The 41,790-nt window shown below is 64.3% G+C and carries 34 protein-coding genes; 18 read left to right on the top strand and 16 right to left on the bottom strand.

Going from position 1 to position 41,790, the window contains the following annotated elements; genetic code table 11:
* Positions 1–218 precede the first annotated feature (218 nt).
* From ABE456_RS18495 to ABE456_RS18475, 5 genes are all read right to left on the bottom strand, one after another.
* Positions 219–1,754, bottom strand: coding sequence for a DHA2 family efflux MFS transporter permease subunit (locus tag ABE456_RS18495; protein ID WP_346645195.1), 1,536 nt, complete (start codon positions 1,752–1,754; stop codon positions 219–221).
* Positions 1,751–2,944 (bottom strand): HlyD family efflux transporter periplasmic adaptor subunit, encoded by a 1,194-nt coding sequence (locus ABE456_RS18490; RefSeq protein WP_346645194.1) that lies wholly within the window; start codon positions 2,942–2,944, stop codon positions 1,751–1,753. Before ABE456_RS18490 ends, ABE456_RS18495 begins: the two co-directional genes overlap by 4 nt.
* A gap of 30 nt (positions 2,945–2,974) precedes the next feature.
* Complete coding sequence (locus tag ABE456_RS18485; protein ID WP_051094854.1) at positions 2,975–3,448, bottom strand: MarR family transcriptional regulator; 474 nt, start codon at positions 3,446–3,448, stop codon at positions 2,975–2,977.
* Positions 3,449–3,615: 167 nt separating this feature from the next.
* Positions 3,616–4,248, bottom strand: coding sequence for a response regulator transcription factor (locus tag ABE456_RS18480; RefSeq protein ID WP_346645193.1), 633 nt, complete (start codon positions 4,246–4,248; stop codon positions 3,616–3,618).
* A 9-nt stretch (positions 4,249–4,257) separates the two neighbouring features.
* On the bottom strand, positions 4,258–5,664 hold the full coding sequence (locus ABE456_RS18475) for an ATP-binding protein (protein ID WP_346645192.1): 1,407 nt from the start codon (positions 5,662–5,664) through the stop codon (positions 4,258–4,260).
* A gap of 194 nt (positions 5,665–5,858) precedes the next feature.
* Here ABE456_RS18475 and ABE456_RS18470 point away from each other — a divergent pair, with 194 nt between their 5' ends.
* From ABE456_RS18470 to ABE456_RS18460, 3 genes are all read left to right on the top strand, one after another.
* On the top strand, positions 5,859–7,481 hold the full coding sequence (locus tag ABE456_RS18470; protein ID WP_346645191.1) for an acyl-CoA synthetase: 1,623 nt from the start codon (positions 5,859–5,861) through the stop codon (positions 7,479–7,481).
* 135 nt (positions 7,482–7,616) lie between these two features.
* On the top strand, positions 7,617–9,386 hold the full coding sequence (locus ABE456_RS18465; RefSeq protein ID WP_346645190.1) for an acyl-CoA dehydrogenase C-terminal domain-containing protein: 1,770 nt from the start codon (positions 7,617–7,619) through the stop codon (positions 9,384–9,386).
* A 188-nt stretch (positions 9,387–9,574) separates the two neighbouring features.
* A complete protein-coding gene (locus tag ABE456_RS18460; RefSeq protein ID WP_346645189.1) occupies positions 9,575–10,582 on the top strand; it encodes a FecR family protein in 1,008 nt (335 codons plus the stop codon).
* Between the two features lie 13 nt (positions 10,583–10,595).
* On the opposite strand, the gene ABE456_RS18455 is transcribed toward ABE456_RS18460, so the two are convergent.
* On the bottom strand, positions 10,596–11,915 hold the full coding sequence (locus ABE456_RS18455) for a Na+/H+ antiporter family protein (protein WP_346645188.1): 1,320 nt from the start codon (positions 11,913–11,915) through the stop codon (positions 10,596–10,598).
* A gap of 331 nt (positions 11,916–12,246) precedes the next feature.
* Here ABE456_RS18455 and ABE456_RS18450 point away from each other — a divergent pair, with 331 nt between their 5' ends.
* The 6 genes from ABE456_RS18450 (at position 12,247) to ABE456_RS18425 (ending at position 19,123) form a co-directional block, all read left to right on the top strand.
* Complete coding sequence (locus tag ABE456_RS18450; RefSeq protein ID WP_346645187.1) at positions 12,247–14,391, top strand: methyl-accepting chemotaxis protein; 2,145 nt, start codon at positions 12,247–12,249, stop codon at positions 14,389–14,391.
* 94 nt (positions 14,392–14,485) lie between these two features.
* Positions 14,486–15,502 carry an ABC transporter substrate-binding protein gene (locus ABE456_RS18445; protein ID WP_346645186.1) on the top strand — a complete coding sequence of 339 codons (1,017 nt, stop codon included), beginning with the start codon at positions 14,486–14,488 and terminating at the stop codon, positions 15,500–15,502.
* A complete protein-coding gene (locus ABE456_RS18440; RefSeq protein ID WP_346645185.1) occupies positions 15,499–16,353 on the top strand; it encodes an ABC transporter permease subunit in 855 nt (284 codons plus the stop codon). The genes ABE456_RS18445 and ABE456_RS18440 overlap by 4 nt, the downstream gene beginning before the upstream one ends.
* An 83-nt stretch (positions 16,354–16,436) precedes the next feature.
* A complete protein-coding gene (locus ABE456_RS18435) occupies positions 16,437–17,300 on the top strand; it encodes a LysR family transcriptional regulator (protein ID WP_346645184.1) in 864 nt (287 codons plus the stop codon).
* A gap of 259 nt (positions 17,301–17,559) precedes the next feature.
* Entirely contained in the window at positions 17,560–18,477 is a 918-nt protein-coding gene (locus tag ABE456_RS18430; protein ID WP_346645183.1) for an AEC family transporter, read from the top strand.
* 34 nt (positions 18,478–18,511) lie between these two features.
* Entirely contained in the window at positions 18,512–19,123 is a 612-nt protein-coding gene (locus tag ABE456_RS18425; protein WP_346645182.1) for a cell wall hydrolase, read from the top strand.
* Between the two features lie 14 nt (positions 19,124–19,137).
* Here ABE456_RS18425 and ABE456_RS18420 read toward each other — a convergent pair whose 3' ends face one another.
* Positions 19,138–21,306 (bottom strand): TonB-dependent siderophore receptor, encoded by a 2,169-nt coding sequence (locus tag ABE456_RS18420; RefSeq protein WP_346645181.1) that lies wholly within the window; start codon positions 21,304–21,306, stop codon positions 19,138–19,140.
* Between the two features lie 258 nt (positions 21,307–21,564).
* Between ABE456_RS18420 and ABE456_RS18415 the strand changes: the two genes are divergently transcribed.
* Positions 21,565–22,416 carry a CAP domain-containing protein gene (locus ABE456_RS18415; protein WP_346645180.1) on the top strand — a complete coding sequence of 284 codons (852 nt, stop codon included), beginning with the start codon at positions 21,565–21,567 and terminating at the stop codon, positions 22,414–22,416.
* 150 nt (positions 22,417–22,566) lie between these two features.
* Here ABE456_RS18415 and ABE456_RS18410 read toward each other — a convergent pair whose 3' ends face one another.
* On the bottom strand, positions 22,567–23,532 hold the full coding sequence (locus tag ABE456_RS18410; RefSeq protein ID WP_346645179.1) for a helix-turn-helix domain-containing protein: 966 nt from the start codon (positions 23,530–23,532) through the stop codon (positions 22,567–22,569).
* Between the two features lie 104 nt (positions 23,533–23,636).
* On the opposite strand from ABE456_RS18410, the gene ABE456_RS18405 reads away from it, so the two are divergent.
* Positions 23,637–24,248, top strand: coding sequence for a LysE family transporter (locus tag ABE456_RS18405; RefSeq protein ID WP_346645178.1), 612 nt, complete (start codon positions 23,637–23,639; stop codon positions 24,246–24,248).
* Positions 24,249–24,393: 145 nt separating this feature from the next.
* Here ABE456_RS18405 and ABE456_RS18400 read toward each other — a convergent pair whose 3' ends face one another.
* Both ABE456_RS18400 and ABE456_RS18395 read right to left on the bottom strand, forming a co-directional pair.
* Complete coding sequence (locus tag ABE456_RS18400) at positions 24,394–25,593, bottom strand: MFS transporter (protein WP_346645177.1); 1,200 nt, start codon at positions 25,591–25,593, stop codon at positions 24,394–24,396.
* 105 nt (positions 25,594–25,698) lie between these two features.
* Positions 25,699–26,604, bottom strand: coding sequence for a LysR family transcriptional regulator (locus tag ABE456_RS18395; RefSeq protein WP_346645176.1), 906 nt, complete (start codon positions 26,602–26,604; stop codon positions 25,699–25,701).
* 117 nt (positions 26,605–26,721) lie between these two features.
* Between ABE456_RS18395 and ABE456_RS18390 the strand changes: the two genes are divergently transcribed.
* From ABE456_RS18390 to ABE456_RS18375, 4 genes are all read left to right on the top strand, one after another.
* Positions 26,722–27,072: a cupin gene (locus ABE456_RS18390; protein WP_346645175.1), complete on the top strand. Its 351-nt coding sequence runs from the start codon at positions 26,722–26,724 to the stop codon at positions 27,070–27,072.
* 220 nt (positions 27,073–27,292) lie between these two features.
* Positions 27,293–29,710, top strand: coding sequence for a glucose/quinate/shikimate family membrane-bound PQQ-dependent dehydrogenase (locus ABE456_RS18385; protein ID WP_346645174.1), 2,418 nt, complete (start codon positions 27,293–27,295; stop codon positions 29,708–29,710).
* Between the two features lie 109 nt (positions 29,711–29,819).
* Entirely contained in the window at positions 29,820–31,088 is a 1,269-nt protein-coding gene (locus tag ABE456_RS18380) for a carbohydrate porin (protein ID WP_346645173.1), read from the top strand.
* A gap of 259 nt (positions 31,089–31,347) precedes the next feature.
* Positions 31,348–32,850 carry an amino acid permease gene (locus tag ABE456_RS18375; protein ID WP_346645172.1) on the top strand — a complete coding sequence of 501 codons (1,503 nt, stop codon included), beginning with the start codon at positions 31,348–31,350 and terminating at the stop codon, positions 32,848–32,850.
* Positions 32,851–32,994: 144 nt separating this feature from the next.
* On the opposite strand, the gene argE is transcribed toward ABE456_RS18375, so the two are convergent.
* Together argE and ABE456_RS18365 are read right to left on the bottom strand one after the other, a co-directional pair.
* On the bottom strand, positions 32,995–34,155 hold the full coding sequence (argE, locus tag ABE456_RS18370; protein ID WP_346645171.1) for an acetylornithine deacetylase: 1,161 nt from the start codon (positions 34,153–34,155) through the stop codon (positions 32,995–32,997).
* Positions 34,148–34,825 carry a DUF1028 domain-containing protein gene (locus ABE456_RS18365; RefSeq protein ID WP_346645170.1) on the bottom strand — a complete coding sequence of 226 codons (678 nt, stop codon included), beginning with the start codon at positions 34,823–34,825 and terminating at the stop codon, positions 34,148–34,150. Before ABE456_RS18365 ends, argE begins: the two co-directional genes overlap by 8 nt.
* A gap of 304 nt (positions 34,826–35,129) precedes the next feature.
* On the opposite strand from ABE456_RS18365, the gene ABE456_RS18360 reads away from it, so the two are divergent.
* Positions 35,130–36,446 (top strand): NAD(P)/FAD-dependent oxidoreductase, encoded by a 1,317-nt coding sequence (locus ABE456_RS18360; RefSeq protein ID WP_346645169.1) that lies wholly within the window; start codon positions 35,130–35,132, stop codon positions 36,444–36,446.
* Positions 36,446–36,862 carry a RidA family protein gene (locus tag ABE456_RS18355; RefSeq protein WP_003247763.1) on the top strand — a complete coding sequence of 139 codons (417 nt, stop codon included), beginning with the start codon at positions 36,446–36,448 and terminating at the stop codon, positions 36,860–36,862. The genes ABE456_RS18360 and ABE456_RS18355 overlap by 1 nt, the downstream gene beginning before the upstream one ends.
* Here ABE456_RS18355 and ABE456_RS18350 read toward each other — a convergent pair.
* The 4 genes from ABE456_RS18350 to ABE456_RS18335 are packed head-to-tail and all read right to left on the bottom strand — an operon-like array spanning position 36,853 to position 40,636.
* Complete coding sequence (locus ABE456_RS18350) at positions 36,853–37,683, bottom strand: TIM barrel protein (RefSeq protein WP_346645168.1); 831 nt, start codon at positions 37,681–37,683, stop codon at positions 36,853–36,855. The genes ABE456_RS18355 and ABE456_RS18350 overlap by 10 nt on opposite strands.
* Positions 37,680–38,420, bottom strand: coding sequence for an SDR family NAD(P)-dependent oxidoreductase (locus ABE456_RS18345; protein ID WP_346645167.1), 741 nt, complete (start codon positions 38,418–38,420; stop codon positions 37,680–37,682). Before ABE456_RS18345 ends, ABE456_RS18350 begins: the two co-directional genes overlap by 4 nt.
* A complete protein-coding gene (locus ABE456_RS18340) occupies positions 38,417–39,766 on the bottom strand; it encodes an MFS transporter (protein ID WP_346645166.1) in 1,350 nt (449 codons plus the stop codon). The genes ABE456_RS18345 and ABE456_RS18340 overlap by 4 nt, the downstream gene beginning before the upstream one ends.
* 42 nt (positions 39,767–39,808) lie before the next feature.
* The gene (locus ABE456_RS18335) at positions 39,809–40,636 is read right to left on the bottom strand and encodes an amidohydrolase family protein (protein WP_346645165.1); all 828 of its coding nucleotides are present in this window, start codon (positions 40,634–40,636) and stop codon (positions 39,809–39,811) included.
* A 148-nt stretch (positions 40,637–40,784) separates the two neighbouring features.
* On the opposite strand from ABE456_RS18335, the gene ABE456_RS18330 reads away from it, so the two are divergent.
* Positions 40,785–41,723 carry a LysR family transcriptional regulator gene (locus ABE456_RS18330; protein ID WP_346645164.1) on the top strand — a complete coding sequence of 313 codons (939 nt, stop codon included), beginning with the start codon at positions 40,785–40,787 and terminating at the stop codon, positions 41,721–41,723.
* Positions 41,724–41,790 lie beyond the last annotated feature (67 nt).

Genomic DNA, 41,790 nt, shown 5'->3' with positions numbered 1-41,790 from the left:
GCTAGCTCTCGGGAGTACGCGCTTCAGGCCCCATCCATGGGGCCTCAGCGCTTGACGGGCATCCATGCCCGTCACCTCCCTCCGCAAACCCTTCGCTCGGCCTCCTGAAGTCGCAATCTGCGTCGCCTGGACTATCGCGCGCTTAGAAGCAAAAGCCGAAGCAAGAGCAAGAGCAAGAGCAAGAGCAAGAGCGTTGCGATCTAGCCTTGTCGTTTAGTTCAATGCCCCGCCGAAGCCGGCCCCGCCTTGGCGGTAAACGGTGGCTTGGCAAACCACACCAACAGGATCAACCCGGCAAACACCCAGGCCATCATGGTGAAGTAGTCCACCGTCGACATCATGTAGGCCTGCCCATTGAGTATCTGCTCCAGCTGCGCGTAACTCTGCGGACTGGCCCCGCCCAGTTGCTCCAGCGTGTGCCGCGTGGCCGGGTCGAACTGGCTGATGTGCTCGCTCAGGTAGGCATGATGCTGATCCGCCCGGCGAATCCAGATCCACGTCGTCAACGACGCTGCAAAACTCCCGCCCAAAGTACGCAGGAATGTCGCCAGCCCGGAACCATCGGCAATCTGGTGCGGCGGCAGGTCGGACAGCAGAATACTCAAGGTCGGCATGAAGAACAGTGCCACGCCAATGCCCATGAACAACTGCACCAAGGCCACATGCTGGAAGTCCACCTCGCTGGTGAACCCGGCGCGCATGTAGCAGCTGGTACCGATCGCCAGGAACGCCAGCCCCGCCAGCACCCGCAGGTCGAAACGGTGCGCGTACTTGCCCACGAACGGCGACATGATCACCGGCAGCAGGCCGATTGGCGCCACCGCCAGGCCCGCCCAGGTGGCGGTGTAGCCCATCTGCGTCTGCAACCATTGCGGCAGGATCAGGTTGATGCCGAAGAACCCCGCATAGCCACCGACCAGCACGATGGTGCCGACGCGGAAGTTACGGTGCACGAACAAGCGCAGGTTGACCACCGGGTGGCGGTCGGTCAGCTCCCAGATCACGAACACCGCCAGGAACACCACCGAAATCAGGCTACCGATGATGATGAACGACGACTCGAACCAGTCCAGGTCGTTGCCTTTGTCCAGCACCACCTGCAAGGCGCCAACGCCAATGACCAGCGTCAGCAGGCCGATGTAGTCCATCGGCTGGCGACTGGTAACCACCGGCCGCGTGCGCATCTGTTGGCGTACCACGGCAGCGGCGAACAGGCCGATCGGCACGTTGATGAAGAAGATCCATGGCCAGCTGTAGCTGTCGGTGATCCAGCCGCCGAGAATCGGCCCGGCAATCGGCGCCACCACCGTGACCATTGCCAGCAGCGCCAGCGCCATGCCCCGCTTCGCCGGTGGATACACCGCAATCAGCAACGTCTGGGTCATCGGGTACAACGGCCCGGCGACTACGCCCTGCAACACGCGAAAACCGACCAGCTCCGGCATCGACTGGGCGATACCGCACAGAAACGAAGCCAGCACGAACAGCAGCGTGGCCCAGATGAACAGCTTTACTTCACCAAAGCGCCGGCTCAACCAACCGGTCAGCGGCAAGGCAATGGCGTTACTCACCGCGAACGAGGTGATGACCCAGGTGCCCTGCTCGTAACTCACCCCCAGGTTGCCGGAAATGGTCGGCAGGGCCACGTTGGCGATGGTGGTGTCGAGCACCTGCATGAACGTCGCCAGCGACAGGCCGATGGTGGTCAGCAGCAAGCTCGGCGGCGTGAACTGGGCAGGGGCATTGTTACTCATCGCTGGGCCGTCTTGCCGGGTGCGCTGTTTTCGTGAATCAGCTGGGCAATCAGGTGGTCGGCTTCCACCAGCTGGCGGTCATACACCTGGGTGGAGTAGCTGGCTTGCTGCGGTGGCTGCTGGGCCAGGGTCGGGCCGCTCTGGTCGTGCAGGTCGACTTCCACCACGGTAGACAGGCCGATACGCAGCGGGTGGTCCTTGAGCTGATCGGGGCTCAGGTGAATACGCACGGGCACGCGCTGGACAATCTTGATCCAGTTGCCGGTGGCGTTCTGCGCTGGCAGCAGGGCGAAGGCGCTGCCAGTGCCAGCACCAAGGCTGTCGACCGTGCCGCTGTACTTGACCTCACTGCCGTACAGGTCGGCGCTGATTTCCACCGGCTGGCCGATGCGCATTTCACGCAGCTGGGTTTCCTTGAAGTTGGCGTCGATCCAAACCTGGTCCAGCGGGATCACCGCCATGGTCGCGGTACCCGGCTGCAGGCGCTGGCCCAGTTGCACGGTGCGCTTGGCAACGTAGCCGGTGACCGGCGCAACCAACGTGGTGCGGGCATGGTCGAGGTAGGCCTGGCGCAGGTCGGCAGCGGCGGCCATCACCTCGGGGTGCGAGGACACCACGGTGTCATCGACCAGCGCGCTGCTGGTGCTGAGCTGCTGGCGCGCGCTGTTGACGGCGGCCTGGGCCACGCTCAGGTCATCGCGGGCGTGGGACAGTTCTTCGGCAGCAATCGCACCGCTGTCAGCCAGCACCTTGCGCCGGTTGAAATCCTGTTGCGCCTTGCGCAGTTCGGCCTGGCGCGTTTCCAGCTGGGCCTTGAGCGAGTCGACGTTGCTGTACAACCCACGCACCTGACGCACGCTGCGCGCCAGCTTGGCTTCGGCGGACTGCAAGGCCACTTCGCTGTCAGCCGGGTCGAACTGCAGCAACACCTGGCCGGCGTGAACCAGGTCGCCGTCATCGGCACCGATACTGGTGACAGTGCCGGTGACCAGCGGGGTGATCTCCACCACGTTGCCGTTGACGTAGGCATCGTCGGTGCTTTCGTGCCAGCGCCCGACCAGGCTGTACCAGGCCCAGGCGCCAACGCCGGCAAGGATCAGCAGCAACAGCAGGCCAAGCAGCCAGGCCTTGCGTTTGCGCGACGGCTCGGGCGCGGCGGAGGGAGTCGGGGTGTCTGCGGGAGTGGCCATGACAATACCTTGGATAATTCGTGACAGGGTTCAGCGATCGCCGAAGCGGCGGATCGTCAACGGGTCGCCGGCACCGAGCAGGACCTTGGCCAGCAGGCCTTCCAAGGTCTTGAGTTCTTCGGGCGCCAGCACGCCGCACAACTCGTTCATGGCCGCGGCACCGATTTCCGGCAGGCGGTCGGCCAGGCGCTGGCCGTCAGCCGTAAGTGCCAGGCGTACCTGGCGGCGGTCGTCGGCGCAGCGGTTACGCACGATCAGCTCCTTCTGCTCGAGGCGGTCGAGCATGCGGGTCATCGAACCGCTGTCCAGGCCCAGGTAGCGGCACAGCTCGGCCGGGGTATCCACCTGGTACTGGGTGACGATGATCAGCACCTTGAACTGCGCAGCGGTGACACCCTCTGATTCGAGGTGCCAGTCGAGAATGCGGTCCTTGAGGATCGCCGCGCGGCCAAGCAGCATGCCGATGGCGCAGGTCTGGAAGTTTTCGGGGGAGAAATGGGCCATCGGTGACTGCTCGGGTAATTGTGTAAAAATATTACTGCCTAGGCAGTGAATGTCAAAGCTTTGATTAGCTAGCTATGGAAAATTTCATGATTTGGCGCTTCTGGCACCTGCCGCGCGCGGCTCTTGGAAGCTTGCCCGGCTCCCACAGGGATCCGGGCATGTCGCCTCTACAAAGCGTTCAGGCCCAACGCCTGCACCGCCCCGCAGGCGATCGCCATGCCCACCAGCTCCGCCAGGCTGTCGGCCTGCAGCCGCTTCATCACCCGCCCCCGGTACAGGTCGACGGTCTTCACGCTGATGCCCAGCTGCTCGGCAATCTCGCGGTTGTTCAGCCCTTGGGCCAACGGCACGAACACGTCACGCTCACGCGGCGTAAGGCTGTCGATACGCGCTTGCACCTGGGCCAACGCCTGGTCGCCCTGGCGCGCCCGCCCGGCGTGCTCCAGTGCAGCCTGCACACTGTCCAGCAGCAACTGGTCGTTGTAGGGCTTTTCGATGAAGTCGCAGGCACCCGCCTTGAACGCCCGCACCACGATCGGCACATCGGCATGGCCGCTAACGAAGATCACCGGCAGTGCCAGACCACGCTCGCGCATCGCCTGCTGCACCGCCATCCCACCCAGCCCCGGCATGCGCACATCCAGCAGCACGCAGGCTGGCCCATCATCGACGCAGGCGTCGAGAAACGCCTGCCCGCTGGCGAACGGCAAGGCCTGCAAGCCTACTGACTGCAGCAGCCAGACCGTCGAATCGCGCATACCCTGGTCGTCATCGACCACATACACTTTCGCTTGCACCACTACCTCCCCTTATCCCCTGCTGACCGCCAGCCGGCAGCACAGCACCAAGCCGCCGTTGTCGCCGGCCCGTGCCCATAAACTGCCGCCAAAACCCTCGATCAGGCTGCGGCTCATGCTCAAACCCAGGCCCAGGCCGTCGGCCTTGCTGGTGGTGAACGGCGTGAAGATTTCATCCAGGCGCTCGGGCGCCACGCCCGGGCCCTGGTCGACGACCTCGACCAGCACGCCGTCGCCATCGCGCACGGCGCCAAGCAGGATACGTGACGGCTGCTCGCCATGCTGCTCGCGGTTGGCGTCGATGGCATTGCGCAGCAGGTTGAGCAGCACTTGCTCCAGCAGCACCCGGTCGGCGTACACCGAGGGCAGTTGCGCGCTCATGCGCAGCTCCACCACCACCTGGTCACGTGCAGCTTCCCAGGCGCACAGGCGCATCGCTTCGCCGGCCACCTCGGCCACGTCCAGCGCCTGCAGGCGGCGTGGCCCCTTACGCAGAAAGGCGCGCAGGCGGCGGATTACTTCGGCGGCATGGGTGGCCTGTTCGCTGATGCGCTGCAGGCCCTGCCCTACCCGCTCGCGGGCCTGTGGGTCGCGCTCCAGACCTTGCAGATAACGTTGGCTGGCGTTGGCATAGTTGACCACCGCAGCCAATGGCTGGTTGATCTCGTGGGCGATACCCGAGGCCAGCTCGCCCAGTGTGGCCAACCGGGCGCTGTGCGCCAGGCTCTCCTGGGCTTCGATGCGCAAGGTAATGTCGCGGGACACGCTGACCACCTCCACCACCGCACCGGTGTAGGTTTCGCGGATGGCCCGGCTGGCGATTTCGAACCAGCGGTAGCCGCCCGCAGCCTGGTGCACCCGGCAGGTCATGGTGTGGTAGCCGTCCTGGTCCAGCGCTGCGGCGGCCTGGCGCAACACCTGGCGGCGTTCGCGCGGGTGCAGCAAGGGGTGCACGGCCATGCCGCGCAATTGCTCGGGCCACAGGCCAAGCAGGCGGAATGCTGCCGGCGAAGCGTCGAGAAAGCGACCATCGGGGCTGTGCCGGGAGATCAGGTCGGTAGTGTTCTCGATGATCAGCCGGTACAGGTGCCGGGCGCGGCTGGCTTCGCGTGCGCCGTGGCGCTCTGCGCTGGCGTCGCGGCAGCGCCCGAGCACGTGCTGGCCCTGGTCATCAGGAATGAACGTCCACAGCACGATGCGCTCGCCGACCTGTACCTCGACATCGGCAATCGCCCGATGCTGGCGCAGGCAGGCGCGCACCAGGGCGGCGCAGTTGGCCGGCAGCCAGTTGGCCAGTGCCGGCCCATCATCGACCCAGGCCTGCAACGCCGGGTTGAGCACCAGCGGCCTGGCATCGGCAGCCAGCAACAGGCTGGGTTGTGGGTCCTTGGCAAGCAAGGGGTAAGCAGTCTTGTCCACGATAGGCGGCTCGTTGTTATAGTAGTTTTACTATATTGCTATAGTCGATATTCCTACTACCATAGCGATTCGCGTAAAACTGCGACAGAGGGAGCGGCCCACCGTTCGCCTCCCAGCACCCTGAACAGAGCTAACAATCAGCCATCGGGGGCCAAGCGCACAGGCTGCGCCTGCCTCCCCTACAGGATTACCGCATGTCGATCTATGCCCAGGGCCTGATGCCCACTGCCGTCAACCATGTCGCCCTTACCCCGCTGAGTTTCATCGAACGCACCGCTGCCGTATACGGCAACTACCCAGCCGTGATCCACGGTGCCATCCGCCGCAACTGGCAGGAAACCTACCAACGCTGCCGACGCCTGGCCAGCGCCCTGGTGGGCCGTGGCATCGGCCGTGGCGACACCGTGGCAGTGATGCTGCCCAATATTCCGGCCATGCTCGAAGCGCACTTTGGCGTGCCCATGACCGGTGCCGTGCTTAACACCCTGAACGTGCGCCTGGACGCCGAAGCCATCGCCTTCATGCTGCAGCATGGCGAGGCCAAGGTGCTGATTACCGACCGCGAGTTCCACAGCGTCATCGAGGCTGCCCTGGCCTTGCTTGAACACCCGCCCCTGGTGGTGGATGTGGACGACCCGGAGTACGGCGAAGGCCGGGCGGTCAGCGCACTGGACTATGAGGCTTTCCTCGCCGAGGGCGACCCGGAATTTGCCTGGGAATGGCCCGATGACGAGTGGCAGGCGATCTCGCTCAACTACACCTCCGGCACCACCGGCAACCCCAAGGGCGTGGTCTACCACCACCGCGGCGCCTACCTGAACGCCCTGGGCAACCAGATGATCTGGGCCATGGGCCACCGCCCGGTGTACCTGTGGACCCTGCCGATGTTCCACTGCAACGGCTGGTGCTACCCCTGGACCATCACCGCCCTGGCCGGTACCCACGTATTCCTGCGCCGGGTCGACCCACAGAAAATCCTGACCCTGATCCGCGAACACCGGGTCAGCCACCTGTGTGGCGCGCCGATCGTGCTCAACGCCCTGGTCAACATGCCCGAAGCGGCCAAGGCGGCCATCGAGCACCCGGTGCAGGCCATGGTTGCCGGCGCTGCGCCACCGGCCAAGGTCATTGGCGCCGTGGAAGAGATGGGCATCCAGGTGACCCACACCTACGGCCTGACCGAAGTCTATGGCCCGGTGACCGTGTGTGCCTGGCATGACGAATGGGACGAACTGACGCTGGAAGAGCGCGCGCGAATCAAGTCACGCCAAGGCGTGCGCTACCCGACCCTCGATGGCCTGATGGTCGCCGACCCGCAAACCCTCGAGCCGGTGCCACGCGACGGCAACACCCTGGGCGAGATCTTCATGCGCGGCAACACGGTGATGAAGGGCTACCTGAAAAACCCCGAAGCCACCGCCGAGGCCTTCCGTGGTGGCTGGTTCCACACTGGCGACCTGGCTGTGTGGCATGCCGACGGCTATGTCGAGATCAAGGACCGGCTCAAGGACATCATCATTTCTGGTGGTGAGAACATCTCCACCATCGAAGTCGAAGACGCCCTGTACAAGCACCCGGCAGTACTGGAGGCCGCCGTGGTGGCGCGCCCGGATGAGAAATGGGGAGAAACCCCGTGCGCCTTCGTTGCCCTGAAACCAGGGCGGGAGGACACCCGCGAGGCTGACATCACCAGCTGGTGCCGCGAGCACCTGGCCGGGTTCAAGGTGCCGAAGACCGTGGTGTTTGGCGAGCTGCCCAAGACCTCGACCGGCAAGATCCAGAAGTACGTGCTGCGCGACCGGGCCAAAGCCCTGTGATGCCCCAGCGGCCTCTTCGCGGGTGAACCCGCTCCTCCAGTTACGGCACTGGGTTTGTGGCTTGCACGACCCCTGTGGGAGCGGGTTTACCCGCGAAGAGGCCAGCCCAGATTTCCCACTTTTCAAGAGCCACCGATGACCACTTATAACGCCCCCCTGCGCGACATGCGTTTCGTCCTGCATGACGTGTTCAACGCCCCGGCCCTGTGGGCCCGCCTGCCGGCCCTGGCCGAGCGCATCGACGCCGACACTGCCGACGCCATCCTTGAAGAAGCCGCCAAGGTCACCGGCCAGCTGATTGCCCCGCTCAGCCGCAACGGTGACGAACAAGGCGTGTGCTTCGATGCAGGCCAGGTCACCACCCCCGACGGCTTCCGCGAGGCCTGGCACACCTACCGCGAAGGAGGCTGGGTCGGCCTGGGTGGTAACCCCGAGCATGGCGGCATGGGCATGCCGAAAATGCTTGGCGTGCTCTTCGAAGAAATGCTCTACGCCGCCGACTGCAGCTTCAGCCTGTATTCGGCGCTGAGCGCCGGCAGCTGCCTGGCAATCGATGCCCACGCCAGCGAAGCGCTCAAGGCCACCTACCTGCCACCGTTGTACGAAGGCCGTTGGGCCGGCACCATGTGCCTGACCGAACCCCATGCCGGCACCGACCTTGGGCTGATCCGCAGCCGCGCCGAGCCCCAGGCCGACGGCAGCTATCGCATCAGCGGCAGCAAGATCTTCATCACCGGCGGCGAGCAGGACCTGACCGAGAACATCATCCACCTGGTGCTGGCCAAGCTGCCGGACGCGCCCTCCGGCGCCAAAGGCATCTCGCTGTTCCTGGTGCCCAAGTACCTGGTCGAGGCTGACGGCCGCCTGGGCGCACGCAACGCCGCCCATTGCGGCTCGATCGAACACAAGATGGGCATCAAGGCTTCGGCCACCTGCGTGATGAACTTCGATGGTGCCATTGGCTACCTGGTTGGTGAGCCGAACAAGGGCCTGGCGGCCATGTTCACCATGATGAACTACGAGCGCCTGTCCATCGGCATCCAGGGCATTGGTTGTGCCGAAGCCTCGTACCAGAGCGCCGCCCGCTACGCCAACGAGCGCCTGCAAAGCCGTGCCGCCACAGGCCCGCATGCGCAGGACAAGGCTGCCGACCCGATCATCCACCATGGTGATGTGCGGCGCATGCTGCTGACCATGCGCACGCTCACCGAAGGTGGCCGGGCATTTGCGGCCTATGTCGGCCAGCAACTGGACCTGGCGCGTTACGCCGCAGACGCCGGTGAACGTGAGCATGCCCAGCGCCTGGTGGCGCTGCTGACGCCGGTGGCCAAGGCGTTCTTCACTGACAACGGCCTGGAAAGCTGCGTACTCGGCCAGCAGGTGTATGGCGGCCATGGTTACATCCGCGAATGGGGCCAGGAGCAACGGGTACGCGACGTGCGGATTGCACAGATCTATGAAGGCACCAATGGCATCCAGGCCCTTGACCTGCTCGGGCGCAAGGTGCTGGCCGACGGGGGCCAGGCGTTGGCCAGCTTTGCCGCCGAGGTACGGGCCTTCAGCGTGGATGCGCCGTTGCATCGCGAGGCCCTGCAGGCAAGCCTGGCGCGGCTGGAGGCTACCAGCGCCTGGCTGCGGGCACATGCTGCCGGGGATGCCAACCTGGTCAGCGCGGTGGCGGTGGAGTACCTGCAGCTGTTCGGCCTGACGGCGTATGCCTACATGTGGGCGCGAATGGCGGCGGTGGCGTTGGCCAAGCGCGATGAAGATGCTGCGTTTTACGGAGCGAAGCTGGCGTGTGCGGAGTTCTTCTTCCAGCGGGTTTTGCCGCGGGGGTTGGGGCTGGAGGCCAGTATCCGGGCGGGTAGTGACAGCCTTTATGGTTTGGATGCGGCGCAATTCTGATGGCCCCTCGGGGGCTGCAAAGCAGCCCCTACGATTTCAGACCGCAAATGCGTGCGCGAAAGGTTCTCAAACGCCGGAAAACCATTGCAAATCCGACGAAAAACCGGCACAAATGATAGTCATTCGCCATTACGCCGGTTCTCGGGGGCCCTCTCGCAAGGGTAGAATGCGCAAAACCCGGAGCCGCAATGAACCACGACCGCCTCAATCCCAGCCCAGACGATGCCATCACCGACGCCGCCGCGCATTGGTGCATGCGCCTGCACGCCGAAGATTGCACAGCGGCCGAGCGCGAGGAATTCGCCCGCTGGCTGGCGGCCGACCTGCGGCATGCCGAGGAATACCAGGCCATGCTGGAAATCTGGCAAACCGCCGACCTGCTGCCGCGCAATGCCACCGTCATCGACTTCAACCCACCCGTACGGCGGGCCGTACGCCCGCGCAACTGGCGGCCGCTGGCTTCCGCCGCCGCCATCGCCCTGGCAGTGCTGCCATTGGCCGGCTGGCTGGGCTGGGAGCAAGGCTGGCTGCCCAATCACTACCAGCACTTCGTAGCTGGCGACCGCATCCAGACCGTGGAACTTAGCGACGGCAGCACGGTGCAGCTCAACCTCAACACCGAGCTCACCTACCTCAACTACAAGGACCAGCGCCAGGTCACCCTCAAACGTGGCGAAGCGTTCTTCAAGGTGCAGCACGACAGCAGCCACCCGTTCATCGTGCATGCCGGCCGTGGTCAGACCCGGGTCACCGGTACCCAGTTCAACGTGTGGAAGTACCAGGACCAGGTCAAGGTCACCCTGGTGGAAGGTTCGGTGCTGGTGTCCAGCGACGGCAGTGCCGGTGGCTACCGCCTCGGCCCTGGCATGCAGGCCAGCTATCACAAGGGCGATTTCGAGCCGCAGCTGGAACAGAGCGACGACTACGGCAACAGCCTGGCCTGGCGCAGCGGCAAGCTGGTGCTCGACAACCTGAGCCTGGAGCAGGCGCTGCCGGTGATCAACCGCTACCTCGACGCGCCGCTGCTGCTGGCTGACGCCAGCACCGGGCGTATCCGCATCAGTGGCATCTACAACACGCGTGAAGTGGGGCGCCTGGTCAACAACCTGCCCAAGGTGCTGCCGGTCTACCTGACCCGCAGCAAGGACGGCAGCACCGTGCTCAACCGCATCTCGCCGCCGCCCGACAAGGGCTGACGCCCTCCCCGCCTTACAAGGTCATCGCCGCCAGCCAGCCGAACGCCAGCAGCGGCAGGTTGTAGTGGATGAAGGTGGGCACCACGGTGTCCCAGATATGGTGGTGCTGGCCATCCACGTTCAGGCCCGAGGTCGGGCCCAAGGTTGAGTCCGAGGCGGGCGAACCCGCATCGCCCAAGGCACCGGCAGTACCGACGATGCACACCGTGGCCAGCGGGTCGAAGCCCAGTTGCACGCACAGCGGCACGAAAATCGCCGCCAGGATCGGCACGGTGGAGAACGACGAACCGATGCCCATGGTTACCAGCAGGCCCACCAGCAGCATCAGCAAGGCACCGATACCCTTGCTGTGGTCGATCCACTGTGCCGAGGTTTCCACCAGGCTCTGCACTTCACCAGTGGCCTTCATCACGTCGGCAAAGCCGGAGGCAGCAATCATGATGAAGCCAATCATGGCCATCATCTTCATGCCTTCGGTGAACAGGTCGTCGGTGTCCTTCCACTTGACGATGCCCGACAACGAGAAGATCAGGAAGCCAACCATGGCGCCGATGATCATCGAGTCCAGCAACAGCTGGACGATGAACGCGGCAGCAATCGCCAGCCCGGCCACCAGCAGGGTCAGCGGGTTGTACTGCACGCTCACCTGCTCCACCTGCTCGATGCGCGCCAGGTCGTAGTCACGCTTCTTGCGGTAGCTGACGAACACTGCCAACAACAGGCCGACGAGCATGCCGGCAGCCGGGATGGCCATGGCGTGGGTGACGTTGACGCCACTCACATCGACACCGGCGCGGGCGACGTTAGCCAGCAGGATCTCGTTGAGGAAGATGTTGCCAAAGCCCACCGGCAGGAACATGTACGGGGTGATCAGGCCGAAGGTGATCACGCAGGCAATCAACCGGCGGTCGATGCGCAGGCGGGTCAGCACGTACAGCAGCGGCGGCACCAGCAGCGGAATGAAAGCGATGTGGATGGGCAGGATGTTCTGCGATGACACCGCCACCACCAGCATCAGGCCGATCATCAGCCATTTGACCTTGCCGCCATTGGCATGGCCCTGGCGGTCGATCATGGCCAGGGCGCGATCGGCCAGGGCATGGGCCAGGCCGGACTTGGCGATAGCCACGGCAAAGGCGCCGAGCAGTGCGTAGGACAAGGCCACCGTCGCCCCACCGCCGAGGCCGCCATTGAAGGCCTTGAGCGTACCTTCGATACCCAGGCCACCGACCAGCCCACCGACCAGGGCCCCGATGATCAGGGCGATGACCACATGCACGCGGGACAGGCTGAGTATCAGCATGATGCCGACCGCGGCGATCACTGCATTCATGGTTGGCTTACCTCATTGCGACAGAAAAAAGCGCGAACTCTGAAGCAGTGGGCGACAGATGTCAAAAATGCCATGTTGCGGCGGATTACCACTGTCCTTCGCAGCCCCCTTGTAGGAGCGGCCTTGTGTCGCGATCAGGGTGCGAAGCGCCCCCATGATCTCCACCTCAGCACAAATCGCTGGGGCCGCTAGGCGGCTCGATCGCGACACAAGGCCGCTCCTACAAGGAGACCGCGCAGGCCGCTACTTAAATTGAACGTTTGAATAAAGAAAAAAACGTGTCAGCCGACATAGTCGCTAGCCACACTCTTATTACAAGGGATCCGCCCCCATGCCTTTGCGACAACTTTCCATCCAGTGGAAGATCACCCTGCTCGCCGGTCTCTGCCTGGCCGGCATCGTCACCTTGCTCGTCGGCCTGTCGCTGTACCGCATGGACCACAGCTCAGACCTGGTCAAGGCCAGCAGCATGCAAATGCTGACCGAGGCTGCGCAGTCGCGCATCGAGTCGCAGGGCGAAGTGCAAGCGCTGAACATTCGCCGCCAGTTCATGGATGCCTACCAGTACGGCGCCGGCTTCGCCCGCCAGGTGCTGTTCCTGCGCGAACAGGCAGAAAAGCGCTTTCTCGATGCCTTCGACCTGCGCGAGGACATGACCCGCCAGGTGCGCGCCGCCCTGCAAGCCAACCCCGACCTGCTCGGCATGTCGCTGGTGTTCGAGCCCAACGCCTTGGACAGCAAGGACAGCCTGTTCGCCGACAAGGCGGAACTGGGCAGCAACGAGACCGGGCGCTTTGCCCTGTACTGGTCGCAACCGCGCGCTGGCCAACTGACGGCCATGGCCCTGCCTGAACATGACATGGCCAACACCGAGGTCGGCCCCAGCGGCCAGCCGGCCAACACCTGGTGGGTGTGCCCGCGCACGTCCGGCAAGGTGTGCGTGGTGGAGCCCTACTTCTATGACATCGATGGCCAGCAGGTGCTGATGACCAGCATCGTCTTCCCGCTGGCAGTCAACGGCAAGATCATCGCCACCCTGTCCATCGACATCAACCTCGACAGCCTGCAGGCCCTGAGCCAGGAAGCCAGCCGCAGCCTGTACGAAGGCCGCACCACGGTTGGCATCCTCAGCCCGGTCGGCCTGCTGGCCGGCTACAGCGCCGATGCCAGCAAGCTGGCCCAGCGCTTCGACCAGGTCGACCCGGCCAAGGGCGCCGAACTGGTGCGCAAGCTGGCCGCTGGCAAGATGACCATCCTGCATGACCAGCAGCGCCTGAAGGTGCTGGCGGCGTTCCAGCCGATCCCCGACGCCCAGCCCTGGGGCGTGCTGCTGGATGTACCGGAAAACGCCTTGACCGGGCCGGCTGAAACACTGAAACAGGAACTGGACGCACTGAACACCAGCGGCACCCTGCTGGAGCTGGGCCTGGGCCTGGCTGCGGCAATCGCCGGCCTGCTGATGGTGTGGCTGATGGCCCGCGGTGTTACCCGGCCTATCCTCGGCGTGGCCACCATGCTCAAGGACATCGCCAGCGGCGAAGGCGACCTTACCCGGCGCCTGACCTACCAGAAGCAGGACGAACTGGGCGAACTGGCCGGCTGGTTCAACCGCTTCCTCGACAAGCTGCAACCAACCATCGCCGAGGTCAAACGCTCGGTGCAGGCCGCCCGCGGCACCGCCGACCAGTCCTCGGCGATTGCCACTGAAACCAGCGCCGGCATGGAGCAGCAGTACCGCCAGGTTGACCAGGTTGCCACCGCCTCGCACGAAATGAGCGCCACCGCCCAGGACGTCGCCCGCAGCGCCGCCCAAGCAGCGCAAGCCGCGCGCGACGCCGACCAGGCCACCCGCGAAGGCCTGGCAGTGATAGACCGCACTACCCACAGCATCGACGCCCTGGCCACCGACATGAGCCACGCCATGGCCGAAGTCGAGGGCCTGGCGCAAAACAGCGAGAAGATCGGTTCGGTGCTGGAGGTGATTCGCTCGATCGCCGAACAGACCAACCTGCTGGCGCTCAATGCAGCCATTGAGGCAGCACGCGCCGGTGAAGCAGGCCGGGGCTTTGCCGTGGTCGCCGACGAAGTGCGCAACCTCGCCCAGCGTACCCAGGAATCGGTGGAAGAAACCCGCCAGGTGATCGAGGCATTGCAGAATGGCACCCGCGAAGTGGTCGGTGCCATGGACAACAGTCACCGCCAGGCCCAGAGCGGTGTGCAGCAAGTTGGCCAGGCGGTAACCGCGCTGCAGCGCATCGGCCAGGCGGTGACGGTGATCACCGACATGAACCTGCAGATTGCTTCAGCCGCCGAAGAACAAAGCGCGGTGGCCGAGGAAATCAACAGCAACGTGGCAACCATCCGTGATGTCACCGAGTCGCTGTCGGGGCAGGCCAACGAGTCGGCGCGGGTCAGCCAGTCGCTGAACAGCCTGGCCAACCAGCAACAGGCGCTGATGGACCAGTTCCGCGTCTGAGGCAAAGGGGCCACGCCTGTGGCCCTGATTTTCGCAAAACCTCGTCGTCTACACTTGCCCCCACTGCCAAGGCGCGGCGAACGACGAGGTCTCCATGAAGAAAATTCCAATGCTGCTGGCCGGGCTGCTGTTAGCCGCAGGCCTGGGCAGCGCCGACAACGCTGCCTTGGCAGACCAACGCGCGCCTATCCATTTTGGCGCCATCGGTTGGGAAAGCGGCGCGCTCACCACCGAGATCCTGCGGCTGATCGTGGAGCGCGGCTACGGCTATAGCACCGACACCCTGCCCGGCAGCACCGTCAGCATGGAGGTGGCCCTGGCACGCAACGACCTGCAAGTAATCGCCGAGGAGTGGGCCGGACGCAGCCCTGCCTGGGTCAAGGCTGAACAGGCCGGCCAGGTGTTCGCGTTGGGCGACACGGTCAAGAACGCTGAAGAAGGCTGGTGGGTACCGGCCTATGTGATCGAAGGCGATGCTGCTCGCAAGTTGCAAGCCACGGCGCCGGAATTACGCAGTGTCGACGACCTCAAGCGCTATGCGCAGGTGTTCCGCGACCCCGAGTCGCCCGACAAAGGGCGCTTTCTCAACAGCCCTAGCGGCTGGACATCCGAGACCGTCAACAGCCAGAAACTCAAGGCTTATGGCCTGAACGACCTGTATACCAATTTCCGCAGTGGCTCCGGGGCGGCGATGGATGCCGAAATAGGCTCGGCCATCCGCCGTGGCCAGCCCGTGCTGTTCTACTATTGGAACCCGACCCCGTTGATGGGCCGCTACAAACTCATACGGCTGGAAGAGCCGCCATTCGATGCCCAGGCCTGGGCCACCCTTACCGACGCCAGCAACCCCAACCCCAAGGGTAGCCGCTCGCTACCCGCGAAGTTGTCGATTGGCGTGTCCAAGGCTTTTCGTGAAGGCTACCCGGACCTGGTCAGCGTGTTCGAACAGGTCGACCTGCCCATCGAACGCCTGAACAAGGCGCTGGCCGACATGAGCGAAAAACGCACGCCACCGCGCGACGCCGCCCTCACGTTCCTGCGCGATAACCGTGAGGTGTGGAAAGCCTGGTTGCCAGCGGACATTGCCACCAAGGTCGAGGGCAGCCTGTGAGCAGCGGCTTCCCCCAGGGCCTGCAGTTTTCCTTTGCCGACAGCGTCAACCAGTTGGTCGACTGGCTGGTGCTGAATTACGGCGACCACCTGCGCACGTTTTCCGAGCAGCTGCTGCAACTGCTGGTCGGCCTGGAAAGCCTGCTGCGCCTGCTGCCCTGGTGGCTGCTATTGCTGCTGGTCGGCCTGCTCGCCTGGCATGCCAGCCGGAGCCTGCTGCGCAGTGCCGGCCTGGTGGCGTTGCTGGCCCTGATCGGCATGCTCGGGCTGTGGGACAAACTGCTACAGACCCTGGCCCTGGTGCTGGTCAGTACCGGCCTGTGCGTGCTGGTGGGCGTGCCGCTGGGTATTCTGCTCGCCGCCCGACCGCTGGCGAAGCGGCTGTTGCTGCCTGTGCTGGATGTGATGCAGACCCTGCCGGCGTTCGTTTACCTGATACCGGTGCTGATGCTGTTCGGCCTGGGCAAGGTGCCCGCGGTGTTTGCCACGCTGATCTATGCCCTGCCGCCATTGGTACGGCTGACCGAACTGGGCTTGAGCCAGATCGACCCTTCGTTGCTGCAGGCTGCACACGGCCTGGGCGCCAGCCGCTGGCAGCGGTTGCGGCGCATAGCCCTGCCACTGGCGCTGCCGAGCATCATGGCCGGGCTCAACCAGTCGGTGATGATGGCCCTGTCGATGGTGGTGGTCGCGTCGATGATCGGCGCCCGCGGCTTGGGAGAAGATGTGTTGGCGGGGATCCAGACCTTGAATGTTGGCCAAGGCGTGGAAGCCGGGCTGGCGATTGTCGCCCTGGCCATGGTGATCGACCGGATCAGCCAGGCGTATGGGCGTAGTGGGCGCAACGGTTGACGCCGCTCCTACAGGGTATAGCGCAAGCCATGATATTGGCCTGACAATGCAGCTCTTTCAGCTTGCAACCGGACCTCATCTGCATGTCCCTCAAAGCCCTGCGCACCCTGGTGACCATCGCCCGCCACGGCACCTTCGCCCGTGCCGCCGACCTGCTCAGCCTCACGCCCTCGGCGGTAAGCCTGCACATCAAGACGCTCGAAGACGAACTGCAGGTGACCTTGTTCGACCGCAGCCGCAGGCAAGTGGTGCTGACCGAAGCCGGCCAGCTGGCGGTGGCCCGCGCCGAGAGCATTCTGGCGGCCTATGACGAACTGGCCGACGCCCTGGCCAGCGGCCCGAGCCTGCGCGGCCGGCTGCGCCTGGGGGCGATCCACACGGTGCTGGCGCGGCGCCTGCCCAAGGCGCTGGTGTGGATCAAGGCCCACCACCCGCAGTTGCACATCAGCGTGGCCTCGGGCATGTCGGCGGAGCTGGCACGGCGTGTGGAAGACGGCGAGCTGGATGCGGCGATCACCACCGAGCCGGTCAGCCCCTACCCGCAGAGCCTCGACTTCACACCATTGTTCGAAGACCGCTTCTGGGCCATCGCCAGCCCCGAACTGGCCGGGCTCAGCGTGGCGCAGTTACTGGCCAGCCAGCCATTCCTGCGCTTCGACAAGCGCGCCTGGGCCGGGCGGCAGATCGAGCAGGAGTTGCGCCGGCAACATTTGCAGGTGAGCGAGCAGATGGAGCTGGACAGCCAGGAAGCCCTGGCGCGCATGGCGGTGATGGGCCTGGGCGTGGCGATCATTCCCATGGCGGATGACGACCTGCAACGCCTGCCGCCGGCCACTTGCCTGCCGTTTGGCGAGCCGCAGCTGACCCGGCGGGTGGTGTTGCTGGAGCATGAGAAGAGCCAGCGGCGGCATTTGAGTGCGGTGTTGAAGACTGCGCTTGAGGCTTGAACATTCATCGAGCTTTTTCTTTCTTGCACAACCACAAAAAGCAGTCGCGATCCCTGTGGGAGCGGCTTTAGCCGCGAACACCGGCAACGCCGGTGCCATCCACCGCGTCAGCCTCTTCGCGGGTGAACCCGCTCCCACAGGGGAAAAATGCCGCTTGCAATGATGCATTTTTCCTCAACAGTAAGTGCAGAAAACAACGTTTTTCCAGATCATTGCATACCCGTAGTCTGTGCCCGTACCCCGCCTCGGAACGCTGACCATGCTGCACTTGCTGCTGACCACCCTGCTACCGATCATCCTGCTGATTGCCCTGGGCACCTTCCTGCGCCTGCGCGGCTTTCTTGCTGAAAGCTTCTGGCCTGGCGCCGAGCGCCTGAGCTACTACGTGCTGCTGCCGTCGCTGTTCCTCCACGGTTTGGCCACCGCCAACCTCGATGGCGTACCGGTGCTGGGCATGGTCGGCGCACTGATGCTCTCGACCCTGGCCGGTGCCGTGCTGCTGGTGCTGTACCAGGGCGCGGTGAACCATGACGGAGCCGACTTCACCTCCGTGTTCCAGGGCGGCATCCGCTTCAACAACTACATTGGTGCCACCCTCGCCGCCGGCATCTACGGCAGCGCCGGCATCGCCCTGGCGGCGGTGGCCAATGCTGCCATCGTGCCCCTGGTCAACCTGCTCTGCGTGCTGGTGTTCGCCCGTTTCAGTGCCCGCCACAGCTCACCGGCCACGGTGCTACGCGCCATCTTCGCCAACCCCTTGATCGTGGGTTGCGCGGGTGGCCTGCTGCTGCGGCTGACTGGGCTGGGCTTGCCAGCGGGTATCGAACCCACGGTCAAAGCCTTGGGCCAGGCTGCCCTGCCGCTGGGCCTGCTGTGCGTCGGCGCAGCCCTGGGTGGCGCCAGCCTGGGCCAGCAGGTGCGCCCGTTGATGGCGGCTTCGGCGTTCAAGTTCCTGGTAATGCCACTGACCACCTGGGGCCTGTGCCGCATGCTCGGCCTGACGGGCCAGGCAGCGGTGGTGGCCGTGCTGTTCCAGGCGTTGCCCACCGCCTCGTCGTCCTACGTAATGGCCCGGCAAATGGGCGGTAACGCACCGCTGATGGCCACCATCATTGCCCTGCAGACCGTGGCCGCTGCCGCAACCCTGCCTTTGGTACTAATGCTTACGCTTGGCTAGACTGTGAATCAGCCCACAGTTCGGAAGCTTCCTCATGCGCTTTTGGTGGATGGTGATCGGTTTGACCTCGGCCCTGCTGGCAGGCCCCTTGCACGCAGCCGACCCAGCCAAGGCCGCAGTCGCCGAGGACAAGGCCGAAGTGCTGGAAGAAAAGGTAGTCAAGGATGCCGCGCCGCCGAAAAAAGCGCAGACGCTGACCCCAAGCGAAGCACAAGCGGTCGACCCCGCCGGCAAGGCACCGCTGGACGACAGCATCACCTGCCTGGCCCGCACCATCTACTGGGAGGCCAAGGGCGCCGACGCCGAGGACATGACCGCCGTGGCCAGTGTGGTGCTCAACCGCCTGGGCCACGAAGGCTTCCCGGACACTATTTGCGGCGTGGTCAAGCAAGGGGTGGAGAGCAAGGCCTGCCAGTTTTCCTGGTGGTGCGACGGGCGCTCCGACCAGGTCGAGGAAGCGCAACGCTACGACATTGCCAAGGAAATTGCCCGCAAGGCGCTCAACCAGCAATTGAAAGACCCCACCGGCGGCGCGCTGTACTTCCATGACCGCAATGTGCACCCGGACTGGGCCAGGGTCTACCGCAGGACCGCGCAGACCACACACTTTCTGTTCTACAAGCCGAACCAGGCGTTGGCGCGGTGAGCTGCCAGGGTGCATCAGAAGTCGATCGTCCCCGAGAACTTGACCAGCCTTGGGTCGCCCTGGGTCAGGTAGCCGCCATTGGCCGATGCCCAGTAATTCTTGTCGGTCAGGTTTTCCACATTGATGCGCAGGGTGACGGCCTTGTCCTGCACCTTGAAGCGGTAACGCGCGCCCACATCGAAGCGGTTCCAGGTCGGCAGGCTTAGCGTATTCGACGGGTTGGCATACTGGCCGCCAGTGCGCAACATACGGGCGTTTACCGCAACACCCGGCAAGCCTGGCACATCCCAGTCGACACTGGCATTGAGCTGAAAGGTTGGCACCCCGACAGCATGGTTGCCGTCGTCGGCGCCGTTCTGGGTGTTCTTCAGCTCGGTGTCCATGCGCGTGCCGCCAGCCATCAGGCGCAGTCCCTGCAACGGCTCACCGAAGACACTCAGTTCGATGCCTTTGTTGACCTGCTCGCCATCCTGGACAAACACATTGCCCTGGACAAAGCCGTCGGTAGGCCGCTCGATACGGAACACTGCCAGGTTGGCGCCAAAGCTCTGGTAGTCGAGCTTGACGCCCGCCTCCACTTGCTTGGTCTTGGCCGGCGGGAACACTTCGCCGATGTTGACGATACCCTGCCCCGAAGCCGTCGCGCCCTGGGCCAGACCCTCGATGCGGTTGGCGTACAGCGAGATCGACGGGTTGACCTTGTAGACGATGCCATACACCGGGGTGGTGACCGCTTCGTCATAGAACGCGTTGCGCCCCAGGTCCGCGCCTTCGCCATCGTAGGCGTAACCTTCCACCCGCAGTTGTTGACGACGCACACCGACAGTGACCAGCAGGGTGTCGTCGAACAGGCCCACCGTGTCCGATACAGCAAGGCTGCGGTTGCGCGTCTTGCCGGTTACCCCGGGGTCATCCAGCTTGCCGCCGGTGAAGGTTGGCGTAGTTGGCCTGGGCAGCGGGTCGGTGTGATAGATGTTGGTGTTCTGCGAGTTGTAGAAGACAAATGCGTTTTCCTGCTGGGTCCAGATGCTGGCGGCGCCAAGGTTCAGCTGGTGGCTGACCGGCCCCGTCTGGAAGCGGCCATTGATACCGCCCATGAGGGTGCTGTTGTCTTCGTTGTGGGGGATTTCCGAGCCGGCGATGGTGGCAGCGCCGCTGGCCGCATCGGTGAGGATCGGCGTGCCATAGAAGCCGTTCTCGTGGGTGTGCTTGAGGCCCCCGGCGAGGTAAGCGCTCCAGTTGTCGTTGAAGTCATAGTCCGCACGCACCATGCCGAAGGTGTCCTCGGTTTCGGTCCACGACCAGTCCTGGCCGTAGTTGTGGTCGGCATCCGGCGCGCGGGGAATATCCGTCAGCCCGGCCCCCAGGCGCACGCTGTTGCGCATGTGGTTGACCCGTTGCTTCTGGTAGCCGATGTCGGTGGACAGGCGCAGGTTGTCACCGCGGTAGTCGAAGCCGACCATGAACAGCTTGCTGCGCTGGTGCTGGTCGTCCACCGCTGTTTCGCCTTCACGCTGCGACAGGTTAAGGCGTACGCCAAAGCGGTTGTCTTCGCCAAAGCGCTGGCCGAGGTCCAGGTGCTCGCCGAGGCGGCCATCACTGCTGATGTCCTGGGTGTAACGCCGCGTCGGGATATCGCCGGCACGCTTGGGTTGCAGGTTGACGTTACCGCCCAGGCCGGTACCTGTCGGGCTGGCACCGTTGAGGAAGGCATTGGGACCTTTCAGCACCTCGACGCGCTCGACGGCATCAGTAGAAATCATCTGCCGCGGTAGCACGCCATACAGGCCGTTGAACGCCACGTCATCGCCGTTGAGCGGCAAACCACGAATGACAAACACCTGCGACTGGTTGCCGAAGCCGAACGACTGGCGCACCGACGGGTCGTTGAGCAGCACATCGCCAATGTCCTCGGCCTGCTGGTCTTCGATCAGCTGCGAGGTATAGCTGGTCATGGTGAACGGCACGTCCATCATGTCCTGGTTGCCCAGTATGCCCATCTGCCCGCCCCTGGCTACCTGGCCACCAGCAAACGGCTCTGGTGGTTCGCCCTTGGGCCTGGCCGCCTCGGCGTTGACAGCCGTAGCATCCAGCTCGATGACCTCATCGGCCGACTGGGCAGGGATTGCAACGGAACAGCACACAGCGAGGAAGGTCGATTGATAGAGGCGGACTCGTGCCATGAAAGACTCCCGATGATAGGGTTGCAGCCTTCCTGGCAGAGTGGGAATTAATAGCGTTTGCGTACTGTTTCTAGCCGATGATACGAACGATTACCAAGCGATCGCACTTTTCTGCCGACCAGTGGTCTACTCCCTCCTTTACCGCCAGCAACGATTGCCGGCGTTTTCATTGCTTTGCACGACCTCGGGCCAAAAGCCCCAGGCTTGTGTAGGATGAGCAGCGCACACCACGACGCTGCCAGCCATAGGGAGATCCACATGCGCGTCCTGTCATCCGTTGCCGCCCTGTCGCTGGGCCTGGTCGTCTCGACCGGGGCACTGGCTGTTACCGGCGAAGAGGCGCAACTGATCGATTCGATCAATGTCTACCGCAGCAAGGCCCAGCCCTGCGGTGGCGAAGCGTCGCTGGAGCTGCCACCGCTCAACAGCGATACCCGCCTGGCGCTGTCGCCGGAGGGTACCCGCGACCTGCAGCAGGCCATGAGCCGCGCCGCCTACCCCATGGTCAACGTCCAGGCCATCAGCCTGTCGGGGCCGCGTGATGCACGCGCGGCCATGCATGCCATCGAAGAAAGCTTCTGCCAGGTGGTGCTCGACCCACAGTTCGTCGATATCGGCGTCAGCCAGGAAGGCCGTGACTGGCGCATTGTGCTGGCCCGGCCGTTGCTGAGTGGGCGCCTGGGCGACTGGCAGGCCGAGGGGCAGAAGGTGCTGCAGGAAATCAACGCCGCGCGCAAGGTGCCGCGCCAATGCGGCGGCCAGCCGTTCGCCGCCGCCCCCGCGCTGAGCTGGAGCACGGTACTGGCCGGGGTCGCCGCCAACCACACGCGGGCCATGGCTAACCAGAACTTCTTCGACCACATCGACAAGGATGGCCGTACCCCCGGTGACCGGGCGGAACTGGCCGGCTACCTGTACCAGCAGATCGGTGAGAACATTGCTGCCGGGCGTGACACCGCACGCAAGGTGGTCGATGGCTGGCTGGACAGCCCGGGCCATTGCGCCACGCTGATGAACCCCGACTTCCGCGAAATGGGTGCTGCCTATGCGGTAGACCCGAAGAGTGATGCAGGCATCTACTGGACCGGGTTGTTCGGCACACCGCAGTAATCCAGCCTGACGCGGCCCTTGTAGGAGCGGCCTTGTGTCGCGATGGGGCGCGTAGCGGCCCCAGATATTAGTGTCAACGCCAACATCGCCAGGGCCGCTTTGCGGCCCTATCGCGACACAAGGCCGCTCCTACAAAAAGCACGCAAGACCTCAACTACTTGCGCGTAGCTCCAGGGCCGTACAGCCAAACCTGCGCCGCACACACTTGCCCAGGTAACTGGCATCGCCCAACCCCACTTCATCGGCAATTTGCGCCAGGCTGTGGCTGGAGTTGAGCAAGCGCCAGCGTGCCTGCTGCAAGCGCACCTCCAGCCACCAGGCCTTGGCGCTCATGCCGTGGCTGGCCTGAAACTGTCGATCCAGCTGGCGCCGGCTGATGCCCAGTTCAGCAGCCAGCTGCTCCACCGCCAACGGCGTGCCCAGGTGATGACGCATCAGCGCCTGCGCTCGCTGCACCTGCCGGCCCTGCCCGGCGCCCAGCTCCAGTGAGCGCAAGGCATGGCGGCTGTCACGGGTTTCGTCCACCAGCATGTCGGCCAGGCCCTTGAGCGCACGGGTTCGCCCGCAGGCGCGGGACAACAGCGCGACGGCCAGGTCGATGGCAGCAGTACCGCCAGCGCACGTGATGCGGCTACCGTCGATGCAATACAACTGCTCGCGCAGCACCTGCAACTGTGGGAAGGCGGCACGAAATTCGGCTTCGTGGCGCCAATGCACCACCACCTTGTGCCCCCGCAGCAGCCCGCAGGCGGCCAGCAGGAACGCGCCATTGTCGACCCCCACCAGCTTCACGCCGGCTTTGCCGGCCTGCCTGAGCAAGGCCTGGTAGCGTGGTGCCAGGGCTGCAGTGGCCATGGCGTTGCGCCCGCCGAACACCACCAGGTAGTCGAAACTGGCCAGTTCAAGCTGACCGGCAACGGCCTCGACCTGCAACACCGCACCACTGCTCGATGGCACCGGGTCGAGGCTGAGCCCCGCCACGGTCCAGCTGCAATAACGCTGCTGGCTGTAGTCCTCGTCGTCGGCGCTGAAACGCAACTTGTCGAGAAAGGCGCCGAACGGCAACAGGGCAAAATCCGGTAACGGCAAGATCAACAAGCGGATGTCAGGCAGCATGATGTTGCGTCCAGAAGCGACTATTGAATGTCCAGATAATACCCTGCCGACTCCCGCCTCGCGCCATAGACTGGCACCCTCCAAATCAACAAGGCATTTCCCACATGGCACTCGACACCTGGCTCATCTACCTGCTGGCCAGCATCGGCCTGTCGCTGACCCCAGGCCCCAACAGCCTGCTGGCGCTGACCCACGGCGCCCTGTATGGCGCACGCCGGACGTTGTTCACGATCGTCGGCGGCGTTTTCGGCTTCAGCGCCCTGATTGCCCTGGCCATGTTCGGCCTCAGCGCTTTGTTGCAGGCTTCGGCCTCGGTGCTGAGCGTGCTCAAGTGGGTGGGCGGTGCTTACCTGATCTGGCTGGGCATTCAGCTGTGGCGCAGCCCCGGCCTGCACCTGGAGTTGACCGAGCGCAGCGCGCGGCTTGGCAATGCTGGCCTGTTCCGCCAGGGCCTGCTGTCGGCCATGGCCAACCCCAAGGTGTTGCTGTTCTATGGCGCGTTCCTGCCGCAGTTCATCGACCCGCAACGTGGGTTGCTGCTGCAGTTCGTGGTGATGGCGGCGACGTTTGCCAGCGTCGAATTCCTGGTCGAATACCTGCTGGCACGCCTGGCATTTCGCATTCGGCCTTGGCTGGCCAAGGGGGGTAAAGGTTTCAACCGCTGCTGCGGTAGTTTGTTTGCCTTGATTGGTGTTGCCTTGCCGCTTGGCCGATAACGCCGCACGGTATTTGTGGGAGCGGCCTTGCGTCGCGATTGGGCCGCAAAGCGGCCCCGGCGATTTTGCATGTTGCCAAAATCCTGGGGGCGCTTCGCACCCCTTTCGCGACGCAAGGCCGCTCCCACAGGGATTGCCACATCCTTCAGGCTCGGCGTGCTTTGGCCAGGAAGATGAGCAAGGCAACACCCGGCAACGCAGCCCCCACCAGCGCCACGCCCTGCCAGCCAAACTGGCTGAATAGTGCACTGGCCACCGCCGACCCCAGCGCCCCACCGAGGAAGATGCTGGTCATGTACACCGCATTCAGCCGCCCACGGCTGGCCGGGTCCAGTGCGTACACTTCGCGCTGGCCGATGACCATGTTCATCTGCACGGCAAAATCCAACAGTACGCCAGTGAGGCCCAGGCCAATCACGCTAAAACCCGGCACGGTCAGCCCCAGCAACAAGGCTGCCGGCGCCAGCAGCAGTGCCAGCAGCGAACCCGCCCGGGCATGCCCGGCATCGGCCAGGCGGCCGGCCATTGGCGCAGCAACCGCACCCACCGCGCCGACCAGCGCGAACACGGCAATCTGACTCTGCGACAAACCATGCTCACCCGCCAGCGCCATTGGCACCGCTGTCCAGTAAAGGCTGAATGCCGCGAACATCAAGGCCTGGTACAGCGAACGCTGGCGCAGCAGCGGATAGCGGCGTAGCAGGGTGAGCAGCGACAGCATCAGCCCGGCATAGCTGGCCTTGTGCTCGGGCCGACGCTGCGGCAGGGTCAGGGCCAGCAACAGGATGATTGCCAGCATGACCCCGGCAGCGCCAATGAACACCGCACGCCAGCCGAAGTGGTCAGCCACCAGGCTCGCCAGTGGTCGCGCCAGCAGAATGCCCAGCAACAGGCCACCCATGATGTTGCCGACTACCCGGCCGCGCTGCTGCTCTGGCGCCAGATGCGCCGCCAGCGGGATAAGCATCTGCACCGCCACCGAACTGAAGCCGATCAGCAAGGCGTAACCCAGGAACAATTGGCCCTGACCGCTGCTGCTGGTGCCCGCCAGCAGCAGGCTGACACAGGCCAGCACGGCGGTTGCCACCATCAGGCGGCGATTTTCCAACAGGTCGGCCAGCGGCACCAGCAGCAGCAGGCCCAGGGCATAGCCCAGCTGGGTCAGGGACACGATCAGGCTGGCGTGTTCGGTGGACAGCCCCAGGTCCGGGGCGATCAGCCCGACGATGGGCTGGGCATAGTAGATGTTGGCAACGATCGCGCCGCAGCAGAACGCCAACAGCACGACCAGGGTCCGGCTCAGGCCGGCGGCTGCCGGTTGCGCTGCGGCAAGGGAAGGGTTCATGCGAGGTTCCTCGACAAGGGGTGGTATATGCCGGCCACCTTACCCATGCACGCCCTTGGCGAGAATCCAACCCCGGCGCAACGCGGCTTTGCGCGCTGCGCAACACTAGGCGCCACGCTTCAACAAGTTTTCGCAAAAGTCGATGAATGCGTTCACGCGCCGTGAGCCACGGTGGTTGGGCAGGTACAGGGCGTTGATGCTGTCGTTGGCCGTGCCCGGGCTGACCTGCCAATCGGGGAACACCCGTTGCAGGCGCCCAGCCGCTACATCCTCACGCACCAGCCAGTCGGCCAGCAAAGCAATGCCACTGCCCGCCAGTGCGGTTTCGCGCAACATGTCGGCGTTGGCGCTGCGCAAAGGCCCGCTTACATCCAGTTCAAGGCTTTCCTGGGCACGGGTCAGGCGCCAGGGCCGCGCTTTCTGGCCATAGCGAAAACGCAGGCAGGCATGGTCAAGCAACTGCCGGGGATGCTGCAGCGGTTCATGCCCGGCCAGGTAAGCCGGGCTGGCCACCAGCCAGCGCTGGAAGCGACCGAGCTGGCGGCACACCAGTTCGTCATTGGGCGAGGGGTCGCCCAGGCGGATCGACAGGTCATAGCGCCCATCGAGCAGGTCATCCAGGCGGTCGCTGAGGTCGATGTCCAGCTCCAGCGCCGGGTACCGCGCCAGGAACGGCCCCAGGTGCGGGGCGATGACCCGTCTGCCGAACTCTACCGGCAGGCACAGGCGCAGCACGCCAACAGGCTCTTCACCGCGATCAGCGACGCTGGCATCGGCTTCGTCCAGCGCCTCGAAAATACCCCGCGCACGCTCGTAATAGCGGGCACCGGCCTCGGTCAGGCTGACCTGGCGCGTCGAACGATTGAGCAAGGTAGCGCCCAATGCCGTTTCCAGGGCATCGACCAGCCGCGTTACCGACGATGTCGCCAGCCCAAGCCGGCGCGCAGCAGCAGAAAAGCCCTGGGCATCGACGGTGGCCACGAACATTTTCATCGCCAGAAGTTTGTCCATTTGCGGCCCGCTTCCCAAAACTCGGAAAGTTCTTACAAACAGCAGGGCGGGTCAAGAAGCGCGCCGCACGACAATTGCGTCCATAGTGGAATCTCTCCCTTTCAGACGAGGTTTTCCATGACACCGAGCAACCTGCTGGCTGCCCTGCCCCCCTGTGACCCCACCCGTGCCGAGCGTGTAGACGAACTGCTCAGCCGCCCTGGCGTGCGTGTGGAGCGTATTGTTTCCAGCGGCCAGGCCAGCCCGCCCGGCTTCTGGTACGACCAGGCCGAGGGCGAATGGATCGTGCTGCTCAGTGGTGCTGCGGGCCTGCGCTTTGAGCATGAGAGCCATACCCGGCTGCTGGCACCGGGCGACTGCCTGGACATCCCGCCGCATTGCCGCCACCGCGTGGAGTGGACCGCCCCTGGCACAGCCACCATCTGGCTGGCGGTGTTTTACAGCAGCAGCACCCCTTGGCCGGCGTGAAAGGCTGGCGACTGCCAAGCCTGGCAATGCATCGTTGAACATTGCGTAAGCAGCATAAACACCTTGTTTACTGCAGTTTTCAACACCTGATCTAAACTTTTAGCCACACCTTGGCAAGTTCAGCCCTGCGACAATCAGCCTCATAAAATTATGTACCAACTTGTTAATTAGCAAGCTAAGGGCTTAGACTGCGCGCATTCCACCTGCTGAGATCCCTGGCATGAAAGAAACACCGCGCGCCTTTGGCGCCACAAACATCATCCTGATCGGCTTGGGCGTGGTCATCGCCCTGCTCGGTCTTCTCCTGGCTGCTGGCGGTGTCAAGCTGGCCGGCCTGGGCGGCTCCTGGTACTTCCTGATCGGCGGCCTGGCCATGGCCATTGCCGGTATTCTCATCGCTCGCCGCAAGAAGGCCGGTGCCTGGCTGTATGCACTGTTCCTGGTCGGTACTGCCATCTGGGCACTGATCGACGCTGGCCTGGTGTTCTGGCCGCTGTTCTCGCGCCTGTTCATGTTCGGCGCGATCGGCATGGTGGTGGCACTGGTCTACCCGCTGCTCGCGCGCGCCAACGGCGCCAGCGCCGGCCGTGGTGCCTACGGTGTAGCCGGGGTGATGGCCGTGGTGCTGGTGATCGCCGCCGGCAACATGTTCGTTGCCCACCCCAGCGTCGCCCCTACCGGCAAAGGCCCGGGCATGACCCCGGTCGAAGCCGGCAAGGAGCAGAAAGACTGGGCCCACTACGGCAATACCGAAGGTGGCAGCCGCTTCGCCGCGCTGGACCAGATCAACCGCGACAACGTCAACAAGCTGCAAGTGGCATGGACCTACCACACCGGTGACGTCGCCCTCAGCGATGGCAACGGTGCCGAAGACCAGCTGACCCCGCTGCAGATCGGCAACAAAGTGTTCATCTGCACCCCGCACAACAACCTGATCGCCCTTGATGCCGACACCGGCAAAGAGCTGTGGAAGAACGAAATCAACGCCCAGTCCAAGGTCTGGCAGCGTTGCCGTGGCATGGCTTACTTCGACGCCACTGCCGCCATCGCCCAGCCAACCCAGCCGAACAGCTCGCCGATCACCGGCGGTAGCGTGGCTGCTGGCGCCAACTGCCAGCGTCGCCTGCTGACCAACACCATCGATGGTCGCCTGATTGCCGTCGACGCCGACAACGGCGAGTTCTGCCAGGGCTTCGGCAACAACGGCCAGGTCGACCTCAAGGCCGGCCTGGGTGCGGTACCGGACTCCTACTACCAGCTGTCCTCTGCGCCGCTGATGGCCGGCACCACCGTGGTGGTCGGCGGCCGTGTCGCCGACAACGTCCAGACCGACATGCCTGGCGGCGTGATCCGTGGTTTCGACGTGATCACCGGTGAAATGCGCTGGGCCTTCGACCCGGGCAACCCTGAAGATCGCCAGGCACCGCAGGGCGACAGCACCTATGTGCGCAGCACCCCGAACAGCTGGGCACCGATGTCCTACGACCCGGCGATGAACACCGTGTTCCTGCCAATGGGCTCGTCGTCCACCGACATCTATGGCGTTGAGCGCAACAAGCTGGACCACACCTATGGCGCTTCAGTGCTGGCCCTGGACGCCGCTACCGGCAACCAGAAGTGGGTGTTCCAGACCGTGCACAACGACCTGTGGGACTTCGACCTGCCCATGCAGCCGAGCCTGATCGACTTCACCAAGGACGACGGCAAGTCGGTACCTGCGGTAGTGATCGGTACCAAGGCCGGGCAGATCTACGTGCTCGACCGCGCCACCGGCAAGCCGCTGACCCAGGTCGATGAAGTACCGGTCAAGCCAAGCAACATCCCTAACGAGCCGTACTCCCCAACCCAGCCGAAATCGGTGGGCATGCCGCAGATTGGCGCGCAAACCCTGACCGAGTCGGACATGTGGGGCGCCACTCCGTATGACCAGCTGCTGTGCCGTATCGACTTCAAGAAAATGCGCTACGACGGCCTGTACACCGCGCCGGGCACCGACCTGTCGCTGAGCTTCCCGGGTTCGCTGGGTGGCATGAACTGGGGCAGCCTCTCCACCGACCCGGTGCATGGTTTCATCTTCGTCAACGACATGCGCCTGGGCCTGTGGATCCAGATGATCCCGTCGCAAAACAAAGGCGGCGCAGCTTCTGGTGGTGAAGCACTGAACACCGGCATGGGCGCGGTACCGCTCAAGGGCACCCCGTATGCGGTGAACAAGAACCGCTTCCTGTCGGTAGCCGGTATTCCGTGCCAGGCGCCGCCGTTCGGCACCCTCACCGCCATCGACATGAAAACCCGCCAGGTGGCCTGGCAGGTTCCAGTGGGCACCGTTGAAGACACCGGCCCGCTCGGTATCCGCATGCACCTGCCAATCAAGATCGGCCTGCCAACCCTCGGCGGCACCCTGTCGACCCAAGGCGGCCTGGTGTTCATCGCCGGTACCCAGGACTTCTACCTGCGCGCCTACGACAGCAGCAACGGCAGCGAAATCTGGAAGGCTCGCCTGCCAGTGGGCAGCCAGGGCGGCCCGATGACCTACGTCTCGCCGAAGACCGGCAAACAGTACGTGGTGATCACCGCTGGCGGCGCGCGCCAGTCGACTGACCGTGGCGACTACGTGATTTCTTACGCTCTGCCGTAAGACCGCGTCGCCCCCTTCGCGAGTAAACCCGCCCCCACAGGTTCTGCCTCGATCCTTGTGGGAGCGGGCACGCCCGCGAATGGCCCCAAGAACATTTCGAGACAGAGCAATGCCATCCGCAATTCGCATCACCCCCACCCTGCTGCTGGCCCTGGCCAGCACTACCGCCCTCGCCAACGATGACCTGCTGACCCGCAGCACCCTTACCGGTGACTGGGCCGGCCTGCGCCACCAGTTGGAAGAAGACGGCGTGAAAATCACCGGCGACTACAGCGGAGAAACTGCCTACAACGCCCACGGTGGCCTGCACCGCTCGGCACGCTATTCGCAGAACATCAAGCTGGGCGTGCAGTTCGACCTGTCGAAACTGTACGGCCTGGACAACGGCGGCAAGGTCCAGCTGACCATCAACGACCGCCGTGGTAACAGCGCCTCGGAGGACCTGGTGGGCAACCGCCTGCCGATCCAGGAGAACTTCGGTGGCCTGTACACCCGCCTGACCGAGCTGAGCTACGAGCGCACCCTGTTCACCCCGGCGCTCAACGTCAAGCTGGGCTACATGGCCATGGGCAACGACCTCGGCGGCCTGGACAGCGGCATCCTGTGCAATTTCATGAACGCCGGCTTCTGCGGCCACCCGCTGAACATGTCCGGTGGCAGCGGCTGGACCAACTACCCCAACGCCCACCTCGGCGTGCGGGTGAAGTATGACCTGTCACCTGCCTGGCAGCTGCGCGTGGCGGCGTTCAACGTCGACCCCGAGAGCAACGGCAACTCCAGCCGTGCCTGGCACCTGGGCCCCAAGCACACCACTGGCACCGTGGTACCGGTGGAACTGGTGTACAAGCTGCAGGGTGAACTGCCGGGCGAGTACAAGCTGGGCTACTACTACGACAGCTCCGACGTGAAACGCATCGGTAGCGACGACGAAGTGTCTGGCCGCGGTGGTCATTACTTGCTGGTCGACCAGGCAGTATGGAACGACCAGACCTTGCCGGGCCGCAGCCTGCATGCCTTTGGCCAGTACTCGGCATCGAGCAAGGCCGCCTCGCCGTTCACCAAGTGGTATGGCGCTGGCGTGGTGCTGTACAAACCGTTCGAAGGCCGCCCGAAGGATACCGTGGCGCTGGGTTACGGCCGCGCCGTGCCCAACCCGCGTAGCCGCGATGTGCTGGAAGATAGCGCGCTCAACGCTGGCCAGCAGTTCCCCGATATCGACAGCGCCGAGCAGCTGATCGAGCTGAGCTATGGCTACCAGGCCACGCCGTGGCTGAACCTGCGTCCGGATGTGCAATACATCATCGAGCCGGGGGCGTTCTCCGGGAAAGACATCGACAACGCGCTGGTGGTGGGCCTGCAGGTCAAGGCAACTTTCTAAACTGCCAACAAGGCAATAGCGCCAACCTGACCTGTTAACCCGGTTAGTTGTAGGAGCGGCCTTGTGTCGCGATAGGGCTGCAAAGCAGCCCCAGCAATTTGTGCATCCATGCTGAAATCCTGGGGCTGCTCCGCAGCCCTATCGCAACACAAGGCCGCTCCTACAAAGGCCTGGCAATTGACGCAAAGTAGTATCTGACTGGCACACCCCTTGCCCCCGGTCTTTACTCAACCCTTCACTGCAAGGGAGTGCATGGCGAATGAGCAGCGCAACGGAAGGCAAGCTGAACGTTTGGGCACTTACCGCCCTGGTTGTGGGTTCCATGGTCGGTGCCGGTATCTTCTCCCTCCCCGCCACCTTCGGCCGCGCCACCGGTGGCCTTGGCGCAATCATCGCCTGGTGCATCGCCGGCCTCGGCATGCTGATGCTGGCCTTCGTGTTCCAGACCCTCGCCCGCCGCCGCCCGGATCTCGACTCGGGCATCTACGCCTATGCCAGCGCCGGCTTCGGCAGCTACCTGGGCTTTGCCTCAGCGTTCGGTTTCTGGGCCGGCACCTGCATCGGCAACGTCTCCTACTTCATCCTGATCAAGTCGACACTCGGCGCATTCTTCCCGGTATTCGGCGACGGCAACACGGTCGCCGCCATCGCTGCGTCCTCGGTGCTGCTGTGGGCCTTTCACTTTCTGGTGCTGCGCGGCGTGCAGCAGGCGGCGGTGATCAACAGCATCGCCACAGTGGCGAAGATGATCCCGATCCTGGTGTTCATCGTGGTGATCTTCGCCGCGTTCGACAGCGACCTGTTCAGCCAGAACTTCTGGGGCGTCGCCGCAGCCGGCCCGGCCGCCGACCTGGCCCACCTCGACGACTACGGCCGGGTCGGGCATGCCGCCGCCGAATTGCTGCCGCCAGGTGAATCGCTGTTCGAGCAGGTACGCAGCACAATGCTGGTGACCGTGTTCGTGTTCCTCGGCATCGAAGGCGCCAGTGTGTATTCACGCTATGCCCGCAACCGCCGCGATGTCGGCATCGCCACGGTGCTGGGCTTTGTCGGCGTGCTGTGCCTGCTGGTGCTGATCACCCTGCTTAGCTACGGGGTGATGCTGCGCCCAGAACTGGCCGGGCTACGCCAGCCGTCGATGGCTGGGGTGCTGGAGGCAATCGTCGGGCGCTGGGGGGCGATCTTCATCAGCATCGGCCTGATCATTTCGGTGCTGGGCGCCTACCTGTCGTGGACGCTGTTGGCCGCCGAGGTGCTGTACTCGGCCGCACATGACCAGGCCATGCCCGCCTTTCTCACCCGGCAGAACCCGCACCAGGTGCCTGCGGCGGCGCTATGGCTGACTACCTTGTTCGTGCAGCTGTTCCTGCTGCTGACCTGGTTTACCGAGTATGCCTTTACCCTGGCACTGGAGCTGACCAGTTCGCTGACCCTCATCCCCTACCTGCTGGTGGCAGCCTATGCGCTGAAGCTGGCGGTGAGCCGGGAGACGTATGAGCAGCAAGCCGGCGAGCGTGGCAAGGACTTGCTGGTAGCCTTGCTCGCAACTGCGTATGCGGTGCTGATGGTGTGGGCGGGTGGCATGAAGTACCTGCTGCTCTCGGCAGTGATCTACGGGCCGGGGACAGTGCTGTACATCAAGGCGCGCAGGGAGCAGCAGCGGCAGGTGTTCCGCGGGTTTGAGCGGGCGGTGTTTGCGGTGGTGGTGCTGGGGGCGGTGATTGCCGTTTACGGGTTGGTCAGTGGGGCGATCGAGATCTGATTTTCAAGCTGATGGCCCATTCGCGGCGGTTCGACGCCTCGATGAGCCCGCTCCCACAGGGATACCACAACCTTCAGACCCAGTGCAGTACCTGTGGGAGCGGGTTCATCGAGGCGTCGAACCGCCGCGAAGAAGCCAACACCGTCAATCCTGCTTGAGGTAGTCCACCAGCTTGAGCAGCATGGCATCACAGCCCTGCAACTGCTCGACACTGACAAACTCATCCGGCTTGTGCCCCTGGTCCATGCTGCCAGGCCCGCACACCACGGTCGGGATACCCGCTTGGTCGAACAGCCCGCCTTCGGTACCAAACGCCACCGTGCCGAATTTATCCGAACCACTGAGCAACGCCACCAACCGCGCTGCCTCGCTGTCCTCTGGTGTAGCCAGCCCCGGGTAGGCACTCAACGGCTCCAGGCGAATGGCGCTGTCGGCATTGACCTTGCGCATACGCGGCAGCAGTTCGGCCTCGGCATAAGTCTGCAACTGGTCGGCCACCGCCTGCGCCTCGAACCCCGGCAAGGCGCGCACCTCAAAATCGAATTCGCACTCGGCCGGCACGATGTTCAGCGCCCTGCCCCCTTTGATCACCCCGGTCTGCACCGTGGAGAACGGTGGGTCAAAGCGCTCGTCGTGATGCTCAGGCAATGCCAGGGCATCGCCGATATCTCCCAGCTTGCCAATCAGCTTCGCCGCATACTCGATGGCATTCACCCCATACGGTGCATACGCCGAGTGACAGGCTGCGCCATGCACCTGGCAGCGCATCGCCAACTTGCCCTTGTGCCCCAGCACCGGCTTTAGCTCGGTGGGCTCGCCAATCAGGCACAGGCGCGGTTTGTGCGGGCGCTGCTCAAGCGCGGCCAGCATCGAGCGCACGCCCAGGCAGCCGACTTCCTCATCATAGGAGAACGCCAGGTGTACCGGCATGCGCAACGGCTGGGCGAGGAACGCTGGCACGGCTGCCAGCACCGAAGCAATGAAGCCTTTCATGTCGGCCGTGCCGCGACCATACAGGCGCCCGTCGCGCTCGCTCAGGGCAAACGGCTCGACCGTCCAGGCCTGGCCGTCCACCGGCACCACATCGGTATGCCCCGACAGCACCACGCCGCCAACGTCTTTTGGGCCAATGGTGGCGAACAGGTTGGCCTTGGTGCCCTCAGGGTTATGGAACAGCTCGCACTCCACCCCCAGCTCGGCCAAATAGTCACGGATGAAGCCGATCAGCGCCAGGTTGGAGTCGCGGCTGACCGTGGCAAAGCCGATCAGCCGGGCCAGCAGCGCGCGGCTGGCAAACTCACTCATCGCCCGGCACCCCGTAGCTTGGTGCGGCGGTCGGGTTGAGGGCACGGGTAACGTAATCCTGCATCTGTGGGCGGTATGCCTGCCACAGGCCATCGAGCGCGCCGATCGGGTCGGCATCGGCCCAGTCAACGCGCAGGTCCACCAGTGGCCAGGTCAGCTCGCCGGCGATCTTGAGCGCCGCAGAGTGCACTGGCCCGGCTTCGCCGCCAGCAGCCATCGCCGCATGCATGGCCGCCAACAGGCGGTCGGCCAGGTGCCCGCCGGCCTGTTCAAAGGCCAGCACCATCGCTTCGATGACCTGGGTCGAGGACAGCAGGTTGCCGGCCGCTGCGCAGTGTTCACCGGCCACGGCATTGTGCGTACCCAGCGCCTCGCGGCCTGTGAACAAGGCCACCTGGCCTTGGCTGTCGATCACCGTGACCTGGCGGTACTCGCTCCAGCCATTGGCGCTCAGCACCCGGTCCAGCGCTGCGGCAGGCGGCAGCTGGCCCTGCTCCAGGGCATCGAGAATCTGCGGACCCAGCGCCGGCAAGGTGATGTTCTGGGTGGAGACCGCGCCCACACCGGCACGTACCCATGGGCAACGGGCGCCCACGGCGATGCTCGACGAGCTGATGGCGATACCGACCTGGCCAGTTTCCTGGCAACGACCAATGATGGAGAAAGTCATGTCATGGTTCCTGATGTGCTGTGCGATACACGGCATTCTGGGTGGAACCTTCGGGCAGGCGAAACGACCTTTTTCCGAGGGGTTGCAGAGGAAAAAACTATGGCCCCGCAAAACCCGTCAGCAGCGCTGGAAAAACCCTGGCATCTGGCGCCTCAGGCCAGAGGAATCAAGGCCTTCGCCGTTTTATCGGCAAGCACCAGCTAAATACTATTTTCGTCATTTGCGCAGCATCCCTAGTCTGGCTCCAGGCAACGGCGGTCCTCCAAACCGACCTGACAAAAACCGCCTGAACAAGGGCTCGGACATGACACTGAACAATCTCGAAATCGACACCCTCGTGGTCGGCGCCGGCCAGGCCGGCGTGGCCATGAGCGAACACCTGAGCAAGCTTGGCGTGCCGCACCTGGTGCTGGAGCGCAACCGTATCGCCGAGGCCTGGCGCACCGGCCGTTGGGACTCGCTGGTAGCCAACGGCCCGGTCTGGCACGACCGCTTCCCGGGCCTGGAATTCAACCTCGATGCCGACGCCTTCGCCGGCAAGGACCAGGTTGCCGACTACTTCGAGCAGTATGTACGCAAGTACAACCTGCCAGTACGCACCGGCATCGAAGTGAAGAAAGTGGCGCGCAACAGCGACCGCCCCGGCTTCACCATCGAAACCAACCAAGGCGTGATTCGCGCCAACCGCGTGGTCGCCGCCACCGGCCCGTTCCAGAAGCCGGTGATCCCGGCCATCGCGCCGAAAGACGCCAACCTGCACCAGATCCACTCCGCCGCCTACTTCAACCCCGAGCAACTGCCCGAAGGCGCAGTGCTGGTGGTGGGGGCCGGCTCGTCCGGCGTGCAAATCGCCGAAGAGCTGATGCGTGCAGGGCGCCAGGTGTACCTGTCGGTTGGCGCCCACGACCGCCCGCCACGCGCCTACCGCAACCGCGACTTCTGCTGGTGGCTGGGCGTGCTGGGTGAGTGGGACGCGGAGATCGCCAAGCCCGGCCGTGAGCACGTGACCATTGCCGTGAGCGGTGCCCGCGGCGGCCACACCGTGGACTTCCGTGCCCTTGCCCATCAGGGCATGACCCTGGTTGGCCTGACCCAGTCGTTCGAAAACGGCGTGGCGCGCTTCCAGGACAACCTGGTCGAGAACATCAACCGTGGCGACGAAAACTACCTGGCCCTGCTGGATGCTGCCGATGCCTACATCGAGCGCAACGGCCTGGACCTGCCGGAAGAGCCCGAAGCACGCAAGCGCCTGGCCGACCCGCAGTGCATGACCAACCCGCTGCAACAGTTGGACCTGGCCAAGGCCGGCGTCAGCAGCATCATCTGGGCCACCGGCTACGGTGTGGACTTCAGCTGGCTGCAGGTGGACACCTTCGATGCCAACGGCAAGCCCCAGCACCAGCGCGGCGTGGCCCGCGAGCCAGGCGTGTACTTCCTTGGCCTGCCATGGCTGTCGCGCCGTGGCTCGTCATTCATCTGGGGCGTATGGCACGACGCCAAGCACGTCGCCGGGCACATCGCCACGCAACGCACCTATACCGCCTACCGCGACCGCGAACAGCGCGAAGCGGCTGAGCAAGACAACACGATCAGCAATGTCAGCACCCTCGGAGCCCACTGATGCCTACCCATACTCGCATCCGCATGTTCAACACCAAGGAAACCTACCCCAACCAGACCCTGGACAACGACCTGTGCCAGGCCGTGCGGGCCGGTAACACCATCTATGTGCGCGGCCAGGTCGGTACCGACTTCGAAGGCAAGCTGGTGGGCCTGGGCGACCCTCGCGCGCAGACCGAGCAGGCGATGAAGAACGTCAAGCAGCTGCTTGAAGAAGCCGGCTCCGACCTGTCGCACATCGTCAAGACCACCACCTACATCACCGACCCGCGCTTCCGCGAGCCGGTGTACAAGGAAGTGGGCAAGTGGCTCAAGGGCGTGTTCCCGATTTCCACCGGGCTGGTGGTGGCCGGGTTGGCCCAGGCCGAGTGGCTGATGGAGATCGACGTGATCGCCGTGGTACCGGATCAGGAATGACCGGCAGCCTGCACGGTGGGTGGCAGCTGCCGCCTGCCGTGCAACCACGCCTGGGTTACCCGTGCCGCCGCTTGCAGGCGCTGTGCTGCCGGCAAGTCGGCGGACGGCACTTCCACACTGATACCCAGCTCCGCCGGCAATGCCGCAAGCAACGCCGCCAGCGGCAGCTGCCCTTGCCCCGGCAGCAAGCGACCTTCACGCGCTTCCTGGATGATCAGCTCGTTCGCGGGTGCCTGCAGCGGTGCGTCGCACAACTGCACGGCGCGCAACAAACGCGAATCCACTGCAGCAATATCTGCCACCTGGCCACCGGAGCGGAACAGGTGCAAGGCATCGACCAACACGCCAGCGTTATCCTGCCCCGCACCCGCCACCACCGCGCAAGCCTGTTGCAGGGTCGCCACCGGCCGCCAACGCATGAACTCCAGGTCCACGCGCAAGCCATAACCACGCGCCAGTGCACACAGCGCCGCAAAGTTGCCGGTCAGCCGCGCAACATCGTCATCATCCCCGGACACCGTCAGGCTCTGTGCTCCCAACTCGGCACCTGCGGCCAGCAGCGCTTGGTAGTCGGCAACCTGGGTGTGTGCCGTCAACGAAACAAATTCGATGTCGGTAACACGTACGCCTTCCCCCTCCAATACCGCCCGCAGCTCACGCATCGCTTGGCTACCCACCGCAACGGGATAGGCCTGCGCCCCCGGCATTACCGGGTGCAGGCGCAACCCGACCGCGCTGAAGCCAGCGATGCGCGCCTCGCGTACCAGCCTGGCCGGCGCCAGCTCCAGTGCCGTCAGGTGCGCCACGCCAAGGCCATTCAATAGGTCGCCCTCCCGCCACTGAGGTCGAACACAAAGCCGGTGGTAAAGCTGCATTCCGGCCCGGCAATCCAGCTGACCATATTGGCGATCTCCTCGGCCTTGAGGAAGCGCCCCATGGGGATCTTGGCCTTGCTCGCAGCGATGTGCTCGGCGGTCATTTCGGCCATCAGCGGCGTCTCGACCATGGCCGGTGCCACGCAGTTGAGCAGCACGCCGTCCTGCGCCAGCTCTTTGGCCGCCGCCTTGGTGAAAGCGATGACCCCGGCCTTGGCTGCCGAATAGGCCGAGATGTACTGCACACCGTCCTTGCCGGCCATGGAGGCGATATTGACGATGCGCCCGTAGCGGTTTTCACGCATGTGCGGGATGGCGGTGCGGCAGCAATAGAACACGCCGTTCAGGTCGATGGCGATGACCTTGTCCCAGGCCTCTGGTGGGTATTCCCATGATGCCACTACCGGGCCATTGATGCCGGCGTTGTTGACCAGGATCTGCACCTGCCCCAAACGCGCCAGGGTCTCGGCAAAAGCCGCCTCCACCGAGGCCAGCGATGACACATCCACCGCTTGGCGCAGCACTGGCTCGAAGCCATTTTCAGCGCTGCTCCAACCATCGACGGCGAGGTCCCAGATCACCACCTGGGCGCCGGCAGCATGCAGCCGCTGGGCGATCGCCAGGCCGATGCCACGCATGCCACCGGTTACGATTGCGGTCTGGCCTTGCAGGTACTGGCTCATTGTTTTGCTCCATTTTCGACAGAAGGAATATCCGGCAAGCGACGCAGGTCACTGACCATGAACAGGTAGCACAGCGCACCTAGCACGGTGATCGAAGACACGAACGCCAGGGCCCAGACGAACGAGCCGGTCAGCGAAACGATGATGCCGATGGTCAACGGGGTGACGATGCCCGCCGCGTTGGCGAACAGGTTGAACAGGCCGCCGCTGAGGCCCAGCAAGCCTTTGGGGGCGATATCGGACACGATCATCCAGGCCAGTGCCGACATGCCCTGGGCGAAGTAGGCGATGCACAGGATGGCAATCACCAGCGCGTCGGACTCGACATAGTTGGCCAGCACGATCACCGAAGCGGTCAGCAGCCCGGCGATCACCGGCAGCTTGCGCGCCACGTTCAGCGAGTAGCCACGGCGCAGCAAGGCGTCGGACAGCCAGCCGCCGGCCAGGGTGCCGAGCGAGGCAGCAATGAACGGCAGCACCGCCACCCAGCCGACCTTCAGCCAGGGCATGTGCCGCTCGGTCACCAGGTAGGTGGGGAACCAGGTCAGGAAGAACACGTTGGTGGAGTTGCAGGCGAACTGGCCCAGGCAAATGCCCAGCATGTTGCGGTGCTTGAGCAGCGCCGGGATCTGCGACCAGTGGAACGACGTGGCCTTCTGCCCGCCATCGACCACCCCGCCACCGGCGGCGATGTAGTCCAGCTCGGCCTGGTTGGCCGTGGTCGACTGGTGCGGCTCATGGTATTTGCGCCACCACACCAGGCCATAGAGGATGCCCATCAGGCCAACGGCCAGCAGCAGAAAGCGCCAGCCGTAGGCATGCAGCACCCAGAACAGCAGCGGCGTCAGAAACGCCAGCCCGGTGTACTCGGCAAAGGTGTAGATACCGGTGGCCCTGGCCCGCTCGCTCTGCGGGAACCAGGTAGCCACCACCCGGCTGTTGGTGGGGAAGCACGGTGCTTCGGTGACCCCTACCAGAAAGCGCATGCCCAGCAACGACAAGAAGCCCTGTGCCAGCCCCTGCAGGCCGGTGAACAGCGACCATAAGGTCAGCGCCAGCCAGTAGGTGAGCTTGGTGCCCAGCCGGTCGATGAGGATGCCGCCAGGAATTTGCGCTGCGGCGTAAGTCCACGAGAAAGCGGAAAAGATCACCCCCATCATCGCCGCATTCAGGCCCAGGTCGGCACTGATGCTGGGCGCGGCAATGCCCATCACGCTGCGGTCGAGGTAGTTGATCATGGTACCGCCGGAAATCAGCGCCAGGATCATGAAGCGGGTGCGGGTGCGTTGCTGCGCACGCGCCGGGGTGTCGAACACCCCGAGGCTGGCGTTCTGTTCAGTGTTCATGACGATTGCTCTCTTGTTATTGGAATGGCAAGCAACAGGGTTCTAGGCGAACCCGAACAGTCGGCGCGGGGTGTCCCACATCACCGTGCGGCGCAGCCGGGCATCGGGCATCAGGCGTTCGGCCAGTTTCAGCAGCGGGCCGTAGTCCACCCGCGAGCGCTGGCGAATGAATGGCCAGTCCGAGCCCCATACACAAGCCTCGGCGCCAAAGGCTTCAAGCAAGGCGCAGACGTAGGCACTGCTCTGCTCCAGCAGGGCATCGGCTGCGGCAAACTTCTGCATGCCCGACAGTTTCACGCAGGCGCGGCCACTGTCGGCCAGCCGCAGCAACGCCTGGAAGCCGGCTTGTTGCACCCCGGCTGCCACATCCGGGCGGCCGCAATGGTCGATCAGCAGGCGCGCCTGCGAGCCTTGCAGCAGACCATGCAGGCCCAGCAACTGGTCTTCGCATACCTGTATCTGGGCGAACAGGCCAAGCTCGGCGAGCTTGCCGAACAACGGGTCAACGCCCTTGAGGCTGGATACCCCGTACAGCGCGGGGTTGAAGGCGATGCCGACCACGCCTTGCGCCTGCATTGCCGCCAGCGCGTCGAGGGTGGTATCCGCCTCAACCACCGCCACCCCCTTGAAGCGACCCTGCCCGGTGGCCAAGGCATGCAGCAGGCAACGGTTGTCGGTGTGATAGCCACTGTTCGGCCCGACCAACAAGGCATGTTGCACCCCATAGGCGTCCATCACCCGGGTGAACTGCTCCTGGGTGGCGACCTCCTGGCCGGAAGGAGCGTAAGGCGCGTCGGGGTGATAGGGAAAACGCGTGGGGTCAAACAAATGGTTATGGCAATCGATCTTCGCTTCATCAAAGATGTTCACGCAGCACTCCCTTCAAGCGCCACTGCGCTTGCCTGCAGATCTTGTTATTGTGCGCCGCGAGGGCGGTTAAGCTGGGGTTCACGATACTGCGTGGCCGGGTTTGACGCTCATACCCAGATGGCGAAGACCATAACCGAAGGTAATACACATGCTGCTTGGCAACGAAGGCGCAGACGCAAGCCCCATGGTGTTCAAACTGCGCCACATGGAAGTGTTCCGGGCAGTGATGCTGACTGGCTCTATCAGCGCCGCGGCCAAGCTGCTGTATGTGTCGCAACCCGCCGTGAGCAAACTGATCCAGTACATCGAGGGGCGCCTGACCTACCCGTTGTTCGAACGCATCAACAACCGCCTGGTACCCACGGCCGAGGCGCAGGTGCTGTTTCGTGAAGTCGAGCGGGTGTACCAGGCAGCGCTGGAGGTCAACGAGTGCGCCCTGGCACTGGGCGCCGGCGGCCAGCGCAAGCTGCGCATTTCGTGCAGCGCGTCATTGTCGACGGTGGTCATCCCGATTGCCCTGGCCCAGCTCAAGCGGGAGTCGCCATCGCTGAACATCGAATGGCAAACCTCGCTGATGGGCGAAATGCCCAACCAGATCCTGTCGAAGAAGGTCGACCTGTCGATTGCCGCCCTGCCGGTGGTGCACGACCACCTGCATTCGCAGGCGTTCATGCGCGGGCGCATGGTGGTGGTGATGCCACCCGGTCACCCGCTGGCTGGGCAGCCCGCGCTGACCTTGCAGCAACTGGATGGCCACCCCTTGCTGCTGTTCCGGCCCGACATGCCGTTCGGCAAGCTGCTGGCCGGGCACATTGAGCGGCGCGGCTTGCAGCTGAAATCACTGTTGTCGTTCACCAATGCCAACGAAGCTGTGGCGCTGGTCAAGCAAGGCATGGGCATCAGCGTGATCGACGAGTTCGTGGCGCAGGACAGCGGGTTGGCGGTGGTGCCATTGGCTGACGAGATTTACTTCGATATCAGCTTTGTCTATTCGCGCTTCGAGCCGCCGTCGCATGCGGCGCAGCATTTGATGCGGGTGTTGCAGGGGCAGGCGCAGAAGCTGGGGCGGGCGATTGCCACGAGCTGACTCATCAGGCCTGCACCATCCCCCTGTGGGAGCGGCCTTGTGTCGCGATAGGGGCGCAAAGCGGCCC

It is taken from the genome of Pseudomonas sp. TWI929, assembly GCF_039673335.1.
Classification (GTDB): Bacteria; Pseudomonadota; Gammaproteobacteria; order Pseudomonadales; family Pseudomonadaceae; genus Aquipseudomonas.
This window is presented reverse-complemented; position numbering and strand designations above follow the sequence as displayed.

Bases quoted from the DNA above. Each gene is read 5' to 3' on its own strand.
- ABE456_RS18340 (WP_346645166.1), bottom strand. From the start codon at position 39,766: ATGAACACTGAACAGAACGCCAGCCTCGGGGTGTTCGACACCCCGGCG.
- ABE456_RS18365 (WP_346645170.1), bottom strand. From the start codon at position 34,825: ATGACTTTCTCCATCATTGGTCGTTGCCAGGAAACTGGCCAGGTCGGT.
- ABE456_RS18460 (WP_346645189.1), top strand. From the start codon at position 9,575: ATGAACCACGACCGCCTCAATCCCAGCCCAGACGATGCCATCACCGAC.
- ABE456_RS18435 (WP_346645184.1), top strand. From the start codon at position 16,437: ATGTCCCTCAAAGCCCTGCGCACCCTGGTGACCATCGCCCGCCACGGC.
- ABE456_RS18390 (WP_346645175.1), top strand. From the start codon at position 26,722: ATGACACCGAGCAACCTGCTGGCTGCCCTGCCCCCCTGTGACCCCACC.
- ABE456_RS18445 (WP_346645186.1), top strand. From the start codon at position 14,486: ATGAAGAAAATTCCAATGCTGCTGGCCGGGCTGCTGTTAGCCGCAGGC.
- argE (WP_346645171.1), bottom strand. From the start codon at position 34,155: ATGAGTGAGTTTGCCAGCCGCGCGCTGCTGGCCCGGCTGATCGGCTTT.
- ABE456_RS18465 (WP_346645190.1), top strand. From the start codon at position 7,617: ATGACCACTTATAACGCCCCCCTGCGCGACATGCGTTTCGTCCTGCAT.
- ABE456_RS18410 (WP_346645179.1), bottom strand. From the start codon at position 23,532: ATGCTGCCTGACATCCGCTTGTTGATCTTGCCGTTACCGGATTTTGCC.
- ABE456_RS18385 (WP_346645174.1), top strand. From the start codon at position 27,293: ATGAAAGAAACACCGCGCGCCTTTGGCGCCACAAACATCATCCTGATC.
- ABE456_RS18375 (WP_346645172.1), top strand. From the start codon at position 31,348: ATGAGCAGCGCAACGGAAGGCAAGCTGAACGTTTGGGCACTTACCGCC.
- ABE456_RS18425 (WP_346645182.1), top strand. From the start codon at position 18,512: ATGCGCTTTTGGTGGATGGTGATCGGTTTGACCTCGGCCCTGCTGGCA.
- ABE456_RS18495 (WP_346645195.1), bottom strand. From the start codon at position 1,754: ATGAGTAACAATGCCCCTGCCCAGTTCACGCCGCCGAGCTTGCTGCTG.
- ABE456_RS18360 (WP_346645169.1), top strand. From the start codon at position 35,130: ATGACACTGAACAATCTCGAAATCGACACCCTCGTGGTCGGCGCCGGC.
- ABE456_RS18415 (WP_346645180.1), top strand. From the start codon at position 21,565: ATGCGCGTCCTGTCATCCGTTGCCGCCCTGTCGCTGGGCCTGGTCGTC.
- ABE456_RS18470 (WP_346645191.1), top strand. From the start codon at position 5,859: ATGTCGATCTATGCCCAGGGCCTGATGCCCACTGCCGTCAACCATGTC.
- ABE456_RS18400 (WP_346645177.1), bottom strand. From the start codon at position 25,593: ATGAACCCTTCCCTTGCCGCAGCGCAACCGGCAGCCGCCGGCCTGAGC.
- ABE456_RS18485 (WP_051094854.1), bottom strand. From the start codon at position 3,448: ATGGCCCATTTCTCCCCCGAAAACTTCCAGACCTGCGCCATCGGCATG.
- ABE456_RS18490 (WP_346645194.1), bottom strand. From the start codon at position 2,944: ATGGCCACTCCCGCAGACACCCCGACTCCCTCCGCCGCGCCCGAGCCG.
- ABE456_RS18430 (WP_346645183.1), top strand. From the start codon at position 17,560: ATGCTGCACTTGCTGCTGACCACCCTGCTACCGATCATCCTGCTGATT.
- ABE456_RS18420 (WP_346645181.1), bottom strand. From the start codon at position 21,306: ATGGCACGAGTCCGCCTCTATCAATCGACCTTCCTCGCTGTGTGCTGT.
- ABE456_RS18380 (WP_346645173.1), top strand. From the start codon at position 29,820: ATGCCATCCGCAATTCGCATCACCCCCACCCTGCTGCTGGCCCTGGCC.
- ABE456_RS18455 (WP_346645188.1), bottom strand. From the start codon at position 11,915: ATGAATGCAGTGATCGCCGCGGTCGGCATCATGCTGATACTCAGCCTG.
- ABE456_RS18345 (WP_346645167.1), bottom strand. From the start codon at position 38,420: ATGAGCCAGTACCTGCAAGGCCAGACCGCAATCGTAACCGGTGGCATG.
- ABE456_RS18395 (WP_346645176.1), bottom strand. From the start codon at position 26,604: ATGGACAAACTTCTGGCGATGAAAATGTTCGTGGCCACCGTCGATGCC.
- ABE456_RS18330 (WP_346645164.1), top strand. From the start codon at position 40,785: ATGCTGCTTGGCAACGAAGGCGCAGACGCAAGCCCCATGGTGTTCAAA.
- ABE456_RS18450 (WP_346645187.1), top strand. From the start codon at position 12,247: ATGCCTTTGCGACAACTTTCCATCCAGTGGAAGATCACCCTGCTCGCC.
- ABE456_RS18405 (WP_346645178.1), top strand. From the start codon at position 23,637: ATGGCACTCGACACCTGGCTCATCTACCTGCTGGCCAGCATCGGCCTG.
- ABE456_RS18355 (WP_003247763.1), top strand. From the start codon at position 36,446: ATGCCTACCCATACTCGCATCCGCATGTTCAACACCAAGGAAACCTAC.